Below are 57,671 nucleotides of genomic sequence, written 5' to 3'. Positions count from 1 at the left end.
TCTGGCTTCTTTCCTTTTCTTCTGCATCGATCACTAAAGCGTTCAGCAATGTAACAAGATCTTCTCTCGTATCACATTCGTTGACCGCATTGCGGACTTTCGCATTGCCGCGTATACCTTTAAGGTACCACGCTGTATGCTTTCTCATTTCACGGACAGCGATAAATTCACCTTTTAATGAAATCAGGCGGTCGAGGTGAAGAATGCACACATCAATCTTCTCGCGTATAGAAGGCTCACCCATTAATTCACCTGTCTCAAGGTATTTGACTGTGCGGTAAATCATCCATGGGTTTCCTAGTGCAGCACGCCCGATCATGACACCGTCACAGCCTGTTTCGTCCAGCATGCGCTTGGCATCCTCCGGTGTCTGCACATCACCATTTCCGATAAGCGGAATGTTAATGCTCTGCTTCACTTCGCGGATGATATCCCAGTTTGCTTTCCCTTCATACATTTGGACACGCGTACGTCCATGAAGGGCTACAGCTTTACCGCCTGCGCGTTCAACAGCTTGAGCGTTTCTTACAGCATAAATGTGATCTTCATCCCAGCCCATGCGCATTTTCACAGTAACAGGCTTTTCAACAGCGTCCGTTACAACCGAAACCATTTCATAAATTTTATCCGGGTCAAGGAGCCACTTGGCACCTGCATCACATTTGGTGATTTTAGGGACAGGGCATCCCATGTTAATGTCGATGATATCTGCATTTGTATTTTTATCTACAAATTTCGCCGCTTCTACAAGCGTTTCTTTTTCGCCTCCGAAAATTTGCAGGCTTAGCGGCTTTTCTCTTTCATCAATATAGAGCATGTTCATGGTTTTTTCGTTTTTAGTGACAATCCCTTTGTCGCTGACCATCTCAGCACATACGAGACCGGCACCGAATTCTTTTACAGTCAGACGGAAAGCCGAGTTGCACACTCCGGCCATCGGAGCCAGTACAACACGGTTTTTCAGATCGATATCTCCAATTTTGAACATGATTGCACCTCCTTTTAAATCATTCAAACGTATATATTATTCGTGCTCCTGCCTGGGAGCCAATTCTTCCTGTGTTATGTTAAGCGCCAGTGCAATCTGCTCAATTAAAGCCGGTGCAGGCATGCGGTTTCCTCTTTCAATTTCACCTAATATCGAAACCGATACACCGAGCTCTCTCGCAAATCCTTCTTGCGTAAATCCTTTTAACTTTCGAAAAGCGCGAATACGTCTTCCCCATTTTTCTGCTTCCATATCCGTACTCCCTCTCTGTCAGGTATATCTTCCAGTATTGAAATTAAGGGCCTCTCCATCTTCGGAAGCCTGATGCTGGAATCAACCTCTAAAAGAGGAACAAGGACAAATGCTCTTTCATGCATCCGAGGATGAGGAACAATAAGCTTCTCTGTTTCAATATTTTCGTGATTATACAGCAAAATGTCAAGGTCTATTGTCCGGGGGCCCCACTGGATTTCCCTTTTTCTCCCAAGTTTTAATTCTATATCAAGGCATGCATCCAGCAATTTAAAGGGATTTAATCCTGTAGAAATTTGGATCGCCATATTTAAGAATTGTTCTTGATCTTCATACCCAACCGGGTCGGTTTCGTAAATAGATGAAGTATTTACCACTTGGGTATCCGGAAGCTGATCAATCAGCTCAATGGCTTCCTTCAAGTGTTCAAACCGGCTGCCGATGTTTGAGCCGAGTGCAATAAAAGCGGTATTCTTCATGATCTGCCTCTCGTAATTTCAACAGCAACTGATTGATAGTGGCCAGGAATGGGCGGATCAGGCTTGATTACTTTGACAGTCAGCTGCAGAATCAGCGGAAAACGCGAAAGAAGTTCTGCCGCCAGCTTTTCTGCTACAGCTTCAACCAGCTTATAAGGCTTTCCTTCCACAACCTCTTTGCAGACTGCATACAGCTCGCCATAGTTAATGGAGTCATCAAGATTATCTGTCTCCCCGGCTTTTTTCAGATCTGCTTCCACGGTAAGGTCCACAGCAAAGCGCTGGCCAAGCCTCGTTTCTTCCTGAAAAACACCGTGGTAGCCATAAAACTCCATTCGGTTTACATAGATTTTATCCATTGTATTCACCTTTTCCCATTAAAGCGTCCATCATTTTAGCCATTCGGCTCATTTCCTTTACATCATGGATACGGATCATCTGACATCCTTTTTGGATGCCGTAGCAAACTGTGGCCCCTGTTCCTTCCGTTCTTTCTTCTACCGGAAGGTCCAGGATGGTTCCGATCATCCGCTTTTTCGATGTTCCAAGCAGCACGGGATACCCAACGGCAACAAGCTTGTCCAAATCTCTCATCATTTGCAGGTTATAATTTAAGTCTTTGGCAAAACCGATGCCCGGGTCAAGGATAATCTTCTCGTCCTTAACACCGGCTGACTTTACAAGCGTGATGCTTTCATACAGATCATTCAGGACATCACGGAAAAATGAAGTGTATTCCATATCTTTGCGGTTATGCATTAAGATAATCGGCGCTTCCGTTTCCGCCGCGACGGAAGCCATCTGAGGATCCGCTTTGGCACCCCAGACATCATTGATAATATGAGCCCCGGCTCCAATGGCCTGCCTGGCGACTTCAGCTTTATAGGTATCAATTGATATTGGAACATCTACTTCCTTTGATATCGCCTCAATGACAGGAAAAACACGCTTCAGCTCTTCGTCTTCAGGCACCGGATCAAACCCCGGACGGGTTGATTCTCCCCCGACATCAATAATATCCGCTCCATTTTCAACCATTGCCAGAGCATGCTTGACTGCCAGATCCTGATGACTGTATTTGCCTCCATCCGAGAAGGAGTCTGGCGTTGCATTCAAAATCCCCATTACAATGGTTTTCTTTCCGTAATCCAACGTATACGGTCCACACTGAATTGTTGTTTTAGACATTATGAATCCTCCTACAGTTCATTCCTGCTCCATAAGTATTCACAGTGGTATTCATAGTGAATCTGGAGCTCTCTTGTTTTCTTGCCGGAAAGCCCTGGCATGGGATGGCCATCAAACATGCAAATCGGTACAATTTCCTGAATGGAGTTCGTTATAAAAACTTCATCTGCCCCAACTATAGCTTCCGGCCTATACATGCCTTCCTGGACATTCATCCCCAGTTTCTCTGCAAGCCTCATCACAAATCTTCGGGTAATGCCGTTAAGTATGCCAGTATCAAGCGAGGGCGTAAATAAATGGCCTCCATTAATCCAGAATAGATTCGAAGTGACCCCTTCGGCCAAAAAGCCTTCCTTTGTCAAAAATAACCCTTCTATGCCAGGGTCGTTTCCCGCTTCTTTTTTAGCCAGAATGTTATTTAAATAATGATGGGACTTCAGGCGTTCTGCCCCTTCGGGTGTATTGCGGGGAATCTTCAGCAGCACTGCCTGCTTTTCTGCGCCCGTATTCCTTGAAGAAAGCGGTTTGCAGAAAAGAATCGTATTCGGGTTTGTGTACGGAGCTGTCTGAAGGCCAATCTCCCCGTTTCCCGCTGACACATTCATCCGGATATAGGCATTCTTATAACCGTTTCTTTCAAGCAGCATCTCCAGCGCTCCAAGCACTTGTTCTCTTTTATAACTCGCATTGATATTCAGAACTTCCAGACTCCAATTCAGCCGTTCCAGATGATCATCCAGCAAAAAGGGATGACCATTATAGACACGGAATGTTTCGAACAGCCCCATACCATATAAAAAACCATGATCAAAAGGAGAAACCCTGGCCTCCTCTTTTCTGATAACTTCACCATTCATGTATATAAACAAGGTTAAATCCCCTCTGTCTGCAGTAAAGCTTTGTAATGCTGAATAAAATTCTGAAGGAGTTCCTTTCCGGCCGTCGTCATAATCGATTCCGGATGGAATTGGACACCTTCCAAAGGGAGCTCCTTATGGCGAATGGCCATAATTTCCCCTTCAGCTGTCCAGGCCGAGACCTCAAGGCAAGCTGGCAGAGTCTCCTTTTTTACAATCAGCGAATGGTAGCGGGTGGCAGGAAACGGATTGGGCAAGCCCTTAAAAATTGTTTTCCCATCATGAAAAATTTCGGAGGTTTTTCCATGCATGAGCCGCTCGGCCTGCACAACATCACCACCGAATACTTGAGCAATCGATTGATGTCCCAGACAAACGCCAAAAACAGGGATTTTGCCCGCAAAAGCTTCAATAGCTTTCAGACTGATGCCGGCTTCATTCGGGCTGCACGGCCCCGGAGAGATCATTAGGAACTTCGGCTGCAAACTGCCTATTTCAGAAATAGAGGTTTCATCGTTTCTTTTTACAACCAGCTCTTCGCCTAATTCACCGAGATACTGTACGAGATTATACGTAAAAGAGTCGTAATTATCGATCATATAAATCATAGCTGATCCCCTTTTGCCTGTTCTGCAAGTTCTTTTGCTTTCCAAAGAGCAATTGCTTTTTTCAGCGACTCTTTGTATTCATTTTTAGGATTGGAATCAATAACAATGCCGGCACCAGCCTGCACATGGGCCTGTCCTTCTTTAACAAGCATGGTCCGGATGATAATATTCAGTTCCAGGTCGCCGCTGAAATTGATCCAGCCAAGAGAGCCGGTGTATGGGCCCCTTGTGACCGGTTCAAGTTCTTCAATGATTTCCATGGTCCTTACCTTTGGCGCTCCTGTAATGGTCCCTCCCGGAAATACAGCGTCGATGATATCAACAGCATTCTTCCCGTCTGCCAGCTCTCCTTTTACATTGGAGACAATATGCATCACATGTGAGTATTTTTCAATGACCATGAACTCATCCACTGTAACGGTACCATATTTGCAGACTCTTCCAAGGTCATTTCGCTCCAGATCTACCAGCATCACGTGCTCTGCGCGCTCTTTCTCATTTTCAATCAGTTCACTGGCGAGTTTGAGGTCCTCCTCATGGTCCTTCCCGCGGGATCTTGTCCCGGCAATCGGCCGCGTGCTGACGGTGTTTCCTTTTTTCTTAATCAGCAGTTCCGGGGATCCGCTTACAAGCTGGTATCCCGGAGTGTGAAAATACCCCATGTACGGAGAAGGGTTTAACACTCTCAGCTGCTCGTATACCTCCATTGCCTGAATATGAATTGGGCGGCTTTGGCGTACCGAGAGATTTACCTGAAAGACATCTCCCTGTGAAATATACTCCTGAATACTCCTGACGGCAGCCATGAATTCTTCTTCATTCATGGATACACCCAGTGTATTTTCAGCCTGATTGTATTCCGCTTTCGCAGAAGGCTCCTCACTTTCATTCTTCCATCTCTGCTCCCAATTCTCTGCCCATTCCCCAATCGAGTGCTCTTCCCCTTTTTCGTATAAGAAAATCAGCCAGAGCTCTTTGGTTTCATGGTCAAAGACAAAGCATTCTTTATAAATAAAAAAATGAATATCAGGTATCTGCAGATCATCTTGAGCCTCCTTTGGAAGCTTTTCGATATAACGCGCGTAATCATAGCTGATAAACCCTATTGCTCCTCCCTGAAAGTCAGGAAGTTCATCGAGCTTATCTGCTTTATATTGATTAAGCCATTCCTGCATCAAATGAAGGGGGTTGCCTTCCAGCACCTGTTTTTCGCCGTCTCTCAAAATTTCAAGTTCTGAATTTTTGCCTGTTAAAATAGCTTCCGGCTCAAAGGCTGCGATACTGTACCTGCCGCCACGTCCGCTTTCGAGCAGAACATGATGCGCCAATCCCTCCGACAGCGAGCGGTATTGGCGGAAAAACCGATTATATGTATAAGGTATTTTTTTGGCATGGATGTGAAGCTGCTTCAATGATTGTCACCCCTATATATTTCTCTTTTTTCATCATACATGATGTAGGGCATGCTTTCATAATTTTTATTATACGAAACAAAAGCGGAAGCGCCTTGCCCGCGAAAGATGGCAGACTAAGAACGCCCACGTCCTGTGGCAACGTCTGCATAACCCGCATCCTCCAAAAAGCTGTCGATGTTTATGCTGATGAAGCCTTCCTTGTCCTGCGGGCCTCAGGCAAAAGACGATTCCTGTAAGAAGGTTCTTTTTTCTGAAAGGAAATGGTTTAGACCTGAGAGTCCCCAGGAGCCGAAACAAGACAAACCGAATTGTGGTGGCGGCTGCCCAGAGACGACAAGCATAAGACGAGCCTTGCAAGAAGGTGTTCTTTCCTTCTGGAAAGGATTGGCTTATGTCTCGAGTCCCTAAGGAGCTGAAACTAGACAGACTTGTGACCTCGAGGGGGTAGGCGCTGGAGCTAGATGCAGACACTCTTCCACAGAGTTATTTACATCGTTCAATTTTGCAGTCGCCCCATACAAAAAAAACAGCGGTCATTGGAGACCGCTGTCATATCATTATTCAGCTTCAAATTGGTATAAAGGAGTACTTAAATAACGCTCGCCGTTACTTGGGATAATCGCCAGAACTTTTTTCCCTTTTCCAAGCTCTTTGGCAACTTTTAGGGCCGCACTGATCGCCGCACCAGAGGAAATGCCTCCTAGGATTCCTTCTTCCTTGGCCGCGCGGCGGGCATATTCAAATGCCTCATCGTTTGTAATTTGAATCACTTCATCATAAATCTTTGTATCCAGGGTATCCGGTACAAATCCTGCTCCAATGCCCTGGATTTTATGAGGACCCGGCTTTCCGCCTGATAGTACAGGAGAATCGGTTGGTTCAACTGCGTAAATTTTGATGTTTTTATATTTTTCTTTAAGCACTTGGCCGGCACCTGTAATCGTTCCGCCTGTACCGATTCCGGATATGAATGCATCCAGCTGGTCGCCCATCTGCTCTGTAATTTCAGGTCCTGTTGTTAAACGGTGAATTTCAGGGTTCGCAGGGTTTTCAAACTGCTGAGGCACGAAATAGCCATTTTCCTTTGCCAGTTCCTGCGCCTTGCGGATCGCACCGCCCATTCCTTCCGGTCCAGGTGTGAGTACAAGGTCGGCCCCGTAAGCACGAAGTAAATTTCTGCGCTCCATACTCATCGTCTCCGGCATGACAAGAACCGCTTTATAGCCTTTTGCTGCTGCAATCATCGCTAATCCGATTCCTGTATTTCCACTTGTCGGTTCAATAATGGTATCACCTGGCTTAAGGCTTCCATCTTTCTCTGCGGCAGTGATCATTGCCAGGGCAATACGGTCTTTTACGCTGCTTCCAGGATTCATGTACTCCAATTTCAGATAAACATCTGCACTATTATCATCAACTAAACGGTTTAGTTTCACAATTGGCGTCTGGCCAACAAGGTCTGCAATCGAATTTGCTACACGTACCATTTCCCCACTCCTCATTTCCGACTATTTTTATTGGTTTAATACAAATTTACCAATTCCCAATGGGAATGTCAATGAATTTGATTGCTATTTAAAAGAAAATTCATACTTTTGTCATTATATTTAAACTACCCACTTTTATACATGATACTCAATGTATACAGAAAAAAACACGGAACACTCCGTGCTTTTTATTTACTGCTCACCGTAAAACCACTCGACCTCTGCTTCTTTCCAAAAGGGCTTTGCAGAGACAGGAACATCCATCTGCTCAAGAGCGATCTGGCGGCGAATCATGCTCTTCACTTCTTTAAAGGAATAATTTTCTCCCTTTAAATGCTCATGGAGCATTACAACGGCATATCCATTTTCCGTTTTAATCGGCTTGGTCCACTTGCCGGGCTTAAGGGTTTTAACCTGTTCAAAGACTTCTGCCGGTATATGTTCATCATCTTCACTGACATACCCTGCATTCCCCCCCAGGCTGGCGGTAAATTCATCGATCGACCGTTCCATCGCAAGCACAGAGAAGCTCGAGCCTTCATCCAGCTCCTTCAATGTCTGTTCCGCTTCTTCTTTTGTTTTAACGATAATCTGAGAGATGTGATAAGTGTCCGGAACTTGGAACTGACTGCTGTTTTGCTCATAGTAGCTTTTCATTTCTTCTTCAGAGACGGAGACATCGGCAGTCAGCAGTTCTTCAAGAATAAGGTTATTTTTGATTTGCCTGCGCCACTTGTCTTCGCTCATCTCATCGGTGAAATTGCCGCCGTACATGGTCTTGACCATTTTCAGTTCAAGATCTACAGCCTTTTCAGAGACCTTCACCCCGTATTTTTCCCCTGCTTCTTCAATGACCTTCTGATCAATTAATTCACTTAATGTGCTTTTTCCGTATTTTGTTTCCATCTCACTCATCCATTCCTGGCGAGTGATTTTATCTCCCCCGACTTTTGCTACTGCTTCCCCGCTGCCATCGCCTTTAAATAGCAAAAAGGCCAATGTGATTAGGTTCAGCAGCACCAAACCGGCAATAATCATAAAAAGCTGTCTCTTTTCCAAGTGCTCCTCCCCCTAAGAAAAGCGCAAGCGCCTTGCACATCCCCCGACACCTCGAGGGGGCAGGCGCTGGAGCTAGACAATTCTCGAAGTTCAAAGATATGAATTTTAATAATACAATTAGCCCAAGAGCCGCGCTATCCGAACCTCAGCGGCCTTACTTTCAGGAGCCTAAAAGATGCAGTCAGACAGACGCTTTAGCAATTTCAATTATTACTTTACTTCGTTCTTTAATTCTTCGAGTTCTTCTTTAGTGTAGTGGTATTTCTCGTTGCAGAAATGGCAGGATGCTTCTGCCTGGCCATCTTCATCGATCATCTGCTGAATTTCCTCTTCACCCAGACTTATAATCGCATTGGCAAAACGCTCTTTTGAACATGTACAAGTAAAGGAGACAGGAAGCTTTTCAAGGAACTTCACATTGTCTTTGCCAAGGATTGTTTCCAGTAGCTCTTCAGGCGTTAATCCCTGCTGAATTAATTTGGATACAGGCGGAATTTCTTTCAGTCTGTTCTCAATTAATGTAATCGTCTCTTCATCAGTTCCCGGCATAAGCTGCAGAATGAATCCCCCAGCAGCAAGAATGGAATTGTCAGGATTAACAAGAACACCCACTCCGACGGAAGAAGGCACCTGTTCAGAAGTAACAAAGTAATATGTGAAATCATCTCCAAGTTCTCCAGAAATCAGCGGAACCTGTCCTGTGAAGTGCTCTCTCATTCCAATATCCTTCACGACAGTCAGCGTCCCTTCAGTGCCGACCGCGCGGCGCACGTCAAGCTTGCCCTGCTCATTAAGATCGAAGTGCGTCTGCGGGTTTGTTACATAGCCGCGCACCTCTCCCTTAGCATTGCTGTCTACAAGGATGGCGCCAATGGGACCGCCGCCTTCGATTTTGATAGTCAGCTTGTTATCGCCCTTCAGCATGGCGCCCATCATGACGCCCGCCGTCATGGATCTTCCTAATGCGGCTGAAGCGGTTGGCCATGTATAATGCCTGCGCTGGCCCTCTCCAACTGTTTCGGTAGTGCGAGATGCATAGGCACGGACTTGTCCATCATATGCAAGTGCTTTTACTAAATAATCGCTCATTTTTTTCTCCTTTCTACGAAAAGCGGAAGCGCCTTGCCCACCCCCGACAAGCACAAGCCGAGCCTCGCCGAAAGACGTTCTTAGCCTTTGGGGAGGATTGGCTTGTGAGCTAGAGGGGGTAGGCGCTGGAGCTAGACAATTTTCGAGTTCAAAAAGTTTACATTTACTTATCTTCCAGAAAACCGCTTATAATGTCAGCGGCTTTTTAAGCTACGTCCTATTTTTTTATGGTTTCCATATTTCGTTTATAAATAATCTGCAAACCCTTTAAAGTTAAAAATGGATCCACGACATCAATGATATCCGATTCCTGCGCAATTAAACCTGCGAGACCCCCAGTGGCAATGACAGTAGGTTTTTGCGATGCCTGATCTTTCATTCTTTTTACTATACCTTCAACCTGGCCAACATAACCATATAAAATCCCAGCCTGCATGGCAGATACAGTATTCTTCCCGACAATATGATCAGGACGGGCAATTTCTATTCTTGGAAGCTTGGCGGCACGTGAGTAAAGAGCCTCGGTCGAGATTCCAATTCCCGGGGCAATTGCGCCACCCATATATTGCTTATTTTCATTGATATAGCAATAGGTAGTGGCTGTTCCAAAATCGACAATGACTAACGGGCTTCCATATTCATGAATGGCTGCTATTGCATTGACGATGCGGTCTGCACCTACTTCTCTCGGATTTTCATATTTGATGTTTAAGCCTGTTTTGATTCCAGGACCCACGACAAGGGGCTTAACATGGAAGTATTTCTGGCACATTCTTTCAAGCGAAAACATGATTGGAGGCACTACAGAGGAAATGATAATGCCATCTATATCTGAAAAGGAAAGATTCACATGCTCAAACAGAGACTTCACAATCATTCCGTATTCATCTTCTGTTTTATTCCGGTTGGTTTCAATTCGCCAATGATGCTTTAATTCATCTTGATCATAGACACCCAGAACGATATTCGTATTTCCTACGTCGAAAACAAAGATCAACATTCTCACCACTTTATGATTATTGACTTTTTATCATAAATAGTTGTTACTTATATTTTGCCCGTTGAATTCAGCACGGGGCACTTGCTTTTCGCGGGGAAAAATGAAGCCTTCGGGGTCTTCCACTTCTCTCCCGCAGGACATTGAGTAAGACTCCTTGAATTAGCACCGCACAAAGAAAATGCGGAAGCATTTTCGAGGATCAAGCACCCTCCGCTGCAATCAACTCAGCAAATTAAAACAAGTTTGCAGTTGAGAGCAACAACCTTTACGAAAATAGCCTTATCTGATATTTTTTTTACACTGAAAACATCATATCACAACTGTTATTGTTTCGTGTAATCGGAAATTCCAACTGGTCTGGCAATTGATATTTTTCCCGCAAAAAAAAGCGCCCCTAGAGGCGCTTTTGGTTATTTGTCTTTGCGTTCTTCGTCGATGGCAGGAGGCACGTCAGCTTCTGCAGGGCTTGAGCCTTCCCTTGTTTCAGGAATTTCGCCTGTTTCAGCAGGATCTTCTTTCTTGATGCTGATGTTCACTTTCACATCTTCATCAGTTGAAATAGAAGTCACTGAACGGTCAGGCAGTCTGCCATGATCTGATAAATGCTTGATTTGTTCCGCATCAAGCGTTTCGACTTCAAGCAATGTATTTGCAATCAGATTTAGCTTATCTCGGTTTTCTGTGAGGAGCTTTCTTGCTCTTTCATAAGATTCCTTGATAATGCGCTGGATTTCAAGATCAATTTCATAGGCGATTGCATCTGAATAGTTTTGTTCATTATGGAAGTCACGTCCAAGGAAGACCTGGCCGCCCTGAGACTGTCCAAATTGCAATGGTCCAAGCTTATCGCTCATTCCAAATTCGGTTACCATGCGGCGGGCAATGCCTGTCGCACGCTGGAAGTCATTATGGGCACCTGTACTCACTTCGCCGAACACGATTTCCTCTGCAACACGTCCGCCAAGCAAGCCGACAATTTTGTCGAGAAGCTCTGGTTTCGTCTGGAAGTAGCGGTCTTCTTTCGGAAGCATCACTGCGTATCCGCCAGCCTGGCCGCGCGGCACGATTGTCACTTTATGAACCATTTCAGCTTCATCAAGCACTAAACCGATGACTGTATGACCGGCTTCATGGAAAGCAACGATGTTTCTTTCCTTTTGGGAAATAACACGGCTTTTCTTAGCTGGTCCTGCAATAACGCGGTCTGTTGCTTCATCGATATCTTCCATATCGACTTTTTTCTTATTGCGGCGGGCCGCTACAAGCGCTGCTTCATTCAATAGATTTTCAAGGTCTGCACCTGAAAATCCAGGTGTACGCATCGCAATGCTCTTTAAGTTAACCGACTCATCTAAAGGCTTGTTGCGGGCATGTACCTTAAGCACTGCTTCACGGCCTTTGACATCTGGGCGGTCAACTGTAATCTGTCGGTCAAAACGTCCCGGACGCAATAATGCCGGGTCAAGGATATCCGGACGGTTTGTGGCAGCAATGATGATAATTCCTTCATTTGCTCCAAATCCATCCATTTCAACTAGAAGCTGGTTAAGGGTCTGCTCGCGTTCATCGTGTCCGCCGCCTAGGCCGGCACCACGCTGGCGCCCTACAGCATCAATTTCATCGATAAATATAATACATGGCGCGTTCTTTTTCGCATTTTCGAATAAGTCACGGACACGGGAAGCACCCACACCTACGAACATTTCAACGAAATCAGAACCGCTTATGGAGAAGAACGGAACGCCCGCTTCACCGGCTGCCGCCCGTGCAAGCAAGGTTTTACCTGTTCCTGGAGGTCCTACAAGAAGAACCCCTTTGGGAATTCTTGCTCCCAATTCAGCAAATTTGCGCGGGTCTTTAAGGAACTCAACGACCTCAACTAGCTCCTGCTTTTCTTCATCGGCGCCTGCAACATCTTTAAAGCGCACTTTCTTTTTGCTTTCATCATAAAGCTTGGCTTTGCTTTTGCCGAAGTTCATCACACGGCTTCCTCCGCCCTGCGCCTGGTTCAGCAGGAAGAAGAATAGTATGAAGATGATGATGAAAGGAATGATTGACGTAAAGAATGTCACCCATCCGCTTGTTTCCTTAGCCGGCATGACTTCTACATCTGAAGACTGGGCTAATTGATCCACACGGTCAAGGATATTATCATTGTTCATGATATAAGTCAGGAAGTATTTGCCCTCCTCATATCCTTCAAGCTGACCCCGTACTTCAAATACACCTCTCTCAGGCTGAAGGGAAATGGACGTAATGTCGCCGCTTTCCAAGTGATCAACAAATTTATTATAAGAGATGTGCTCCGTTGGTTCATTGTTGCCGTTAAAGAAGCTGACAACTCCAATAATGACTAAAAATATTAATAAATAAAAGATGGTATTCCGGAAGATCCGATTCATCCCTTACCTCCTCCCACGGTAAACAAACTATAGTGTATAGTATCATAGAAAATCGTGCCAATACAAGGAATTAGACTTCTTAAAACCGGGTGATTCTTGTTTCAGTAAAGGGCTTTAATGCAAGATCAATGCTTAGGATTTCCTTAATCGTTGTTGCTGTATACTTCCGGCTTCAGGACTCCAATATATGGAAGATTGCGGTATTTTTCCGCGTAATCCAGGCCGTAGCCGACTACGAATTCATCAGGAACAATAAATCCTACATAATCAGCTTTGATATCAGCCTTTCTTCCTGTTGGCTTGTCAAGCAGTGTTACAATCTTAATGCTTTTCGCTTTTCTGTAGCGGAACAGCTCAACAAGATAGCTGAGTGTCAAGCCGCTGTCGATGATATCCTCAATAATCAGAATATCTCTGCCTTCCACAGAAGTATCAAGATCTTTCAGAATTTTCACTTCTCCTGAAGAAACCATTGAATTCCCATAGCTTGAAACATCCATGAAGTCCATCTCAAGATATGTATCCACACGCTTTAAAAGGTCGCTCATAAAAGGCATTGCTCCTTTTAACACCCCAATGGCAAGCGGGAATCGGTCCTGGTATTCTTCAGTGAGTTCAGCAGCAAGGGATTTAATCTTATCCTGCAGCTCCTCTTCCGAAATCAGTACTTTTTCAATATCATTTTTCATCATTTATTGTGCCCCCTAGAAGATCATTGCTTTATGTATTTTAAAATAATATAGCTGGTACAAGATTGCTGCTGCCTATCATCATGTGATTTCTTCAAACCAGGCACCCACAGGATCCTGCCTTGTGCATCTGTCACAATTGGCCATGTTTTCCGATCATGCAGCGGTACTTTATGATCGATGAAAATGTCCTTTATCTTTCGGGACCCTTGCATTCCTTTAAGCGTCATGCGGTCTCCCTTTTCCCTAGTCCTGATAATGATTGGAAAAGAAACACTCTCCCTGTCTAATACCAGGGTATCATTGTTTAGAATTCCATCAGAACAGTCAGCATATTCAAGGATAATCGATCCGCTGTTTGGGAGTTTAATGCATGCAGGTTCGAAGATTTCATATCGATAGGATTGTACAGGTTCCTTCGGGAATAAGAAGTGGCATTGCCGGTAGGAGCGTACAATATGTAAACCGCCTGGAAAATCTAGATTTCCCGATGGATGAGGACTTTTCATTAAGGAAAAAATGCTCTCAATATGAGATGCCGATAACGATGCCGGCCTTTCCTTATAAAGATAGTTTAATATTAGTTGAATCCCTCTCCTTTGTAAAGGCATTGGCATTGCCTCGAAAGCATCGATATCCATACTAATTTCCTCATTGGCCTTCTTTTTCATTACTGTATTCATTTTGTGGACCGTTAATTCCTGCAGATATGCTTCATCACTTTGCAAATCTTCACTGAATCTTTGAAAATGCTCATGCACCTGAGGGTTTTCTTTTCTCAGGAATGGGAGCACTTCCTGTCTGAATCGGTTGCGGCTGTATATGCCTTTTTCATTGCTTGGATCCCGCCGGGGGTTCAGGCGTTCCTTCAGGCAGTAGTCTTCGATTTCGGCTCTATTCAAGCACAGGAAAGGGCGGATGATAAAATAATCGCCAAATGGACGCTTGAAAGGAATTCCTGCTCTTGCGCTGCCGGTGCTTCCCCTTGTGAGCCGCATTAATATGGTTTCAACCTGGTCATCGCCATGATGTCCCAGCGCTATGTACTCTGCCCCATATTTCTTGGCGGTTCTTTGATAGAAGCTGTAGCGGCAATCCCTTGCAGCTGTCTGGGAACTCTTCCCGGACTTCTCCATATACTCCGGTACATTCGCTCTTTCCATTTCAAATGGAATGGCTTTCTTTCTGCAGTAATCCTTCACAAACATGGCGTCCTGAAAAGATTCCTCGCCTCTGAACATATGATCGACATGAGCGGCGATTAGTTCTATTTGAAGCTGCTGTCTCTGGTTCCAAAAATAATGAAGCAGGGCGATTGAATCCGGTCCTCCCGATACACCGACTACTATTTTCTTATTATTTAAATCCAATCCCTTTTTCTTAAGGAAAGCACTCACTTTCTCTTGGAGCATAGGCTTCTTCCTTATCCGATAGAAATATATTTATCGCTGACAATCAGAGAAAAAAATCATCCTCTATTATTGAAGTTTCACTTTATACTACCCCTGCAAAGGGCAGCGTAATCCTTCATATAGAAAAGCATATCATTTTTAAAGGGTAAATATCAAAAGGGATTAAGCTTACTATACGAATCAGGGAGAAGAAAGTTTCATTTTTCTCAAATTTAAAGCAGCTGCCCATAAATATATAAGAAATAAAGAAGCGTCACGATAAGGGTAATCAGCAGAGTTTCAAAGATGCTCCCTTTCTGTTTTTTCTGCCTGTACACTTGCCTGCTGGCAGGCTGAGGACGGGCTTTTTGTCCGGCGTTCCTGTTTCCCGTGCTCCTTTGCACAGGATTTGAACGAGTGAGCTGGAGCATATCATTTCTCATTTCACCAGCCGAGCTATAGTGGCCTTGCAGGGCATTTAGAATAACATCTTCGTATTTCAGCAGCTCTTTCTTTTGGCGGACCATCATTTTGAGCTGTTTGAAGTCACCGGTTGTCTTGGCAAACCTTTTTGGGTATGCCGTATTGATTATAATCATGGCTGCAGCAAAGAGATCGTAGGCCGGGTCAGCCTTTCTGGTCCCCAATCCCCAATAGCCGCGATCATAAAACTCGGTAAATTCTTTTATCGCCCTGCCTTGAATGGTGGTTCCACCCACATCTATGGTGCGTATTTTTGAAGGAGGGCCTGTTACGATCAAATTATCCGGCTTTAAATCACCGAAAACCCAGCCCGTTTTATGCAAGGAATCAAGATCGTTCAGCAGCTGTACGATTAAAACACCGGTCCAGGATGATCCTTTTTGCTGGATAAATGTCAGTAAATCAGGGCCCTGTATATATTCCATTACATAGAACGAAACCTTTCCGCTTCTCCTATCCCAATCATCCACATCAAGCAAAGAAGGCCCGAGGGCAGAGCCTTGGACCTTTGCAAAGGATTTAAGGACGTTCACTTCAGACGTGATGGACATCCCGTTATCACTCATTTTCAAAGCAACCTGCTGATTTTGGTTTTTAGCGAGATAAACAATCCCATTCGCACCATACCCTAATTCCTTTATAATGGTATATCGGTTTCGGTGCCACTTTCCTTCAATTACAGTACCAGGGTTTACTTTACACTGACTCTTCAAAGAATGATTCATCATCACGGGAAAGCAGACTCCTTAATGAACGTTTTTTCTTGAAATGGTTTAAGGCCTCTTGAATAGCCGGACCTGTAGGCGTAATCCCTCCTGTTGTCAATTTCGAGAAAATGCTGGTCAGCGATTCAAGATTCGGCGTCCAATCCAGCAGTTTTTCGACATCTTTCTTTTTCCCGGGAAATACGAATACGGAAAATCGGTTATCACCAGATCGTGCATTAAGGCTTAGAGAAAGATCCAGCAAGGCTTCCTTAACGGTTGGAAGCTTATGTTTCATACTTGCACTGGTATCCACGAGAACCAGCACTTCAAGTTCGACTGTCTCACCCAGTTCATCCACAACCTCCATCACCTCGCCGCGCTGATCAGGCGGAAGGTCCTCCATTGTTTTGGAACCGCCGAGGATCTGCTGAAGCTCCTTGTTCACAACTCCCTGAAGGGTCTGGGTCATGGCTTTTCTCGTCACCATCTGTACCGTCTGGGACAGCTGCTGAGAGTAGACAACCTGACTGACACCGCCTCCTGACATCGCGATTCCTTCAATTTCATTCATTCCCTGCTCATCAATGACATCCTGCTCCATGACTCCGATGACATTCACAGTTATTCCCTGCTCCTTGGCCAAGGCCGCCATGGCAACGGGATCTTCACCCTGATTTGAACAGCCATCCGTTATCAGTAAAATTTGCTTCAATGTTCCTGTTTTCATTTGAATCTCCCCTCCACATTTGAGTTGTTAGCATTTTCGACTGAAAGGAGGGGATTTATACCTAAGAAATGCGGAAGCACCTTGTTCACCCCCGCTAAGCATAAGACGAACCCTGCAAGAAGGTGTTCTTCCCTTCTGGAAGGGATTGGCAAGCCTTTCGTCCCTGGGAGCCGCAGCTTGATAAGCTTATGACCTCGAGGGGGCAGGTGCTGAGCTGGACAATTATCTAATTTAGAGACTTTATTGAGTTATTTAGCAATGAGCAAATTAATCAGTTGGCCTTTTGGCGCATGGCATGTACGGGAATGCTGGTCCATTTCGGAGTATTGTGTTTGACCTTTGACACAACCACCGTCATATCATCTTCAATATTCCCGGATCTTGACCTGATGACCTCTTCCATAATTAAATCGGCCACTTCTTGAGGGTCGTCCGTCTTCAACTCGGATACCTTGCGCTTCATCCACAAATCAAAGTTCTCGACATGCTTCGGCCCTTCAAAAACGCCATCACTCATCATGATCAGCAAATCTCCCGCTTTAAGCTGCTCACTGACCACATCTACATCAAATTCCTGAATGATTCCCATCGGGAGATTGCTGGCCTGAATTTTTATTACCTTATGGCCTCTCTTTACAAAGCTTGGAGTTGATCCAATTTTCAAAAATTTCGCGTCGGCATTCTGCAGATCAATCATAGCCAAATCCAAGGTGGAGAAAATTTCGTCTGTTGTCCTTAAAGAAAGAACGGAATTGACTGATTTAATGGCGACCTGCTCTTCAATGCCCGATTGAAGAATTTTCTGCAGGAGCTGAAGTGTTTCCTGGCTTTCCGCATGAGCCCGTTCCCCATTGCCCATTCCATCACTGATGGCAATCGCAAACTTTCCGCAGCCCAGTTCGATAGTGGAATAGCTGTCCCCTGATACTAAACCGCCGTCCTTCGCAGCATGTGCAACGCCCGTTTCAACCACGAATGCCTTGGCTGACCGGAATGTGACATGGCAGTATCCATTTGGGAACGCGGCGCATTCCTCTGAATTTACTAATATCGTTTCTCCCAAAATATCAGATAGCATTGGTGCAATTAGCTTTTCGCATTCCCCATGCCCCTGGCAATATGGGATGGTCATATCAATGTCGACATTTCCCTGCTCCAGGCTGTAAATTTCCACCTGCTCGATATGAATGCCAAACTCCTGAAGTGCTTCAAGAATCTGTTCTTCCTGCTTATGATGATTTTCCCGCTCTCGCTGGATTTCTTTCGCAAAATCCCCCATTACCTCCGAAACACCCATCAGCTGATCAGCTACCAGCCTTCTGCTTTCCTGAACCTGCTTCTTCAGCCTTTGGTTCGCCTTAAAATAAGTCAGCTCCTGCTGTACAGCTTCAGTCACTTTTTTCGATCTTGTGCAGTACTTTTCCCAATCCCTCGCAAGCTTTGGAGAAAGAGCACCTTCATTGTTGTCCACATCGTGCATAATATCCATCATATAGTCATAGGTTGTATTAAAGTTCTTTGACCAGCAATGATCTTTCTTAAAGCAGGTCTGGCATGTTTTTTCCGTTACATTGCTTAAGAAATAATCCACTTCCCTATCACCGTCTTCCTCCCATTCAGATGGCTCATTATGAGAGGAGAAGCTTTTGGAAAGGGCTTGGAAGACGCTTGAGAACTGGGCAACACGCTGTGCTGTCACATCGCGCATTTTTCTCATATAATGCTGCTGCTCAGCGGCATATTCAGGCGTCCCCGGGATGTGCTTGGCCAATTTCATCGTTAAAGCCTGCGGAGTTAATAAAAATAAGAGAATCGCTGCGCCTGTTTCATACAGAGTTTTCATGAGATTTCCGCTTCCTTCTCCATACATGCCCATCAGGAGTGTTGCAATCAGAAGGCCGAATGCCACACCGAACTTCCTGCCTTCTTTTAAAAGACCGCCTAATAGACCCGCGAAGGCCAGCAGACTCATATGATAAAAGCTCGATATATTCGCAAGGGAGAAGATCAGACCGGTTACCACCCCTACTGTAGAACCGACGGTGGCTCCTGCTACAAAAGCAAAGAGCAGGACAAGATAGCGAGACATAATATGCTCGACCGAAAGATCATAGACCGTCCAGCCGATCGTTCCCGTCATGACAGATGCCAGCATAATGATCAGGCAGACAATTTCTTCGGTTTTCAGTGATTGTCTGCGTTTATTTATCGAAAGCAGCGGCAGACCCTGCAGGAAAATCAGCGTTAGAATGAAACCAAGGCCTGATTCAATACCGGCCATCATTCCATCATATAAAGTCAGCTGGCCCTTCGTAATGAAAGCCTCCAGGAGCTTGCCTCCTAAAAGAGTGAAGAACACGAAAAAAGGCAGTGCCCTGATTTCATTATGCAGCCATTTTTTCGAGACCCGGAAGGCAAATAAAAAGATGAAGGTTATTCCAAAAGCAGATACAGCATTGGAGATGGACAATGTGGCAGCGCCTGCCATTAATCCCACTAGGGCCAGGGGCGCCTTATCCCTTCGTATGAAATAAACCGCCGCAAAAAACGGAAGGCTAAATGGGGTAAGCTTCGCCAATATCAAGGCTCTTCCAAGCAAAAAGCCAATGATCAGCAGAACATAGCCTTTTTTCAGAAAGAAATTCTCCAACCCCGAGTGGAGTTTTTTTAAGCCTTTGGCAAAATCCAGTTTCGGTTTGTTGAAGGGCACTTCCCCGATCGGCTCCATTACATTCCTTTCTACCTTTTCCATTAAACTACACTCCCCATATTTTTATCGTTGCTGACAATTATAAAATCCAGCGCTCCAGAAGTTTGTCAAAATAGCGGACAAGCCCCGGCTTTTCGTTCGACGGTTTTCCACTATATATGGGGATAGATAACAAGATTTAAAATTGGTCTTTCTGAAGTTCCGCTTGGTTCTGACAAAAAAAGTAAACAAACCCTTGGAAGGACAGCTTTCCGCGGAAAGAGAAGCTTGGGAGAAATTGACGAAGAGGCAAGGGAAATTTACGACATATTTCTTTAAATATCTTATTGACTTCCTTTTTAAAAATTTGTATTATAAATCTTGTGCTTCAGAGCACATCTATAAATCTATAAAAATATGGCGGTGTAGCTCAGCTGGCTAGAGCGTACGGTTCATACCCGTGAGGTCGGGGGTTCGATCCCCTCCGCCGCTATCTGAAATATTCGAGGTTTGAGCTTAAACCACTCAAGCTCCTCAAAATTCAATATTATCCTGGCCCGTTGGTCAAGCGGTTAAGACACCGCCCTTTCACGGCGGTAACACGGGTTCGAATCCCGTACGGGTCATTTCAAAAGAGCGTCAGCCTTAGGCTGGCGTTTTTTTGATTGTTTTGGATGAATTTTTCTTCTTTCAGAACAGCAGTTACCTAGTAATTGATGAACCTTTTTTAATTGCTTTCCAGTTATCGGTCACTTTGTCATGTTTAGCGGTCAGATTTTCAATAAATCGGTTACTTTTCCGGATTATCGGTCACTTCGCGCTGCATTAAGATTTCACTATTAATAAGTTTCCATCAGAAATTACTTCATTAAACAGCACAAAAAAACAAGCCCAATCGGACTTGTTTTCCATCCTGCTATATAGATCAATCAGCAGCAAGTTATCCTCGTTTAGCGCCTCTTCCTCCGCGTTTGGATTCAGTATGGCGTTTTAGCGATGACAGACGATCTTCGCTGTCCTTTAGGAAACGAGCCATTTTGGCTTCAAAGTTTTCTTTAGGGCGATGGTCGTTTGATCGGTTTTGGCGAGGTCGGCCAGAGTTTGAATTAGGTCTGAATTCTTTTCTGTCGCCTCTTTCAGGTCTTTCAGAACGCTCAGGCCGGTCTTTTGCCTTTTTGATGGATAATCCAATCTTGCCGTCCTTTTCGACATTAATGACTTTCACTTCAACCATATCACCCACTTTGAGGTGCTCATTAATATCTTTTACATACTTGTCAGCGACTTCACTTATGTGCACCAGACCCGTTGAGCCTTCCGGCAGCTCCACAAATGCTCCGAATTTTGTAATGCCTGTGACCTTTCCTTTTAACTTGCTGCCTACTTCGATTGACATTAAAAAAATTGCCTCCTTGAAAGATATAAAGTGAAACTTCCATCAGGTGCTGCAAAATACATCCTCAGCTCAGTCCAGCTGTACAGAATTATATTTTCATACATATTCACTGATGGGGAGTTGAACTTACCGGACCTTTACAGACAGTTCCCTTTTTACTAACTTCATTAGGTTTAACTTACTTTAAACGAAGGGGACTGCCTGTTAATCTGCGATAAATCAAACTTACTATATATTATACAGAAACCAAAAAAAGAGTGTCAATATAGCGTCAATCGGCCTTTTTTTCCTTTTTCTTTTCTTTTTCCGTCTCTTCTTCAGGGAGGTTAAAAATGATTTCGTTATTGTCGGATAGGAAGTAATCTTTGCGGGCAAGCTTCGCGATATACTCATCATCATTCAGCTTAACAATTTCTTCTTCGAGCATGACTTCCTTTTTCTTAAGGTCAGAAAGCTCCTGGTCCAGCCGGGTTTTCTCTTCCACTTTTTCTTCCAGAGCAGCAGACTGCGAAACGAGTGTGGAAATCATAAAAAATGAAACGACGGCTGCCAGTGTGAAAAATGCCGCTAATCTGCGAAATAATAGCTTTTTCTTACGGCCCGCACTGATCTCTGCTGCTTCCTGCTGTTTAACATAGCTGGTTTCCATTTTGGCTACATTTTTCTTCTTGGTGGCACTCACTTCCGCACTCCCTCCTTACTCTTTAGGTTTCTTCCACTTTGCAATCCATTTTAAAACATAATTCTTTATCAGCTGTAAATATCCTGCCAATTTATTATATAACTTCTCGACTGTTTTTTTAATCTTTTTCGGCAATAACTTCCACAAAAGTGACAAAATCCATTTGACAGGCAGAAAAACCACTTTCAAGATGAACCAAAAGACTCGAAGTATGGCTTTTAAAAGGGAATAAAGTCCTTTTCCAAGCATAACGGCTATCGCAATTAACGCCATAATAAGACCCTGGATGGGCTTATAGATGAGCAAAGTAATGGTCTTCACGAAAAAGCGGTATATGGAGATCGCCATCCGGATGGATATCTCCAATACCCGCAGATACATTTTCTTAAATAAACTTTGATAAGCGGCAAAACCGCACAGCAAAGCAATGAAAATATAAAACCTTAACTCGCCTTGATTCACCAGAAATAAAATATAGAAGATTGCCAGGCCCTGGACGAGCCAAAAAAGAATATCATTAATAAATACAAGCCAGCTTTTCCGCCTGGTTCTTTGCAGGAAACGATTATACGTATCAAGGGCAGCCCCAAATACACTTCCCATGCCGATCATTGCCAGCATGGTCACAAATTGAGTGGTCAGTGTCATCGGAACAACTTGCTAAAGAAGCCTTTAGCTTTATCTCCATTCTGATCGTCAATATAAACAAGGTCAAATACCTTCCCCTTGATGGAAACAATTCCCTTGTCCACATCCAGATTCTTCATCTGCAGGTTCTGCCCTCTAATCGCCAGGAAACCCATCACCGTCTCCAGCAAAAATTCTTCATTATCAAAGCTTTCGACCTGTTTAACGCCAGTAATATCGAGCAGTCTTCTGCCTCTCATAATGACATCGTGTTCCTGAGTATTGGTTTTGTTTGAACTTGACTCATAATATTGACTCATTATTCATCCCCCGCAATCAGCATAGTACAACCTTTTTGTACATGTTTATGAAAAGGGGAATTAAAATAGAACAAGCCAATAGGAAAAGCGGAGGCGCTGCTGAATTTGAAAAATGATACGGATGAAATTACGCTAAATCAAGATTTAACGGTCAATATGAAGATTATATCGGCCTAAAACGGGAATTTAACGGCCAACAACGCTCTTTTATCGGCCGAAACCGATAGTTTAACGGCCAATCTCCATAGGAGCAGGCCTTATGCTTCCGATTCAACCTTCTCTTCTTTAACAATCGAGTACATTTCCGCCGCTTCTTCCTTGCGGGTCGTTTCCTGCAGGCGCTCCACTTTGACCGTTACCAGCTTCTGCCCGAAGCGGATTTGAAGTTCATCGCCCACTTTAACGGTTGAGCTCGCTTTGGCCTGCTGTCCATTTATGGAGATCCTTCCCTGATCGGAGACTTCTTTTGCCAGTGTTCTTCTTTTTATAAGCCTTGATACTTTTAAGAATTTATCTAATCTCATCTATTGCCACTCCTCTATTAGTAACCTTTGGATTTTGCCTCATTCCAGAATTCATCGAGCTGCTCGAGTGTAAAGTCTTCAAATTTACTGCCGCTCATCATTACCCGTTCTTCCACAAAAGTAAAACGGCGGATGAATTTTTCATTGGTTTTTCTCGCAGCTTCTTCGGCATCAATTTTATAGAAACGCGCAATATTCACAAGCGCAAACAGGATATCGCCAAATTCCGCCTCCATCTCGGGGCTTAAATTCACGGCTTCCTTCTCGAATTCGGCAATCTCTTCTTTTACCTTCTCCCAGGCAGGCTCAACTTCCTTCCAGTCAAAACCGACTTTTGCTGCTTTTTTCTGAATTTCAGCCGCTCTCATTAAGTTCGGGAATGATTTCGGGACAGTATCCATCATGGATTCCTGCTTTTCACCCTTTTCTTCCTGCTTAATGCTCTGCCAATTTTTAAGCACCTCTTCTTCATTTTCTGCCTGTACATCACCAAAGACATGAGGATGACGGCGGACCATTTTTTCAGAAAGTCCTTCGATCACATCATCGATGGTAAAATAACCTTCGTCTTCGCCAATCTGTGCATGCAGCATCACCTGGAGAAGGACATCTCCCAGTTCTTCTGTCATATGCTCGCTATCTTCATTATCGATTGCTTCAATCAGCTCATAGGCTTCTTCAATTAAATATTTCTTCAATGATTCATGAGTTTGCTTTTTATCCCATGGGCATCCGTTTGGCCCCCGCAGTTCCGCAATAATGCTCCGCAGTTTTGAAAAATCTTTATAGAGGACTGCATCATTTTTTACAGGAGGCACATATACAGAAGTTAAGTTATTCAGTTCCATATTATGATCCAGTTCATGCAGCTGTACTTGTTTAATAACCTCATCCTTGCTGCCGGCAGCTGTTACAATATAAACTGCGTAATCGTAAGGCAGCTTTTCCATCAGTGTCAGCTTGACGTCGCTCGCAACAAACTGGTCATAAACCTGTCCAATGATGACGTGCTGGGCCACCTGGATCTCATCTCTGTTTAAATCGGTTCCATCCAGAAGCTGAAATCCTTCGATCGGATCAATTTTCAAAGCCTGAAATAAAGGATCAAGGAAGCTTTGTCCTCCTTCGATCATAATCTCAATGCCTCTCTGCGGAGCACGCTCTATGAGAAGCTGCACCGTACGTTCCGCAACAAGCGGATGTCCTGGAACTCCATATGTAATCTCTTTGGCAAGGGCTTCTTCCAGGAGGAATTCACAAATTTCCTCATACACTTCTTCAAATTTCTCATGTTTTTCGTAGATATGATCAAAAGACTGATATGTCAGCCCTTCTTGTTCGAGATCCCGCAGAACCGGATGCTCCTTTGTCCGCAGGTACAAGACCTCTGCCTGTTTAAGTTTTCGATATACGCCAAAAGGAAGCTGATCCAAGTCTCCTGCTCCAAGCCCGAGAATGGTTATTTTTTTCATAAAGCGATTCATCTCCTAGTCTTTTTGGGAAGCAAGAACATGAGTTTGCTTCCAAGCGGAAGCAGAGCAAGCTCTTCCTCTTTAAAAGTATTGCCTTTAAATACGATATACAAATACGTTAAGGCCCCCAGCGCTACGCAGCTTAATGCCTGGAATCCGGCAAACATTCTGCCCGGATCCGGTATTGGCAGCATGGCTGTGGCCTGAAGATACAGCTGCAAAACAACCGACATCATCAAAGCAGCAAATCCGGCCACCAATAAAAAGCGCAGAGAAATCAATGATATCTTCAAATATAAACGAAGCTTTGCAATAAGAAAAATTAAGACGGCAGCAAGCGCCAGGCACGATGCGGCCGCTGCACCTGCTGTGCCGTAAGAAGGAACCAATAGGATGTTCAGGCCAAGTTTCACGGCAAATCCCATCAAAATAGCCGCTGCCGGGAAAAAGATAAATCCCAGTCCCTGCAGGATTCCTGTGATTGTGATGATCAGGCTGCTCAGCAAGATCAGCAGACTAAGAATCGCCAGGACATCCGATCCCGACGAGTTTTCAAACAGCATAATATTTGCAGGCGTTATGATATTCCATAGGCCAGCCGTTGCTGCAGCACCAACAAGAATGCCGATTTGAAGGGCAAGTCTGATTTTATTATGAAGAAATGCAGGATGATTTCTCATTTTTTCTTTGGAAATGAGCGGCACCAGCGACAGGGACATGGATGTTGCCACAACAATGCCCAGCTGGATAATCGGCTGTCCGCGGTCATACACACCTTTCAGCGCCTTCGCTTCCTCTCCTTCAATTCCGGATGTTAATAGAAGCGAGTATAAATTGAACGAATCTGCCAGCTGAATGAAAATAAGCACGAGACTGCTGATGCAGATGGCAAATCCCTGTATGATAATCGTTTTGGCCAGCTTGCCGCTTTGTCTAAAATCGATGGCAATGGCGGACGGCAGGTTTTTTCTTTCTTTTATATAAAAGAAGGTGATTAAAATCAGGATGGCAATAAGTCCGCCGGTTATGGCACCAAAAAGGGCCCCGCTTCCCACCATGTATAGAGAATTTCCTCCCTTAACAAGCAAATAAGCAGCGAACAGGATGGTAATGACTCTGACAAGCTGTTCTCCTACCTGGGAGACTGCGGTTGGAACCATATCTCCTGTGCCTTGAAAATATCCCCGGAACAGGGACAGAATCGGAAAAAGAAGAAACATGGCTGCCACCACTCTAAGTAATATCGCCAGCTGCGGATCGCCCATCCTGACAGCCAGCCATTCCGAACCCCAATACAGAATGGAGAACCCGATAAAACCTATTATGGACAGAACAAAGGCAGAAACGGCAAATAAGTTCTGAATATCCTTCTCTTTCTTTAGAGCGGCCTGCTCGGCATAAAGCTTTGAAATAATGACAGGAAATCCATATGTAGATAACACGATAATGATTCCATAGAATGGATAAACCTGCTGATATATATAAAACCCTACATCCCCAACGATATTTTGAAAGGGGACCCGGTAAACAGCACTCAAAATTTTTGTAATCAGGGCAGCGATCGTAAGGATAAACGCTCCTTTAAACAAATCGCCAGATGTCTGAACGGGCTTCAATTGCCCATCTCCTTCCAATTGAATTCGAAAGTATTATAGCACATTGGGGCTTTATGCGCGGATTTACCAGGATTGCACGCGTTGTTTTTCGGTTCTGCGCGGGTTTCGTATTTTTTCGGGCGGATATCCTTGGGTTGCGCGCGCTCACTATCCTTGTGCGCGGGAAATCTTTGTTTTCGCGCGTCAATTTTTCGGTTACGCGCGGGTTCGGGGTTCTTGTGCGCGAATTCCTCTGAATTGCGCGCGCGATCTGCTTTATGCGCGGAAGTACCTGTTTTATGCGCGCTCCTCGATTACGCGCCGGTCCAGGGCTTTTGTGTGTTGGCGCAACTCACTTACTTTCTGTGCTGAATACCCGGTTTACGTGCCCGCCATCCCCGAGCCCAAAGAAAAAAGGCAGCATTCCGCTACCCCTTTCATTAAGTATCCATTTTTATGATTCCATTTGTCTGGCCAGGAAGCCTGCTGCTGTTTCAACTGCTTTTTGTTCCACGTCGCCCAGTGAATCTTCTTTTGCAAAAATGATAACTGCTCCAATTGGGTCGCCGTTTGCAATGATTGGGCCGATTGTATAAGCGGAGGAAGATTCTGTGTTCCCGTCTACAAGCGAGATGTCGCCTGACTGGTTAACCAGGACTGAACTGCGCTCTTCCATTGTTTTTTCAACAAGATCGCTTATGTTTTTGTTTAAGTAATCCTTTTTAGAACCTCCTGCAACAGCAATGTAAGTATCTCTGTCACAGATTAACACTGGATTTCCCAGGCTGTCATATAATGCTTCTGCATATTCTTTTGCAAAATCGCTCAGTTCACTGATTGGTGAATATTTCTTTAAGATGACTTCTCCATCACGATCTACGAAAATCTCCAGCGGGTCCCCCTCACGAATACGCAGTGTTCTGCGGATTTCTTTAGGAATGACTACACGACCCAAATCATCGATTCGACGAACTATACCTGTTGCTTTCATCCAACGTTGCCTCACTTTCATCTGATGATTTAATAGAAAAGCGGAAGTGCCTTGCTCACTCCTGACAAGCATAAGAAGAATCACACAGGAAATCCCGATTTCTAAAGTGATTTGACTTATGACTCAAGGGGCTAGGCGCTGGAGCTAGACAACTCTAACACCAGCTCAGCACTTACTCTTTCCTCTTTTGGCTATGATCCATAATTGGGAGAAAATGAATGCATCGCCATGTTTGAACTTAGTATCTTTCATATGGAAAGTTATATACGTGCACAAAAATTTTTTCTCATAGATGTTATTCATTCCAAAACCGGATAAACATTCCAAATGATCCTTCAACTTAAAATTACCCTCGTCAGAAAGAGATAAACATTTCTATTGTTTCATTTTATTGACAGTGGTATTTCCATAAATTTACGCAGTTGGATGTTCCTGCTCTTTTTTCGCTTCCTGCATTCCTTTGATCACTTCGTATGCAATGTTAAGCCATTCATTTGTTTTTATGCCTTTAATATGGAGGACAGCTTTCAGTTTCTTTCCTTCCATGCCCAGGCCGATCATTCTGCCGTATTTGCTTGTGATCTGGAAAATCTTCTGGCCATCTATATGCTCGCTGGCCTTTTCCGATAATAGAATCAGTACTTCCTGTTTGGATTGTTTAACTGTCTCGACTCCGGCAAGTTCACCGTATGCCTTCATTTCGGCAATCTGGAATAAATATCCCACTTCATCCGGATACTCGCCAAAACGGTCAATCATCTCATCCTGGAGCTCTTCCACATCCTCAAGCGAAGAAATGCCGCGGAAGCGCTTATACATTTCTATTTTCTGATGGCCATCAGACAAGTAAAAATCAGGAATATAGGCATCAACATCCAGGTCGATCTCGATCTTAGCCGGTTTTGCCTCGACGCCATCCAGCTTATCTTTCCGTTCTTCAATCGCTTCTTTAAGCATTTGCGAATACAGATCAAAACCGACAGAGTCGATGAATCCATGCTGTTCTGCTCCAAGCAGATTGCCGGCGCCCCGGATTGATAAATCCCGCATGGCAATTTTGAAACCAGAACCGAGCTCTGTAAATTCCTTTATGGCCTGTAGCCGCTTTTCAGCTACCTCTGTTAATACTTTATCTTTTCGATAAGTGAAGTATGCGTAGGCAACCCGGTTGGAACGGCCAACCCGTCCCCTAAGCTGATAAAGCTGGGACAGACCCATTTTGTCTGCATCATGGACAATCAGCGTGTTGACATTTGGAATATCTACGCCAGTTTCAATGATCGTTGTGCTGACGAGAACATCGGACTCGCCTTCCAGGAAGCTTAACATAACAGATTCTAACTCATTTTCCGTCATTTTCCCATGGGCATATGTTACCCTTGCATCTGGAACTAGCATGGATATTTCCTCGGCTTTTCGTTCTATATCCTCCACCCGGTTATATAGAAAATAGACCTGTCCATCCCTCGCCAGTTCCCTTTCAATTGCTTCTCGAACCAATGCACCATTATACTCCATCACATAAGTCTGGACCGGGAACCGGTTCTCAGGCGGCGTTTCTATAACCGATAGATCCCTCACGCCCAGCATTGACATATGAAGGGTTCTCGGGATTGGCGTTGCAGTCAGGGTAAGGACATCTACATTTGTCTTAAGCTGCTTGATCTTTTCTTTGTGTGTTACTCCAAAGCGCTGTTCTTCATCAATAATGAGCAGGCCTAATTCTCTATACTGGATATCTTTTGATAAAATCCGGTGTGTGCCGACAACTACATCAATAGTCCCTGCCTTTAAGCCTTTAAGAGTTTCGGTCTGCTGCTTTTTCGATCTGAATCGGCTTAATAACCCAATTTCAATCGGGTAATCCTGGAATCGTTCTCTCATCGTTTCATAGTGCTGCTGAGCCAGTATGGTCGTCGGAACGAGGATGGCAACCTGTTTTCCATCCGCAATCGCCTTAAAAGCAGCACGGATCGCCACTTCTGTTTTCCCATAGCCCACATCTCCGCATAATAAGCGGTCCATCGGGCGCTCCCTCTCCATATCTTTCTTAATTTCATGGATGGAACGGATCTGGTCCTCTGTTTCCTGGTATGGGAAGGCCGCTTCAAATTCCCTTTGCATATCCCCATCCGGACTGAAGGCATAGCCTTTTGATGCCTCTCGTTCTGCATATAGCTTGATCAGATCATCCGCAATATCCTGAACAGATGATTGAACCTTTTTCTTAACCCGCTTCCAGTCGTTTCCGCCCAGCTTATAAATTTTTGGCTCTTTTGCTTCGGAGCCGACATATTTCTGGACAAGCTCAATCTGTTCTACTGGCACATACAGCTTGTCGCTGCCCTGGTAGCGGATATGGAGATAATCTTTGTGGACCCCGTTAATCTCAAGAGTCTCAATCCCTAAGTATTTTCCGATCCCGTGATTAACATGAACGACATAGTCTCCAACCTTCAGTTCGGAATAACTTTTAATTCTTTCTGCATTTGAAAGCTTTTGCCTGCGGGCTTTCTTTTTTGTGCGCTTGTTAAAAAGCTCTTCTTCCGTAATAACAGCCAGCTTTTGGCTTGGAAGTTCGAATCCGGTCTGAAGACTGCCTTCTGTAATTTGAATTTTCCCTGTTAAAATCGGGTCATCCTCACTCACAAATGCCGCTTCAATCTCATAGTCTTCAAGCACTCTTTGCAGCTTTTTAATCCGCTCTTCGTCCGGACCCAGGAATACGACTGAATATCTGCCTTTTTTCCACCTGTCCAGCTCGCTTTTCAGCACATGCATTTGTCCATGGAAATTCTGCATCTGTTTGCAGGTGACATTAATGATGTTTTGCGGATTTGTATTCGGTACATGTCTCAGGAACAGCGACATATACGTAATCGGATGCTTTGAACGGTGCAGAAACTCTTTTAAGGTGTGTGAAATCTTCACATCATGAATGATCTGGCCCTCGCCTAAAAGACTTGTATACCACTCGGCCTCTTCCTTATCAAGAGAGTCATTCATTTCCTGCACACGGCTGATTTCGTCAATGAAAATTAAGCCATTGGCAGGGAGATAGTCTACTAAACTACTTCCTTCCTCAAAGGCAAACGATAGGTATTTGAAAAGGTGTTCAGGCTTGTTCCCCATTCGAAGCTGTTCTAATTCATAGCCAACATTCTGGGCCAGCTGTGTTTTCGCTTTATCATCTTTCAGTTTTTTCAGGCTTGATCCCAAACCTTTTTCCAGTTTTTCAATTAATGTCTGGAAGTGTTCTGAATCCAGAGGTATTTCGGTTGCTGGTCCAATCGAAATCTCGTTTAATTTTTCTTTTGACCTTTGGTCCTCCAAAGAAAAAGTCCGGATTGAATCAACTTCTGTATCAAATAGCTCAATCCTAACTGGATCAGCCTCAGTCAGTGGATAGATATCAATGATTCCGCCCCTGACGCTGAATTCTCCCGGCGAAGAAACCATTTCCGAACGAACATAGCCCATATGGACAAAGTTTTTTAATTGTTCGTCTGTCAGTTCATCACCAATTTTTAAAGACAGCTGGTATTTCTGCCAGTGGCCTGGAGGCGGGAGAATCTTTCTTAACCCGGCCATCGGGACGATCATGATTCCTGTTTTATATTTGCTCCAATAATTTAAAGCCTCAATCCGCTGGGCCTTTAATTCCGGGCTGGCAATCCCCATTTCCGCTGCAATCAACTCATTTGCAGGATACAAAAACACTTCCGATTCCCCAGCCAGATTGACAATATCATCATATAGCTTCTGTGCCTGCAGAAGGTTGTGTGTTACTACTAGCATCGGCCTTCCCGATTGCTCATATATGGAAGACAAAAACAAGGTGCGTGCTGATCCAGATAATCCGGCAAGCATTTGCTCCCTAAGTCCTTCCTCTATGCCAGACATGATGGAACTTACATCATCCTGCCGGCTAATAATCTCTTTAAGACCTAACATGAAAGCCCCTCCTATAAGAAAAGCGTAAGCGCCTTGCCCACCCCCGACAAGCTCCTCGAGGGGGCAGGCGCTGAAGCTAGACAGTTCTCGAAGTTAAAAGTTATACTTTCTATCTTTTTAGAAAAGCGCAAGCGCACCTATCATCTATCATCCCCGGCAAGCATAAGACGAGCCTCACGGAAAGGAGTTCTTTGCCTTTTGGGAGGATTTACTTATACCTCGAGGTGGCAGGCGCTGCAGCTAGACAGTTCTCAACATTTAAAGAGTATCTTTTCCCAGGCAGTTCAACCGCCAAAAAGCAGATGCCAATTCAGGCCCATCGAGCCAGATAACTGACAGTCTGCAAAATCCATTTTAACTTTCATTAATCTTACTAATAAAATATGGATGCAACAAGAATCTATAGAACGGTTTCTATTAAATAAAATGATTGCCTCAAATAGAAATAGAAAAATGCTTTGGATTGTCTCCAAAGCTTTTTAATGAATAATAAAGTCCTGCTGATGATAATCCGGATTGCGTTCCAGTGATTCCTGGCAATCCTCACAGATCGCTTTTACATGCATATCTCCTGATTGTTCATAGGAGATCATCTCCTGGCGTTCCTGATCGTTTAGCTTATGGAAGCCAAGCTGCTCTGAATAAACTGAGCTTTTCTCTATTGAACCAATCTTTGTTCCGCAATGACGGCAATGATAATGAATAGCCATGCCTGTCCCTCCCGTTAAACTGTCCATGATTCTAGTATGGACCTCAGGAAGGGAACTTATTCATGCAAAAGACGATGCCGGCAATGAAAAGATACATTATTCTATGATAAGATTGATAAAATATGAAGATTATTGATTAAAATCGTTCATTACCTGTAAAAATGGTTTTTTGAACCATTCCTCACAGGCATCTGCGCACTTTTTAGCCGTTTCGTCCATAATAGCCTGTTCTTCTTTCGTGAAACGTCCCAGCACATAGTCAGGCACCTTCATGCCGCTCGGCGGACGGTCGATGCCAACTCGGATTCTGTTAAATTCCTGTGTTCCCAGATGTGCGATTGTAGATTTGATCCCATTATGGCCTCCTGCGCTCCCTTTTTGACGGAGACGTATCCTGCCTACAGGAAGATCCAGATCATCATAAATGACCACAAGTTCATCATCATTTATCTCGAAATAATCCATAACAGCCCGGATGGATTCTCCTGATAAATTCATATATGTAAGAGGTTTTAGCAGAAATACTTTCTCTCCATTCACATAACCTGTGCCAAATACGCCTTTCAGCTTGGCCTGATTCAAAGGAATATTCAGCCGGTCCGATAAGACATCAATCACATCAAAGCCAATATTGTGCCTTGTTTTATCATATTGCTTGCCGGGATTCCCCAACCCTACAATTAATTTCATTTTCTCACCCCATATTCGAAAAGCGCAGAAGCCCAGCATTTATCCAGGCGTGCGCTCTGAGCTTTTTCATTTCTCTTTTTCATTATAGTAGAAAGTGTGTTGTTCGATAAGAAGAATTCTGTCGAAGTTGTGCCAGGGACTCGATTGCCCCTGCTGCTTCTGATCTTATCCGAATGCGCGTCTCATTCGGATTCATTTTAATGCCATGCAAACAGGGGCTGGCCATTATTGCCAAGCCCCTGCAAGAATAGTTTCCCTGAGCTTATTCTCCACCTGCTTTATCTTCATTTGCTGTTGTTTCTCTGCCTTCTTCATTTTCAGGAGTACCAGCTTCCTGTTCTTCACCGCTGTTGATTTCTTCTTCCTGTCTCGGAGGAAGGATGGAAGCGATAACCTCTTCATCTTCATTATTGATTTCATAGCCGCGATTTGCCTTGATATCAGCGACTGTTAAGGTCTCATTCACCTGCAGATTTGTTACATCCACTTCAACAGAAGGTGGAATATTATTCGGTGTCGCTGTAACAGAGACTTCATGCATGGATTGCTGCATTACGCCTCCATCTTTTACTCCTGCTGCATCTCCAGTCAAGACGACGCGTACATCGGCTGTCATTTCCTTATTCATATCCACCGCTAGAAAATCGGCATGGACAATTTCATTTTTAATCGGATTGGACTGGTAGTCACCAAGCACCACTTCATGTTTGCTGCCATCTACATCTAATGAAAATACGCCGTTTCTGCCTACTTCCTTGATCGTCTTTAGAAAATCGGCTTCGCTTAAGTAGATGGATTGGCTTTGAAGTTTTGAACCATACACAACTGCCGGAATATTACCTTCTTTTCGCAGTGAAGTTAAGTTGGAGTTGCGTGAACCTTTTCTTTCCTTTGCTTGCAATACAGCTGTCATAAATACGTCCCCTTCCTCATTTTGAAAAATTCTCGTCTATATAAAAAAATGCCCTAAAATGAGGAAGTCTAAACGTTTTTGTTTTTTTCATATGCTATTTTTAAAAAGAACGCAGACCAGGCTTGCTTTACAGCAAGCCTGGAAAAGTTATTTAATTACCTATCAATCAAACAGAGTGCTGACAGATTGCTCTTCATGAACTCGGATGATTGCTTCACCTATTAGCGGTGCTACGGAAAGTTCGACAATCTTGTCTGTTTTCTTCTCTTCTGGAAGAGTAATTGAGTTTGTTACAACCAATTCTTTGATTGTTGAGTTTTCAATTCTTTCGATGGCAGGTCCAGATAGAACCGGGTGTGTACAGCATGCATAGACTTCTGATGCACCGTTCTCGATCAGGGCATTTGCTGCTAATGTAATGGTTCCGGCAGTATCAATAATATCGTCGATTAAGATGGCAGTTTTGCCATCGATGTTACCAACAATGTTCATGACTTCAGCCACATTTGGCTTTGGACGGCGCTTGTCAATGATGGCAATCGGCGCTTTTAAGCGATCAGCCATTTTACGTGCACGTGTTACGCCTCCGTGGTCTGGGGATACGATTACGATGTCGCCATCCATCATTTTGTTCTTAAAGTAATCAGAAAGGATTGGCACACCCATTAAATGATCGATCGGAATATCGAAGAAACCTTGAATTTGCGGCGCATGCAAGTCAAGTGTAATCACACGGGTTGCACCAGCAGTTTCCAAAAGGTTTGCTGCAAGCTTAGCTGTAATCGGCTCACGCGCTCTTGCTTTGCGGTCCTGGCGGGCATAGCCATAGTAAGGCATTACAATGTTGATGGTCTTGGCAGATGCACGCTTAAGAGCATCGATCATAATTAAAAGCTCCATTAAATGCTCATTAACAGGAGAGCTTGTAGATTGGATTACATATACATCGCATCCGCGGATGCTTTCTTCAATGTTAATTTGGATTTCGCCGTCGCTGAAGCGAGTTACGGAACATTTACCAAGCTCCACACCAATTACATTGGCGATTTCTGCAGCTAGCTTGCGGTTTGAATTTAAACTGAACACCTTTAAGTTTGGATCTAAATACTGGTTTGACATTTTGGGCCTCCATCGATTTATTTCTTACATATAGAAAGTTCGGTTTATTTCTTAATATTTAATTTTTGCGTGTAGTTTTCCTTGTTCACCTGGCGTGCACGGGCAATGGAAAGAGCTTCTCCCGGCACATCTTCTGTAATCGTCGATCCTGCTGCCACATATGCCCCCTCCCCAATCGTTACCGGTGCGACGAGATTGGAGTTGCATCCAATGAAAACACCATCTTCGATTTTGGTCAGGTATTTATTTTTGCCATCATAATTGACAGTGATTGAGCCGCAGCCCAGGTTAACATCTCTTCCAACTTCTGCATCGCCAATATAGCTCAGGTGAGAGGCTTTGCTTCCTTTTCCAAAAACAGACTTCTTCACTTCAACAAAGTTGCCGATTTTCACTTCATCATGAATATCTGATTGCGGGCGAATGTGAGCAAACGGCCCAATATTCACTTGTGAACCAATATGGCTGTCATGTGCAGCAGACTGGCGGATCACTGTGCCTTCCCCAATATGGCAATCAGAAATCTCTGTATGAGGACCGATCACACAATCAGAACCGATGACTGTATTGCCGGAAATGACCGTTCCAGGATAAAGAACTGTATCAGAGCCAATTTTCACATCCGCACCAATATACGTGTTTGACGGATCGATAATGGTAACGCCGTTACGCATGTGTTCTTCATTAATCCGTTGTTTCATGAAGGATTCGGCCTGTGATAAGGCTACCCGGTCATTGACACCCAGGGTTTCGCCAAAATCAGCCGTCTGGTAAGCCGTAACGACTTCGCCTTCATTTTTCAGGATCTCAATCACATCCGGCAGGTAGTATTCACCCTGCACATTATCATTTGTAACTTTGTTTAATGCTTCAAACAAGGCCTTATTATCAAAGCAATAGGTCCCAGTATTGATTTCTTTTATCTTTCGTTCTTCCTCGGAAGCATCTTTCTGTTCAACGATTTTTTCAACCATCCCCATATCATTTCGGATCACGCGTCCATATCCGAATGGATTTTCCGCATGGGCTGTTAAAATAGTCGCTTTGGCAGATAGCTCTTCATGATGCTTGAAAAGCGCTTCCATTGTTTCATGTTTGATGAGCGGTGTATCTCCGCAGACTACGAGCGTCACGCCCTCTTTGCCTTCAAGCATATCGCGAGCCTGCATAACGGCATGAGCGGTGCCAAGCTGCTCCTCCTGAAGAGCATATTTGCTGCTAGAGCCAAGCTGCTGCTCCACCATTTCCGCTCCATGTCCAGTAATGGTGACAATTTCTTTTATGTTAAGCTTTGTAACTTGATCAACAACATGTTGAACCATCGGTTTGCCGCAAACAGGGTGAAGGACTTTGTAAAGCTTTGACTTCATTCTTGTCCCCTGGCCTGCGGCTAAAATGACCGCGTATCGATTAGACATTGACAGGCCTCCAATTTAACCTTTTTATCCATAACGAATATATCTTAAATGGGCTCTTATTTCAAGAAATGATGACAAAGTACATATATTTGTCATTACCATTAACGGTATTTTCTGAAGAAATGGTTTAATATTTTCACAGACAGGGTAATGAAGAAGATAGAAAAAAGCCCTAAGCACCGCCTGTAACAGGGGGTCTCAGAGCTTTAATTCTTCACAGCTAAATAAAAAAGAGCCTTACTTATGTAGCAGGCCCTTGTTGATATATTTTCTTAGGAAGCACCGGCTTCTTCAAATTCCACTTCTAATTCACCTAAACGGTGGTACTCGGCTAATACAGCCTCCTGGATTTTACCGCGCGTTCCTGAATTGATCGGGTGCGCGATATCTCTAAACTCCCCATCCGGAGTACGTTTGCTCGGCATAGCTACAAATAAGCCATTATTCCCATCAATTACACGAATATCATGAACAACAAATTCATGATCCAGCGTAATAGATGCGATTGCCCTCATTCGTCCATCCGTGTTAACGCGGCGTAATCTTACGTCTGTCACTTCCATTCTGTTCACCACCTTTTCGAGAAGATATAATCCTAATTGTATAAATTCAACATATTTACTGAATCTCCTTCTTAGATAAAAAATATTTTTTGAATATTTTGTTCAAAGTAAAGCATTGTCTGTTAAAGCACTTTTCTGTAATAAAAAACGCCCGTTCACTTGAACGAGCGAAATAAATGCGGTTATTTATTTGACGAGGGCCACTACTTCAATTTCAACCAATGCATCCTTTGGCAAGCGTGCCACTTCAACACAGGAGCGCGCAGGCTTGTGTGTGCTGAAATATTCCCCATATACTTCATTGATGGCTGCAAACTCGTTCATGTCCTTGATAAACACCGTTGCCTTTACCACGGTATTTAATGACGCACCCGCTTCTTCAAGCACTGCCTGAAGGTTTTTAAAAACCTGATGCGTCTGTTCCTTTACATCCCCATCTACCATAACACCTTCTGCCGTAAGCGGAATTTGCCCTGAGCTATAGAATAGGTTATTTACAGTAATTCCCTGAGAATATGGCCCAATTGCTGCCGGAGCCTGATTCGTTTGAATGACTTTCATGAATTCTCCCCCTAAAAAATATGATTATTTTTTAAAATAGTTGCCTTCACTTACATTGATTTTCTTTTCCCTCACATCAACATCGGATAGACGCACTAGAGAAAGGTACTCATCAACAAGCCGTTCTTCTGCTTTTTCCGCCTCGACCAGGACAGCAATCCCAGCGAGGTTTGCCTTGAATTCTTCCAGCATGCTGACCATGCCATTAACCGTTCCGCCAGCTTTCATAAAATCGTCAATGATTAAGACGTTGGATCCTTCTGCCAGGCTTCTTTTTGAAAGAACCATGGTCTGAATCCTTTTCGCAGAACCTGATACATAGTTAATGCTTACCGTGGATCCTTCTGTCACCTTGCTGTCCCGTCTGACGATGACTACCGGCACATTGAGATAGTTAGCGGCAGCATAAGCAAGCGGAATCCCTTTTGTAGCTACCGTCATGACCACATCAACGGGCTTATCCGCGAAGGCTGATGCAAAAAGCCTTCCTGCTCGCTGTACAATTAAAGGATCTCCAAGAATGTCAGTCATATAAAGATAGCCGCCGGGAAGAAGCCTTTCCGGACTGGCAATTAAGCTGCAGAGCTCATCTACAAATGGCCGGGCTTCATCATCTGTTACTTTAACATGAAACTTTACGCCGCCTGCTGCTCCGGAAACAGTTTGCAGAGTGCCTATTCCTCTTTGTTCAAATGTTTCTTTAATGATTGTGAGATCTTCACTTATCGAAGACTTGGCAGAACCATACCTTTCTGAAAAGAAAGTTAAGGATACCAGCTGACGCGGATGGTTCAATAAATAATTGGTCATATCTATCAACCGTTCGCTTCTGCGAAATTTCATTGTGGAACCCCCATTTAAATCCGAATATTTTAACGATAATATACCATTAATATACGGATTTAATCAAGCTTATGTCTTTCTCCGAGCATTCTGACCGCAAAAACCTGATCGCAAAACCCTCTAAGGCCATTATAAATCCGATGCATTCTCGAATCATGATGCACAAGTCCAAAAACGGTCGGTCCGCTGCCGCTCATCAAAACGGCATCCGCACCAAATCGTTTCATCTGGTCTTTTATCTGCAGCACCTCGGGATGCATATTTAATGTTACATCCTCCAGAACATTTCCCATGTTCCGGCAGACATCATCATAGCTGCCCGCATTTATCGCTTCGATCATTCCTGCAGTATTCGGATGCTGTACCTGCTCTACGTCCAGTCTTCTATAAACATCAGCAGTCGATACGCCGATGAACGGCTTAGCCAGTATGACCCAGCATGTAGGAGGAGCAGGAAGCTGCTGAATCTTTTCCCCTCTTCCAGTAGCTAAAGCAGTTCCTCCGTATACACAAAAAGAAACATCAGAACCGATTTCCGTCCCGATTTCAGCAAGCTCATCCAATGAAAGCCCCAAATCCCACAGCTTGTTAAGGCCTCTTAGAGCTGCCGCTGCATCACTGCTGCCCCCAGCAAGTCCTGCAGCAACCGGAATTGCTTTTTCTATTGTAATGGACACACCTTTTTTCACTTGAAACCGTTCCTTAAGAAGGTGTGCAGCCTGATAAGCCAAATTCCGCTGATCATCCGGAACAAAACGGTTATGAGAGACAATTTTTATCTCATCTTTATCTAAAAGTGTTAATTCCAGGCGATCTGCCAAATCAATCGTTGTCATTATCATTTCCACTTCATGATAGCCATCTTCCCGTTTATGTAAAACATCTAATGACAAATTGATCTTAGCAGGCGCCTTAACCATGACCTTCAACATTTCCACCTACTTCTTTCCTATAAATCGGACTCCTGTCCAGCTCCACAAGCGAAGCACTTTGGCCCGCAGGGAAAGCCATACCACATTCAGTATTGACTTTATTTTAAACGGCAATAAGCGGCAGTATTGTGCTTTTCTTCTAGAGCGTCTCCATTTTTTGTCCTATTTTACCACAAATTAAACATAAAAGCTCAGGTGGCTTGGAATATAAGGGTTAACCCTATTCGATAAAAGGAAAAGCCGAAGCATAGGCTTCGGCTGACGCAGTGCATATTAATGCTTAAACATAATCTGTGCGAATGCTATTTGTTAAGAAGGTTCTGCTGTGCGATTTCGATAGCCCGCTTAACCATATTGCCGGCATCTTTGGCACGGATGCCGCCCCAGCCTTCCTTTTGGACTACATCATAAAAGCCAAGCTCTTTCGCAATTTCTTCTTTTAAACCATCTGACATAACGCCCCGTCTTCTGCCCAACATTAACATCCCCTTTCACACTGCGGTATGTATAGTATGTGAAAAAGACCTTTTATTCATTAAGAAAAGCGCAAGTGCCTCAGGAACAAGCCAATAACCGCTTGTTCCTGAGGAGAGGATCCAAAGAAGCCCTTTGAAGCCCTTCCATGGCGCTCACCCCCGGCGACACCTCAAGGGGGCAGGCTGCTGACAGCTTTAAAAATAGGCAAACAAAAAGCAGTAAACAATTTGTTCACCGCCCGCTGTCATATATATTAGCTTAAAGCAACCTGTCCTGATGTGTCTTCATAGAATGTAATTTGAACCGTTTCTGTTAAAACATCTGCATAGCTGTAAGATACCCGTTCAAATGCATTTTCATCCTGATCTAACTCAATCACAAATACTGAAGGATACGTTTCTGCCAGAACCCCTGAGCGTTCAATGGTCTTTCTGCGCCCGCCATTTGCTTTTAGCAGGAGCCTTTTCCCAAGATTTGAATCAAGAGCTTTTTTAATATCTGATAATGTTTTTGCCATTCGGTCCACCTCACTATGTTAAGTATATCACACTGACACATTACTGTCAAACAAAAATATAAATTATAACAGTGTTTAAAAATAAATGTCAATATGTTTTGTTCTACTTTTTCTTCTAATTTTCAACAATTTTAGGATTACCTTAAATGGCAAAGATTATGTATAGTTTTGGAAAGCCTTATGAGACTGCATTTCATTACCTGGGAAATAGTCAAATTTCACATGCGCGAAATTCCTCGAAAAATGCTTAACAAATTCTAATTTTTTGCGGGAAAACATAAAAAAACAAGCCGCTATAATACACAAACGGCCTGCTGATTAGGATTCGTTTAGATCATCGTCATTGTAAGGCATTCCTGTTCTCAGGACTCCCCGGGTTTCAATTCCTCCAAGTCCCTTTTCACCTGTTAATGTATTTCTTAAGATATCCCATAAATTGATTCTTTCCATAAATGGAGTAAGGCTGACTTTCGCAACAATGTATACGGGGTCAAGGGCATGGATATTCACCCTGGAAGGAGAACTGGCAAAGTTTGCGCCAGCATGGATCAGCGATTCGAAATGGGACTGGCATGCTCCGGCAAAAATGACAAGCTGATCAAGGTGGGGTATTTTTTTCCGCGCTTCCCTCACCGCCTGTACAAATTCCCTGGAGTGCCTATAAGCATTGATATCGGATTTCTTTCCCTTTGACTTTGAATAGGCATCATGACCTGTTACAACCAGGATATCAGGCCTGTAATGGTCGATGAGCTGTCCGATTTTCATCGGCATTTCCTTTTCACTGCAATGAATTCCAGTTACGGGTATTCCTATTTTTTCATAGACACTTAAGCATTTCTTTAAATAAGATGGATCACCATCCAGATGAAGCACCCTGCCTGGTATCTGAAAATAATTAAGTGTCTTGCTGTAGCCGTCAGTCACCTCATACTCCTGCTTCTCTCTTAAAAGAGCCAGGTCCTGCCGGATCAGCTGGAAAGACTGTTCCTCAAGCGACCTATACTCCTGCTCAAGCTTCATCCGCTGCGCCTGGTTAATGACGATTAAATCCTCACAGGGAGCATCCGCAACGAGACGGATATCTTCTCCGAATAATATGGCCATTTTTTGGCCGCCCTGTTCTTTAATATCAATCACGCGGAATAAAATATCACAGTGATACGAAATTCTTCCGACGATATCCATCGTATTTATAGTCAATGTCGTCACTCCAATTGCCCGAGGATAAACGCGGGCTTCTTCTGGTCTCTTGTTTGTGATTTATTATTTATGTCATAAATTATGCATTCGTCTATAAACATGTGCGTAGAATTAGAAAAGCGAAAAAGCCTTGCCCGCCCCCGACTCCTCGAGGGGGGCAGGTGCTCGTCCTAAAAGCTATGCTTTTATTCGTATGATGATGAAGCTGACGAGGCATTCCTTGTAGTGCTATCCAGTTATTGGCGTTAAAAATTTGAGGCAAAAAAAAAGCCCGCTGTTTTCAGCAGGGCTTCATTTTTATGAAAAATGCGGCAGCAGGGCATCACTCAAGCGGGCAAATTCTTCAATGGATAGAGTTTCCCCTCTTCTGCCCGGCTCGACATTGGCTTGTTCGAGAGCGGAGAGAATATATTCCTTCTTTTGTTTTCCTCCAGGAAGCTGGCTTGTTAAATTATTCAGCAGAGTCTTGCGCCTTTGTGCAAAGCTTGCTTTTGTCACCTTAAAAAAGAAGGATTCACTTTTAACCGCCACTGCAGGCTCTTTGCGCTTTGTCAGTTTGATGACGGCTGAATCCACATTCGGCTGCGGAACAAAGACCGTCTTCGGCACGATCATGGCCGTTTCAGCCTCTGTATAGTACTGAACAGCAATGGAGAGTGAGCCGTACTCTTTCGTTCCCGGACGGGCTGAAATTCTGTCTGCTACCTCTTTCTGGAGCATACAGACGATTCCTCTGATCGGAAGCTTGTCCTCGAGCAATTTCATGATAATCGGCGTTGTAACATAATACGGAAGGTTGGCGACAACCATAATATCGTTAATGCCTTCAAACTCCTGTTCAATTGCTGTCTTAACATCTGCCTTCAATACATCTTCATTGATGATGGATACATGGGGATATGGCGATAGAGTTTCCTCTAAAATTGGAAGCAGCCGCTGGTCAATTTCAAAAGCAAGTACCTTTTTGCTTCTCCGGGCCAGCTGTTCAGTCAATGCCCCAATTCCAGGGCCTATTTCAATGGCGCCCGATTCTTCCGATAAATCCGCATGATCGACAATTCTCCGGAGAATATTCGTATCGATCAAAAAGTTCTGTCCCAGGCTTTTCTTAAAAGAAAATCCGTACTTATCCAAAATCGCCCGTGTTCTGGCTGGTGTTGCAATATCTTTATGCATTTTGTTCCTCCTCGCGAATAGCTTCGATTGCCTCAGCAAAGTCTCTCTGGCTGATTTGAAACATCATTAAGCGCTTATGAAGCTGCTTGCCGTTTGTGTAGCCGATTTTGAGAAGTCTGCCAAGCTTTTCTCTTCTTTCCTTGGCGCCCTCTCCGCCAATCAGGCCTGCGGTTACCAGATCTTCCTGGGTAATGGTTTCTTCATAGGTTTCCTGCATAACCTGTGCGTCCTGTAATGCCTGACGGATCATTTCAGGCGATGCATGCTCAACGCCTACTCCTCTGCCGTGCTTATGAAGAGCATCCGCTTTTTCTATAAAGGCATGCTTGCATCCGGGTACATCATTGGTGATCGTATTCCGGATTTTTTGACCGGGAAAGTCCGGATCTGTGAATACGATTACCCCTCTGGTCTTCTGGGCAAGCTTTATTTTTTCAATGGTTTCCTGATTAATGGCAGATCCATTGGTTTCAATTGTATCGGCATCCAGGGCTCTTTTGATCGCCGCTGTATCATCCTTGCCTTCTACAACAATAATTTCTTTGATTTTCATACTTCCTCCAGGAAAAATTAAATATAAAAAAATTGAAAAAAACTTGAAACATTTCTGTAATGTAATTCGTCTAAATAGATGTAAGAAGAATATAGTAATAAAGAATAGTTCTTATTATATATGATGCAGCTGAGAAATGAAAAATGTTAATTATTAACCTTCTCTGCATTGAAATAAAAAATGCAGGGGAAGCCCCTGCATCACAAAAATTAGTTCAGTATTTTAATCTTTACGGTTTTTCTTCCCCACTTGTAAGCTTCTGATTTAGAGGAGAAGAATACATCGATTTTGTTTCCACGGATGGCGCCGCCTGTATCTGCTGCAACAGCATAGCCATAACCTTCAACATAGACCTTTGTTCCAAGGGGAATGACACTTGGATCAACCGCTATGACCTTTGCACCCGGATTGGCACGCAGATCCAAGCCAGTAGCAGTTTTGCCTGAGCATCCGCTGCAATTGGCCGTATAGGCTGTTGACGATACATATATTTCTTTTCCGCTTGCCTTGCTGCTTGTTCCGCGGGAAACGACCTGTGTTGCTGCAGCCACCTTTGTTCCGACAGCAACGACTTTATCCTGCTTTTCTTTCACTTGCTTTTCACTGATCAGCTTTCTGGAAACTTCCTTGCCATTCTCCAGGACGACTTCAAATTCTTTCGCCTTAAGGCCTTCTTTTCCAGCATTCATCACCTTTTCAGTGCCTTTAGCCAAGCTATTATCTTTCTTTGTCACAACTGCGAAATTAATTGGTTCTTCCACTACATCGGTGACTTTTTCAACTCGAATGACTTTTATGATGTCATTGGCTTTGACTGTCTCTTCCAACTTTGGTTCAACACGGTCTAAATCATTGATCTTGATTCCCTGCTGTGATAAAAAGTCAGCGACCGTAGTCGAAGTTGACCAAACCTGCTTCTCTTTGCCGCCATGATTAAGCGTTAAAGCGAATGCTTTCTCTACTTGAATTTCAAGGTTGCTTTTAATTTTATCCTCTGGCTTTGGCTGAACCTTATCATGTTCAGTCAGAGTAATATTCTGTTCTTTTAAAACGTCCCCGACCGTCTTTGCAGCCGTCCAAATCGTTTTCTTCTCGTTATCTGTTACAACGTTCACCTGTTTAGCCGGTTCATAGACAATTTCTGTATTGTCCTTAACCTCTGTGTTTACCGAGGGAAACACATAATCTTCTGAGCGAAGTGAAATATCTAGATCATCGAATATATCTTGAATCGTTGATGCATGCGTTTTGATGACTTTCTCTTGGCCATCTATCGTCAGTGCTACTGTTTTCTTTGTCGTTTCATATGCAATGAAACCGCAGGCAGCAGCAAAGACTACTAAACTAGCAGAAAAAATGGCCAATTTCTTTTTACTCAAAGACTTGGATAACAGGTTTTTCATGTTTTGAATCACGATGAAAAACGCCTCCTTTTCTCTCGGAGTGATTATATAGAGTATCTTGCCGACTGTCAACTCTTTCAATTTTCCAGCTTCCGAAAGGCTGGTGAATGCAGGCATCGGGCTATGATTGCCTGAATTCATAGAACTGCACTCTATCTCTATGTATGAAAGACAGCTCCTCTCTATGCATGCCTTCTTGCAAATGCCCCGTTTTCGATGATGCTTGCCTTGGATTTATACTTTTCCACACTCATCTGAAAAATCCTTCTTTTTTTTGATTTAGGGATTTTTACGTCTCTTTTGGTAATCCCTCGTTTTCTGCCGATCAGGCGCTCAGCAACCGGGAGCGATTCCGGAAGTTTCCTCAAACCTTCAGACTGCCGGTTCTCTATCTGTCACGCTCCTCAACTGGCAGCAAACGCCCTCCGCTCGATCGGCAGGGGTGCTAGAACAGCACTTTTTCTAGTAAATGGCAAGCCCTCTCGTAAACGTATTTCCTATTATGCAAAAAAACCAGGAGAAAGGAAAGAGAGACTTATCGACATGGTTATCCTATGAGAAGACAGAGACATGTAGAACTTTTTAGAATCAGAAAAAATTTGGACAAGCTCCCACAGGTTTCGACAAAAAGAGATATCAGTTTATGCCGAATAATTTTTTTGCATTTTCTGTGGTTGCTTGTGCAACTTCCTCTACCGATAGTCCTTTTATTTCAGCTATCTGCTCTGCAACTAGTTTGACATAGCTAGGTTCATTCCGTTTTCCTCTAAATGGATGAGGGGTAAGGTAAGGGCAGTCTGTTTCAATCAATAGCTTTTCAAGCGGAATCACATCGGCTACTTCTTTTGGCTTTTTTGCATTCTTGAATGTCACCGGGCCTCCAAGTGAAATAAAAAAGTTCATATCTACACACTCTTTGGCAATTTCAGGGCTGCCGCTAAAGCAATGCATGATGCCGCCTACTTCTCCCGCTCCTTCTTCCTTAAGGATTTCGACTATATCTGCTGTGGCATCACGGTTATGGATAACGATGGGGAGCTTAACTTTTTTTGCCAGACGGATCTGCTTGCGGAAGACTTCCTGCTGAATATCCTTTGGTGACTTGTCCCAATAATAATCCAGGCCCATTTCTCCCAGGGCAACGACTTTTGGATGGCTGGAAAGCTCTTCGATCCACCGAAGATCATCCTCTGTCATATCGATGGCATCAACCGGATGCCATCCTACACTTGCGTAGATGAAATCGTATTTCTCAGTCAGCTCCATCGCCTTCTCAATCGTTGGACGGTCAAACCCAACGACCACGATGTTGGAAATTCCTTCATCAAGGGCCCTGTCAATCACCTCTTGTAAATCTTCGTTATATTGTTCGGCATTAAGGTGTGCGTGTGTGTCGAAAAACATCAAAAAACTCCTTTTTCTTCATATTATTTTTCTATTACTATTATGTCAGGAATGTAACAAAAATAATGTGTTAGCAGAATGGTTCGAATTTAATAAACTCACTAGAAATTACTTTCTAAGTATAATTTTTCCCAAAAATAAAAAACATAGAAATGCCCACGGTATACGCTTAACACTTCTATGTTTTTATGTTTAACAGAAGAAATCAATAATATTATTTTACCCTTGCACCCAATGGAAGAGATTCAGCGATTGTGGCAAGTGAAAGTTCTCCGTCTTTTCCTCCTGCTAAAATCATTCCTTCTGAAAGCTCACCGCGAAGTTTAACAGGCTTCAAATTTGTGACGCAGATGACTTTTCTGCCGACTAGGTCTTCCGGCTTATAGAATTTGGCAATCCCGGAAACGACTTGGCGCTTTTCATAGCCAAGATCAAGCTGTAATTTTAAGAGCTTATCAGCTTTTTTCACCGGTTCAGCCTGAATGACCTGAGCCACTCTTAAATCGACTTTCATAAAGTCATCGATTGTGATTTCCTCACTATCCGGCTTTTCCTCTGCTTTTGCTTCCGGCTTTGCTTCCTCTTTAGGAGCAGATCCCTGCATTTTGGTTTTAATGAACTCGACTTCTTCATTAATATCCAGGCGAGGGAAAATCGGTTCTCCCTTTAATACCTTTGTGCCTTCAGGGATAAGACCAAATTTTTCAAGGCTTTCCCAAGATGTTAATGCTTCTTCGTTTACATTCAGCTGTGAGAATACTTCTTTTGGCGTACGTGTCAGGAATGGCTGCAGAAGCACCGCGATTCTGCGCAGGGATTCCGCCAGATGGGCCATCACACTCGCAAGATCTTCCCTTTTCTCTTCCTCTTTGGCAAGAGCCCAGGGCTGCGTTTCATCTATATATTTATTCGTTCTGCTGACAAGCTGCCAGACTGCCGAAAGAGCAACAGAGAACTCCATTTTTTCCATTGCTTCCTCATACTTGGAAACCGTCTCACGGTTCATTTGCAGCAGCTGCTGGTCAAACTCTCCGTTTGAATCTTTATATGACGGAATGACACCGTCAAAATATTTATTAACCATCGCAATCGTCCGATTCAAAAGGTTTCCTAAATCATTGGCAAGATCAAAGTTGATTCTTTCCACAAAACCTTCTGGGGTAAACACTCCGTCTGCGCCGAATGGCACTTCGCGAAGCAGGTAATAGCGAAGTGCATCCAGACCATACCGGTCGATAAGGGTAACAGGATCCACTACATTTCCTTTTGATTTGGACATTTTGCCGTCCTTCATCAATAGCCAGCCATGAGCAAACACCTTTTTCGGAAGAGGCAGATCCAATGCCATCAGCATGATTGGCCAGTAAATCGTATGGAAGCGCACAATTTCCTTCCCTACCAGGTGCACATCAGCAGGCCAATAGTTCAGATACTTGGAATCATCATCGGTTCCATAGCCAAGCGCTGTGATGTAATTTGATAGTGCGTCGATCCATACATAAACAACATGCTTAGGATTGTTCGGCACTTTCACTCCCCAGTCAAAAGTGGTCCTGGATACCGCCAAATCCTCGAGGCCAGGTTTAATGAAGTTATTGATCATCTCATTCTTGCGGGATTCAGGCTGTATAAAAGATGGATTTTCTTCATAATACTGCAGAAGCCTGTCAGCGTACTTGCTTACCTTAAAGAAATAGGATTCTTCTTTTACTTTATGAACTGGACGTCCGCAGTCAGGGCAGTTTCCATCCACAAGCTGCCGTTCTGTGTAATAAGACTCACATGGCGTACAATACCATCCCTCATATTCACCAAGATAAATATCGCCCTGTTCCACAAGCTGAGCGAAAATTTTTTCTACAATCTGCTTATGTCTGTCTTGAGTAGTACGGATAAAGTCATCATAGGAAATATCAAGCTTCTTCCATAGTTCCTGGATACCGGCGACAATTTCATCTACGTACTGCTGCGGTGTTATTCCTTTTTCTTCTGCCTTCTCCTGAATCTTCTGTCCATGTTCATCCGTTCCCGTCAGGTACATAACGTCAAAGCCGCGCATGCGCTTGTAACGCGCCATCGCATCACCGGCAACAGTTGTATAGGCATGTCCTATATGTAAATTTCCGCTAGGATAATAAATTGGAGTGGTTAAATAAAACGTCTTTAATTTGTCCTCCACAAGATTCCCTCCCTCATTTTAAAAGCGCAAGCGCCTTGCCCACCCCCGACAAGCACAAGACGATCCTCACGGAAAGGCGTTCTTTGCCTTTCTGGGAGGATTGGCTTGTACCTAGAGGGGGTAGGCGCCGGAGCTAGATAGTTATCGAAGTCTAACGTTATACTTTCTTAAATTTTAAAAAATCCCGCCCAATTTGGACGAGAGTATTAATCAGAAAATCGTGCCGTTATTGGGCCTTCTATATCGATATTTTACAAGAAGTTATATTCGTCAGCATAACCTCTTATACCATCAAAATATACCTAAAAACTTGAAATTGTGCAACCAATAGGCAGAAGGGATGGCAGGATTCTTCTTAAAATAAATTTTTTTATTTTCTATCCCTAAAAAAGGAAATTAACTTTCGAATATTATTATAGCAAAAGTATAATAATTGTAGAATTTTGTCGAAATGTCGAAATGAGTCATATTACTGCTTTTTGAGTAGTTCTTTCCCCTTTCTATATTAAACCTTCTTTATTTCTATAAAAACGTTGTTATATCAACGCTTCAATTGGCATCCCAAAATTTTCTATTTTAATTGAAAATAAAGTAATTGACGTATATGGGAATGGCTGGTATTATAAATGTAATAAAGATTTTGTCGAATAATGACGAAACAACATAGATAGAGAAAAATATTATTGGAGATTTGAGAGGAGACTTTTATTATGAAATCCACAGGTATTGTTCGTAAAGTTGATGAGCTTGGCCGTGTAGTTATCCCTATCGAATTAAGACGTACACTTGGAATTGCCGAAAAGGACGCTTTGGAAATCTACGTAGATGACGAAAGAATCATCCTTAAAAAGTACAAGCCAAACATGACTTGCCAAGTTACTGGGGAAGTATCTGATGAAAATATCTCTTTAGCTAACGGCAAATTAATTCTAAGCCGTGACGGTGCTGAACAGCTGTTAAAAGAAATTCAAAACACTTTTGAATTAGCAAAATAAGAATGAAGAAAAGCTTCTCACGCGTGTGAGAAGCTTTTTTTTATTCCTCAATATGATAAGCATGGTAAACATCCCGCTTATTTAATCCCCGGTCTTTTGCCGTTTGCTTAATGGCTTCTTTGCTCGAGAGTCCAGTTTCTTCTATATAATGTCTAACATGATCTTCAACCGGGAGATTCTCCCACCAGGCTGTTTCTTCATCCTGAACAGCCTCGGAAGTTCCTTCAATAATAATCACAAATTCTCCTCTTACCTCGCCGTTCGAAGCCCATTCCATTGCTTCCCCTACAGTTCCCCGGATAAATTCTTCATATCTCTTCGTCAGTTCGCGGCATAACGCGATATTCCTGTTGCCCATAATATCCGACATCAGCGAGAGAGTTTCCTTCAGGCGGTGGGGAGCTTCATATAAGATGATGGTTGCCGAAAGCTTTGAGAGATTCTCCAGCTCCTGCTTCTTAAGTTTCTTCTGCCTGTTCAGGAATCCGTAGAAATAAAAAGGCTGAGTATCAATGCCGGAAGCAATCAGTCCGGTAAGGGCAGCATTCGCACCAGGCAGGGGGACCACTGTCAGCTTTTCTTCAGCCGCCGCCACTACAAGATCGAAGCCCGGATCTGAAATCGCAGGCATTCCTGCATCACTGACAAGGGCAATCTTTGCGCCATTAGCCACTTTCTCAAGCAGCTTCTGTCCGCTTGCCTCCTTATTATGTTCATGATAGCTGATGATGGGTGTGGCGATTTCAAAATGATTGCAGAGCTTCTTCGTATTGCGTGTGTCCTCCGCTGCAATATAGTCAGCTTCCTTCAGGATTCTTACTGCTCGGAAGCTCATATCTTCCAGATTGCCGATCGGAGTCGGGACTAAGTATAAAATTCCCTTTGTTTCTTCATGTTCAAAGCTTTTTTGCTGCCACATATGTACCACCCGTCTCTTTCATTAAAAACTCATCCTTCTTTTTCCTGGACCATTGCTTAAATTCATATTCTGCTCTCATCGCTTCGCCTTTTTCCAAAAAAGGGCGGGAGAAGACCAGCTCCACCGGCCCCCTGCCCCTTGTATACTTGGCCCCTTTTCCTTCATTATGGGCCTTCACCCGTTTTTCAAGATCATTAGTGTATCCTGCATATAAGCTGCCATCACGGCAATGGAGAACATAAAAATAATGGCTATTCTCCATATAAAATCTCTCTCATTTCAGGTGTATATTCATTTTCTTCATTATATACAAATAAAGGAGGCAGGATTTTCAGATCCGGATTACCGTTTTTTACTGCCTCAATTAGCAGGGTGTTCGCTTCTTTTCCGGCCTTCGGGTAGACGAATTGCACCCTTTTTGGCTCGAGCTTATACTTGCGCATGAGCGTGACAATGTCCAGGAACCTTCCCGGCCTGTGTACAAATGCTACCTTGCCGCCCTGTTTCGCAAGACCGCTTGATGCTTTAATCGCATCCTCCAGTGTACAGAGGATTTCATGGCGGGCTATCGCCAAATGTTCATTCTCATTGATTTCTTCCCGGGAAGGAGTAGGGAAATAGGGCGGGTTGCAGGTCACAACATCAAATTTCCCATATCCTAAAACCTGATGTATTTCTTTAATATCCCCGCGAATCATCTCAATCCGGCCTTGAAGCTTATTGTATTCAATGCTTCTGACTGCCATATCATGCAAACGCTCCTGAATCTCGACGCCTGTAATGGCCCCCTTTGTTCGTGTGCTTAAAAAAAGCGGAATCACACCATTTCCGCTGCACAAATCAATGAGATTGCCTTTTTGAATCGGTACATATACAAACCTGGCCAGCAGGACAGCATCCAGTGAAAAAGAAAAAACGGCCGGGCTTTGAATAATTCTCAAATCTTCAGCCAGCAAATAGTCCAGCCGCTCCCCTTCTTTTAAAAAATCCATTCTTGATCCTCCATGCTACTCTGATTCTTTGCCTCTATGGAAAAATAGCCTTCCTATCATCAGGAAGGCTAAAATTTACTTCTTATTCAGGAAAGACAAGCAAAACAGACAGTCTCCCTCTTTTCGAGGGCTGCCGAAATGGAGATTGCAAATGTGAAAGCCTTCCTGATAAAGGCGGGCAAGGTTATCATAGCCTTCTCCAATATCAATCACCTTATCATCATCAGCAGCATCGGCAGACTGCTCTGATTTGCCTTTTTTCGCCGATGTACTTTCCTTTTTCGCTGATATGTCTAAATGACGTCTTAAATGTTCATTTTCCAGCTTTAAAGAGTTATTCTCTTCAAGTATTTCTGCCAAATGCTGCTTTAACTCACCAAGCTGCTGATATAACTCTCCAATTTGGGTTTCCATATTACTCACTGAGTCAAAGATTTCTTTTTTATCCACGACTTCCACCTCTTAATCTGTGGACTGAACTGATACAGCACCTTGTTTTAAAATTTCATCCAATGTATATTCGAGGACGCGCTCCGCTTCTTTTACATCAACCTGAAGAACACGCTCCAATATATTCAAGCCTACCACTTTTCCAGCTCCATCAGGGGTCTGAATCCATTCCCCAAGGTCCGGAAGCTGTTCTTTTGCTGCTTCGTACTCATCATTTTCATACTTCAGGCAGCACATTAAGCGTCCGCACAAACCTGATATTTTCGTTGGGTTCAACGAAAGATTCTGGTCCTTTGCCATTTTGATGGATACTGGATCAAAATCACCAAGGAAGGTGGAACAGCAGAGCATTCTTCCACATGGACCAATTCCGCCCAGCATTTTTGCTTCATCCCTCACACCAATCTGGCGAAGTTCTATCCTTGTCCTGAAGATGGCTGCGAGGTCTTTGACAAGCTCGCGAAAGTCAACCCGGCCATCAGCTGTAAAGTAGAAAATGACCTTATTTCGGTCAAATGTATATTCAACATCGACCAGCTTCATATCAAGCTGATGTGTATGGACCTTTTCACAGCAGACCTCATATGCTTCTTTGGCGGCCTGCTTGTTCTCCTCGACAATCATGCGATCCTTTTGATCTGCAATACGAAGAACCTTTTTTAATGGAAGGACAACATCATGCTCATCGACCTGCTTCGGGGCAATTACCACTTTTCCGTATTCTACGCCTCGGACAGTTTCGACAATGACAAAGTCATCCTTTTGTATTGAGAGATCTCCGGGATCAAAATAATAAATCTTGCCCGCTTTTTTAAAGCGCACTCCTACTACATCATACAAAGGAAGATCCCTCCTGCAATTTTAGCACAAGCTGTTCCATCAACAGCTGCGGATTCATATTTGCCTGTAATTTTCTTTTGGCCTCCAAAACAGCCGTCATCTGTTCCGTCAGACGTTTTGTAGAAGATTGCAGTGCAAACTGCTCTAAACGATTTCTTTCGTTCAGATGGACAACCTGGTCTTGTTTCCCAAGCTGAATATATAGTAAATCTTTAAAAATAAGAAGTAATAGATCCAAGCCGCGATCAATCTGCTCTTTTTCTTTAAAGTGCAAGAACCAATCCTCCTGCAGGGCAACCATCGCCTCTAGCGGATTCTTCTTTACCACTTCATATAATTTTAACACTATTTTTTGCGCTTGTACAAACCAATCATCAGAACTATATTGCAAAGCCTCATCCAAATTATTGGTAATTTGTGCAAGTAATGGTGCCTGGGCAGGATCCACTCCATTATTTTTTAATTGCTGAATCATTTCTGCAGGAGATAATGGTTTAAAAGAAATGGTCTGGCAGCGGGATAGAATAGTAGGAAGCATCTGCTGCGACTGCTCGGTAATAAGCACAGCGGTCGTCTCTGCATGGGGTTCCTCCAGGAATTTAAGCAAACTGTTGGCAGCGTTAACTGTCATTCTATCAGCATGTACAATCACATAAAGCTTGCGCTTAGATTCCACCCCGGTCTTTGAAAACTCTTCCTGCAGGCTTTGAATCTGACTTTTTTTGATAGAAAGCCCGTCCGGCTCAAGGATATGAACATCAGGGTGATTGCCGCTGTTGATCCTCTTACAGTTTGAACATGTTTCACATGGAACATACCCATCAAGCGGTTCAAGACAGAATCGGCTTTTCGCTAAAAGCATGCTTGCTTCCCGCTTTCCCGTTCCTTTCATCCCTTCAAATAAGTAGGCGTGGGCCAGCCGATCCTTCTCTATGCTATTTTTAAACATTTTCAATACAACTGGCTGTATGACCTCCAGCTGTTCCCACGTTTTTCCCACAATGATCACTCACTTACATATATATATTTATTAAAAGCCCCTTAATCTCGCCGACTTTCCCCAGTATATCGATAGATGATTCTTCTTTTTTCATTAGTTCATCCGTCAGCTCTGACAGCTTTTCATCAACCGTCTCTACCACTTTCAGAGAACGGCCCTGTCCATGCTGATTCCAGCTGTGCGATTGCTTCAGCTCCATCCCAAAGTCAACGGCTTCCTTTACAAACCGCTTTACAAGCGTTTTAAATTTGGCTAAATCCTTAAAGGTTCTGGAGCGGGCAAGCCTTTCTCCAGCGGCATCTATATCCTTTAACAGACCCTGAAGCTGAGAAGCCTGCATTTTCTGGTCCTGCTTTTGCACCATTTCGGAAAATTTCACGCCGTTTCCCGCCGCCTGCTTCTGCTCATTGCGGACATTTTCCATCTTGAGCCGAAGTTCCTGATTAATTTTCATACCTAATCCTCCGCAAAGGGCATTAAGCTCCCTTTGAATGTATTAAAAATGGTGGAATTGTTCAACTGGCAGGACAAATACCGTCGCACCGCCAACTTCGACTTCCACAGGGTAAGGCACATAAGAATCAGCATTTCCGCCCATTGGCGATACAGGTGCTACCAGCTGGTCTCTTGCTCTGCAATTTTCCTTAATAATCTGCAGGGCTCTCTCCACACGGATATCCTCTGTCCCAATCATGAACGTTGTATTGCCTGATTTCAAAAATCCGCCCGTGCTGGCCAATTTTGTCGCACGAAAATTATTGTCAACCAACGCATTCATTAGCTTATTGCTGTCCTGATCCTGAATGACTGCCAGAATTAATTTCATAAGCCCATCCCCTTTACAAGTTTTTAATCCGTTTTATCTTACTTTTATTATATCAATTATTTTATCTTCAAGCAGAAATTAAGGGAATACCGGAAAAATTATTTTAAAAACTGACTGGCAAGCTTATAAAAAAGCCTTAAAGAATATGATCTTTAAGGCAAATGTTTATATTATTTCTTTCAGCTTGCTCTCCGCCTGCTGATACACTTCCTCCAATGTTCCCGAAGCATTGATTTTAAAGATGCGCTCCGGGTAAAGCTCCATTAGCTTCAAATAGCCTTCCCGCACTTTGTGATGGAAATCAAGCTTTTCCAGGTCCAGGCGGTTCACTTCCCGTCCTTTATGCTGGTTGATTCGATCCAGCCCGGCCTCCGGTTCAATATCAAAATACAGCGTCAGTTCAGGCATCATGCCTTCGATGGCAAAGCTGTTTATAGAGTATACTTCATCAATGCCAAGGCCCCTTGCATAGCCTTGATAAGCAAGAGAACTATCAATAAACCGATCACATAATATGATATATCCCTTATCCATTGCTGGCTTTACTTTTTCAGCCAGGTGCTGCCTTCTGGCTGCCGCATACAGCAGAGCCTCTGTTCGCGGATCCATCTTTGTATTATTTTTATCGAGTATGACACTTCTGATCTGCTCGGCAATCTCAATTCCGCCAGGCTCTCTTGTCTGAAGAACCTGATAGCCTTCCTTTGCCAGATTGCTTGCCAGCATATCTATAATCGTTGTTTTTCCGGCACCCTCAGGTCCTTCGACCGTAATAAACTTACCTTTTTTCATTTTACTTCCTCCAGCTGCTGATATAGATCCTGATAAACGTTAATGCTGCCTTTTTTTATATTTTCCCCATTTTGAAACCGTGCTCCGGCCTTAATTTGAAATCTTATGCTTGCTATGTCTTCCCCTTCGATGAGTTCACCTGGGAATAAAAGCGGGATGCCTGGCGGATATGGAGTCACCTGCTGTGCACATATTTTACCAACCGCCTCTTCCAGTGCCACCGTTTTAATGGTGCATCGGTCTTGTTCCTTTTGCTCCAGGGCAAGGCCGGAGACAGGCCTTTTACTGAAAGGAATTTTTTCATGTCGGCCTGCCGGGCCAAATGATTTCAGCTCCTCTTCCAAGCATTGAATAACCCGTTCAAATGGATAATCCATATCTTTTTTTAAAAGAGGCAATACAAATAGGACATTATAAGGATCTGCCATTTCCGTAAAGATCCCATGCTTCTCCAGGAGAGCCTGCAGTTCATACCCGCTGAGGGCAGCTGCCGACTGGATGGTCACTTTTAAAGGATCACCGTTTTTATGTTCAAAGTTCAGTACTTTAATTCCTTTTATTTTACTTAGATTCTTTCGGAAGTGCCCCGCCTTTTCAAGCAGCGCTTCCTCATCCTTTCCCGAGAATGAGGCTAAATAGGCCCTTGCCAAATCAAGAGATGCCATAATGGGATAGGAAGGACTGCTTGATTGGAGAATCCCCAGATATTTGGACACTCTTTCTTCCTTTATAAAACGGCTATTAAAATGCAGATAAGCCCCCATCGTCATAGCAGGCAAAGTCTTATGTGCCGATTGTACAACCAGGTCTGCCTGAAGCTGAACGGCCGAAGCGGGAAAACTATCTCCCCCGATCAAATGTGCTCCATGCGCTTCATCCACCAATACTGGAACTCCATGATCATGAGCATACTCAATAATGCTTTCAAGGTTAAACACCATTCCGTAATAATTGGGATAGGTTAAGATTAGCGCTTTTGCTTCCGGATTTTGTCTGATTGCCTCTTTAACGGTCTCTAAAGCTACTCCCCCGGCAACGCCCCACTCTTCATTAAACTCAGGCGCTAAGAAGACAGGCTTAGCCCTAGCCAAAGTAATGCCATTAAGAATGGACTTATGGCAATTCCGCTGAACAAGTACAGTCTCATTTTCCTTTGCGGCTGACATGACCATGGCGAGATTCCCTGAGGTGGATCCGTTAACAAGGAAAAAGCTTTTTGGAACCCCATACAAATCGGCAAGCAGCTTTTGCGCTTTCAAAATGACTCCTTCAGGAGAATGCAAATCATCCAGTCCGCTAAGCTCAGTAGCATCGAGCTTTAAAATATCTTTAAAATAATCTGCTCCCTCACCGCCTGCAAGTTGACCGTTCTTATGTCCCGGCACATGAAAAGATACAGGCTGATGTGAAGCATGTTTTTTTAATTGTTCCCATAATGGAGTCTGTTCGTGATTCATATCTACATCACTTTCCTAAGATTCTTCTCCTATTTTAACAAAACAAGTATGTGCGTGCTATAAAAGAAACATTAGGTCGATATCTGCGCCAGTCCATAAAGGATTAAGGAAATTTATGAAAGAAATCCATTATAGACATACACCCAAATTAGATTTCCATCATACAATATAAATCAAGTAACCTCAAAAAACCCGCCAATGAATATTCGAAAAATTGTATACAATAACATTGATCTGGGCAGAATAAGTGTATGGAGGTGGAGTGATTGGGTTCGCTATTAGCAAAAAAACATGCAGGGGAAGAATGTGTCATATGCGAGCAGGCAAAAACCAGGGGAATACATCTATACACTTCTTTTATCTGCACAGATTGTGAAAAAGATTTAGTCACCACGGATACAAGCAATCCAAAATATAATTATTACTTAAAGAAACTGCGGAAAATAACCATGCCGGAGATATTTTCTTGAAATGTAAGCCCTTTGATAGGGGCTTTTTATTTTTTTGCCGGTTTGTTGGGCCGCTGAGTTATTAATCTCAGTGTTATCTGACATGAATTGGATTTATGTAACAGGTTTTTGATTTTACCTAGCAGGTATCCGATTTTATCTCGCATGTTTTATGTATATTTCACATTTGGCACAGTCATCTTTGCTGAAAACAGATTTGACTTTTAAAACAGACGGCGGAATAAAGAGTGGCGCATTTTTTTAGCTGAAGTGACGCATATATGCATTTATCATAAAAAGAAGAGTAAGAAGATATTTGGATTCAATAAATCATCCACATACAAAAAAAGAACACCCATCAGGTGCTCTTTCATATGCCCGGCAGCGTCCTACTCTCACAAGGGGACAGCCCCTAACTACCATCGGCGCTGAGAAGCTTAACTTCCGTGTTCGGTATGGGAACGGGTGTGACCTTCTCGCTATCGCCACCGGACTATTTGGCTGAAGAAACTTCGTTCCCTCAAAACTAGATAATGCATGAAGAAGCATTTGCCGAGTATTCACCAATGACTTGTCTAGCTTCGGCTCCTAACTTCTCGGCTGTTTCGATCCGTCCCTCCAAATCCCAAAACCAGGATTTGAATGGCCGGCTCTCCAACGTCTCTCAAAGTTGAACAGTCGCCTCCGCTTTTCGTTTTGGTTAAGTCCTCGATCGATTAGTATCAGTCAGCTCCACATGTCGCCACGCTTCCACCTCTGACCTATCAACCTGATCATCTTTCAGGGATCTTACTAGCTTGACGCTATGGGAAATCTCATCTCGAGGGGGGCTTCATGCTTAGATGCTTTCAGCACTTATCCCTTCCGCACATAGCTACCCAGCGATGCCTTTGGCAAGACAACTGGTACACCAGCGGTGCGTCCATCCCGGTCCTCTCGTACTAAGGACAGCTCCTCTCAAATTTCCTGCGCCCACGACGGATAGGGACCGAACTGTCTCACGACGTTCTGAACCCAGCTCGCGTACCGCTTTAATGGGCGAACAGCCCAACCCTTGGGACCGACTACAGCCCCAGGATGCGATGAGCCGACATCGAGGTGCCAAACCTCCCCGTCGATGTGGACTCTTGGGGGAGATAAGCCTGTTATCCCCGGGGTAGCTTTTATCCGTTGAGCGATGGCCCTTCCATGCGGAACCACCGGATCACTAAGCCCGACT

At 43.7% G+C, this 57,671-nt stretch carries 57 protein-coding genes, 2 tRNA genes and 2 rRNA genes (2 of these 61 only partly in view); 4 read left to right on the top strand and 57 right to left on the bottom strand.

Features of this window, described 5'->3' with window-relative positions; genetic code table 11:
• From dusB to spoIIE, 18 genes are all read right to left on the bottom strand, one after another.
• Positions 1–988, bottom strand: the 5' portion of a protein-coding gene (gene dusB, locus A361_RS00485) for a tRNA dihydrouridine synthase DusB (RefSeq protein ID WP_009336626.1). It extends 14 nt beyond the left edge of the window; the window shows 988 of its 1,002 coding nt (coding positions 1–988); it begins with the start codon at positions 986–988; the stop codon falls past the left edge of the window.
• A 36-nt stretch (positions 989–1,024) separates the two neighbouring features.
• Positions 1,025–1,240, bottom strand: a complete 216-nt coding sequence (locus tag A361_RS00480; protein WP_009336627.1) for a helix-turn-helix domain-containing protein — start codon at positions 1,238–1,240, stop codon at positions 1,025–1,027.
• Positions 1,192–1,719: a 2-amino-4-hydroxy-6-hydroxymethyldihydropteridine diphosphokinase gene (gene folK, locus A361_RS00475; protein WP_019382060.1), complete on the bottom strand. Its 528-nt coding sequence runs from the start codon at positions 1,717–1,719 to the stop codon at positions 1,192–1,194. Before folK ends, A361_RS00480 begins: the two co-directional genes overlap by 49 nt.
• Positions 1,716–2,078 (bottom strand): dihydroneopterin aldolase, encoded by a 363-nt coding sequence (folB, locus tag A361_RS00470; protein ID WP_009336629.1) that lies wholly within the window; start codon positions 2,076–2,078, stop codon positions 1,716–1,718. The genes folK and folB overlap by 4 nt, the downstream gene beginning before the upstream one ends.
• Complete coding sequence (folP, locus tag A361_RS00465; protein WP_019382059.1) at positions 2,071–2,907, bottom strand: dihydropteroate synthase; 837 nt, start codon at positions 2,905–2,907, stop codon at positions 2,071–2,073. The genes folB and folP overlap by 8 nt, the downstream gene beginning before the upstream one ends.
• 11 nt (positions 2,908–2,918) lie before the next feature.
• Complete coding sequence (pabC, locus tag A361_RS00460) at positions 2,919–3,776, bottom strand: aminodeoxychorismate lyase (protein WP_009336631.1); 858 nt, start codon at positions 3,774–3,776, stop codon at positions 2,919–2,921.
• A 2-nt stretch (positions 3,777–3,778) separates the two neighbouring features.
• On the bottom strand, positions 3,779–4,372 hold the full coding sequence (gene pabA / locus A361_RS00455; RefSeq protein ID WP_009336632.1) for an aminodeoxychorismate/anthranilate synthase component II: 594 nt from the start codon (positions 4,370–4,372) through the stop codon (positions 3,779–3,781).
• Entirely contained in the window at positions 4,369–5,784 is a 1,416-nt protein-coding gene (gene pabB, locus A361_RS00450) for an aminodeoxychorismate synthase, component I (protein WP_019382058.1), read from the bottom strand. The genes pabA and pabB overlap by 4 nt, the downstream gene beginning before the upstream one ends.
• A 560-nt stretch (positions 5,785–6,344) precedes the next feature.
• A complete protein-coding gene (gene cysK / locus A361_RS00445; protein ID WP_009336634.1) occupies positions 6,345–7,274 on the bottom strand; it encodes a cysteine synthase A in 930 nt (309 codons plus the stop codon).
• Between the two features lie 192 nt (positions 7,275–7,466).
• The gene (locus tag A361_RS00440; protein ID WP_009336635.1) at positions 7,467–8,333 is read right to left on the bottom strand and encodes a peptidyl-prolyl cis-trans isomerase; all 867 of its coding nucleotides are present in this window, start codon (positions 8,331–8,333) and stop codon (positions 7,467–7,469) included.
• A 210-nt stretch (positions 8,334–8,543) separates the two neighbouring features.
• Positions 8,544–9,422 (bottom strand): Hsp33 family molecular chaperone HslO, encoded by an 879-nt coding sequence (hslO, locus tag A361_RS00435; RefSeq protein WP_009336636.1) that lies wholly within the window; start codon positions 9,420–9,422, stop codon positions 8,544–8,546.
• Between the two features lie 217 nt (positions 9,423–9,639).
• Entirely contained in the window at positions 9,640–10,419 is a 780-nt protein-coding gene (locus A361_RS00430; protein WP_026041723.1) for a type III pantothenate kinase, read from the bottom strand.
• 413 nt (positions 10,420–10,832) lie between these two features.
• Positions 10,833–12,824, bottom strand: coding sequence for an ATP-dependent zinc metalloprotease FtsH (gene ftsH, locus A361_RS00425; protein WP_009336638.1), 1,992 nt, complete (start codon positions 12,822–12,824; stop codon positions 10,833–10,835).
• A 143-nt stretch (positions 12,825–12,967) separates the two neighbouring features.
• Positions 12,968–13,513, bottom strand: coding sequence for a hypoxanthine phosphoribosyltransferase (hpt, locus tag A361_RS00420; RefSeq protein WP_175609168.1), 546 nt, complete (start codon positions 13,511–13,513; stop codon positions 12,968–12,970).
• A gap of 23 nt (positions 13,514–13,536) precedes the next feature.
• Positions 13,537–14,925, bottom strand: coding sequence for a tRNA lysidine(34) synthetase TilS (gene tilS, locus A361_RS00415; RefSeq protein ID WP_019382056.1), 1,389 nt, complete (start codon positions 14,923–14,925; stop codon positions 13,537–13,539).
• 212 nt (positions 14,926–15,137) lie between these two features.
• On the bottom strand, positions 15,138–16,115 hold the full coding sequence (locus A361_RS00410) for a protein kinase domain-containing protein (RefSeq protein ID WP_009336642.1): 978 nt from the start codon (positions 16,113–16,115) through the stop codon (positions 15,138–15,140).
• The gene (locus tag A361_RS00405) at positions 16,084–16,821 is read right to left on the bottom strand and encodes a VWA domain-containing protein (RefSeq protein ID WP_009336644.1); all 738 of its coding nucleotides are present in this window, start codon (positions 16,819–16,821) and stop codon (positions 16,084–16,086) included. The genes A361_RS00410 and A361_RS00405 overlap by 32 nt, the downstream gene beginning before the upstream one ends.
• Positions 16,822–17,092: 271 nt before the next feature.
• Positions 17,093–19,573 carry a stage II sporulation protein E gene (gene spoIIE / locus A361_RS00400; protein WP_019382055.1) on the bottom strand — a complete coding sequence of 827 codons (2,481 nt, stop codon included), beginning with the start codon at positions 19,571–19,573 and terminating at the stop codon, positions 17,093–17,095.
• Between the two features lie 356 nt (positions 19,574–19,929).
• Here spoIIE and A361_RS00395 point away from each other — a divergent pair.
• Positions 19,930–20,003: transfer RNA gene (locus A361_RS00395), tRNA-Met, on the top strand.
• Between the two features lie 61 nt (positions 20,004–20,064).
• A tRNA-Glu gene (locus A361_RS00390) sits at positions 20,065–20,136 on the top strand.
• A gap of 314 nt (positions 20,137–20,450) precedes the next feature.
• Here A361_RS00390 and A361_RS00385 read toward each other — a convergent pair.
• The 27 genes from A361_RS00385 to metG all read right to left on the bottom strand — a co-directional run bounded on the left by A361_RS00385 (position 20,451) and on the right by metG (position 47,732).
• A complete protein-coding gene (locus A361_RS00385) occupies positions 20,451–20,906 on the bottom strand; it encodes a S1 domain-containing RNA-binding protein (RefSeq protein WP_019382054.1) in 456 nt (151 codons plus the stop codon).
• 271 nt (positions 20,907–21,177) lie between these two features.
• Entirely contained in the window at positions 21,178–21,588 is a 411-nt protein-coding gene (locus A361_RS00380) for an FtsB family cell division protein (protein WP_019382053.1), read from the bottom strand.
• Positions 21,589–21,603: 15 nt separating this feature from the next.
• Positions 21,604–22,236 carry a spore cortex biosynthesis protein YabQ gene (yabQ, locus tag A361_RS00375; protein ID WP_019382052.1) on the bottom strand — a complete coding sequence of 211 codons (633 nt, stop codon included), beginning with the start codon at positions 22,234–22,236 and terminating at the stop codon, positions 21,604–21,606.
• Positions 22,233–22,535: a sporulation protein YabP gene (yabP, locus tag A361_RS00370; protein WP_009336651.1), complete on the bottom strand. Its 303-nt coding sequence runs from the start codon at positions 22,533–22,535 to the stop codon at positions 22,233–22,235. The genes yabQ and yabP overlap by 4 nt, the downstream gene beginning before the upstream one ends.
• 257 nt (positions 22,536–22,792) lie before the next feature.
• Positions 22,793–23,059 carry an RNA-binding S4 domain-containing protein gene (locus A361_RS00365; protein ID WP_009336652.1) on the bottom strand — a complete coding sequence of 89 codons (267 nt, stop codon included), beginning with the start codon at positions 23,057–23,059 and terminating at the stop codon, positions 22,793–22,795.
• 17 nt (positions 23,060–23,076) lie between these two features.
• Complete coding sequence (mazG, locus tag A361_RS00360; protein WP_019382051.1) at positions 23,077–24,531, bottom strand: nucleoside triphosphate pyrophosphohydrolase; 1,455 nt, start codon at positions 24,529–24,531, stop codon at positions 23,077–23,079.
• An 8-nt stretch (positions 24,532–24,539) separates the two neighbouring features.
• A complete protein-coding gene (locus tag A361_RS00355) occupies positions 24,540–26,147 on the bottom strand; it encodes a putative polysaccharide biosynthesis protein (RefSeq protein WP_019382050.1) in 1,608 nt (535 codons plus the stop codon).
• Between the two features lie 433 nt (positions 26,148–26,580).
• The gene (gene spoVT / locus A361_RS00350) at positions 26,581–27,117 is read right to left on the bottom strand and encodes a stage V sporulation protein T (protein ID WP_009336655.1); all 537 of its coding nucleotides are present in this window, start codon (positions 27,115–27,117) and stop codon (positions 26,581–26,583) included.
• A 414-nt stretch (positions 27,118–27,531) separates the two neighbouring features.
• Positions 27,532–31,071, bottom strand: a complete 3,540-nt coding sequence (gene mfd / locus A361_RS00345; RefSeq protein ID WP_019382049.1) for a transcription-repair coupling factor — start codon at positions 31,069–31,071, stop codon at positions 27,532–27,534.
• Between the two features lie 479 nt (positions 31,072–31,550).
• Positions 31,551–31,781 (bottom strand): anti-sigma-F factor Fin family protein, encoded by a 231-nt coding sequence (locus A361_RS00340; protein ID WP_009336657.1) that lies wholly within the window; start codon positions 31,779–31,781, stop codon positions 31,551–31,553.
• Positions 31,782–31,910: 129 nt separating this feature from the next.
• Positions 31,911–32,471 carry an aminoacyl-tRNA hydrolase gene (gene pth / locus A361_RS00335; RefSeq protein WP_019382047.1) on the bottom strand — a complete coding sequence of 187 codons (561 nt, stop codon included), beginning with the start codon at positions 32,469–32,471 and terminating at the stop codon, positions 31,911–31,913.
• Between the two features lie 262 nt (positions 32,472–32,733).
• Positions 32,734–33,384 (bottom strand): 50S ribosomal protein L25/general stress protein Ctc, encoded by a 651-nt coding sequence (locus A361_RS00330; protein WP_019382046.1) that lies wholly within the window; start codon positions 33,382–33,384, stop codon positions 32,734–32,736.
• 162 nt (positions 33,385–33,546) lie between these two features.
• A complete protein-coding gene (locus tag A361_RS00325; RefSeq protein ID WP_009336660.1) occupies positions 33,547–34,503 on the bottom strand; it encodes a ribose-phosphate diphosphokinase in 957 nt (318 codons plus the stop codon).
• Positions 34,504–34,547: 44 nt separating this feature from the next.
• Entirely contained in the window at positions 34,548–35,921 is a 1,374-nt protein-coding gene (gene glmU / locus A361_RS00320; RefSeq protein WP_019382045.1) for a bifunctional UDP-N-acetylglucosamine diphosphorylase/glucosamine-1-phosphate N-acetyltransferase GlmU, read from the bottom strand.
• 272 nt (positions 35,922–36,193) lie between these two features.
• The gene (gene spoVG, locus A361_RS00315) at positions 36,194–36,484 is read right to left on the bottom strand and encodes a septation regulator SpoVG (RefSeq protein WP_009336662.1); all 291 of its coding nucleotides are present in this window, start codon (positions 36,482–36,484) and stop codon (positions 36,194–36,196) included.
• Between the two features lie 186 nt (positions 36,485–36,670).
• Positions 36,671–37,045, bottom strand: a complete 375-nt coding sequence (gene ridA / locus A361_RS00310) for a 2-iminobutanoate/2-iminopropanoate deaminase (RefSeq protein WP_009336663.1) — start codon at positions 37,043–37,045, stop codon at positions 36,671–36,673.
• Between the two features lie 24 nt (positions 37,046–37,069).
• Positions 37,070–37,888, bottom strand: coding sequence for a pur operon repressor (gene purR, locus A361_RS00305; RefSeq protein ID WP_009336664.1), 819 nt, complete (start codon positions 37,886–37,888; stop codon positions 37,070–37,072).
• A gap of 59 nt (positions 37,889–37,947) precedes the next feature.
• The gene (gene ispE, locus A361_RS00300) at positions 37,948–38,817 is read right to left on the bottom strand and encodes a 4-(cytidine 5'-diphospho)-2-C-methyl-D-erythritol kinase (RefSeq protein WP_019382044.1); all 870 of its coding nucleotides are present in this window, start codon (positions 38,815–38,817) and stop codon (positions 37,948–37,950) included.
• 305 nt (positions 38,818–39,122) lie between these two features.
• Positions 39,123–39,296 carry a small, acid-soluble spore protein, alpha/beta type gene (locus A361_RS00295; RefSeq protein WP_026041722.1) on the bottom strand — a complete coding sequence of 58 codons (174 nt, stop codon included), beginning with the start codon at positions 39,294–39,296 and terminating at the stop codon, positions 39,123–39,125.
• A 254-nt stretch (positions 39,297–39,550) separates the two neighbouring features.
• Complete coding sequence (gene veg / locus A361_RS00290) at positions 39,551–39,814, bottom strand: biofilm formation stimulator Veg (protein ID WP_009336667.1); 264 nt, start codon at positions 39,812–39,814, stop codon at positions 39,551–39,553.
• A 318-nt stretch (positions 39,815–40,132) separates the two neighbouring features.
• Entirely contained in the window at positions 40,133–41,017 is an 885-nt protein-coding gene (yabG, locus tag A361_RS00285) for a sporulation peptidase YabG (protein ID WP_019382042.1), read from the bottom strand.
• A 297-nt stretch (positions 41,018–41,314) separates the two neighbouring features.
• Positions 41,315–42,193, bottom strand: coding sequence for a 16S rRNA (adenine(1518)-N(6)/adenine(1519)-N(6))-dimethyltransferase RsmA (rsmA, locus tag A361_RS00280; protein ID WP_019382041.1), 879 nt, complete (start codon positions 42,191–42,193; stop codon positions 41,315–41,317).
• Complete coding sequence (rnmV, locus tag A361_RS00275) at positions 42,186–42,746, bottom strand: ribonuclease M5 (RefSeq protein ID WP_019382040.1); 561 nt, start codon at positions 42,744–42,746, stop codon at positions 42,186–42,188. Before rnmV ends, rsmA begins: the two co-directional genes overlap by 8 nt.
• A gap of 209 nt (positions 42,747–42,955) precedes the next feature.
• Positions 42,956–44,149, bottom strand: a complete 1,194-nt coding sequence (locus A361_RS00270; protein WP_026041721.1) for a G5 and 3D domain-containing protein — start codon at positions 44,147–44,149, stop codon at positions 42,956–42,958.
• Between the two features lie 182 nt (positions 44,150–44,331).
• A complete protein-coding gene (locus A361_RS00265) occupies positions 44,332–44,517 on the bottom strand; it encodes a hypothetical protein (protein WP_019382038.1) in 186 nt (61 codons plus the stop codon).
• A gap of 268 nt (positions 44,518–44,785) precedes the next feature.
• Positions 44,786–45,553, bottom strand: coding sequence for a TatD family hydrolase (locus A361_RS00260; protein ID WP_009336672.1), 768 nt, complete (start codon positions 45,551–45,553; stop codon positions 44,786–44,788).
• Between the two features lie 214 nt (positions 45,554–45,767).
• The gene (metG, locus tag A361_RS00255; RefSeq protein ID WP_019382037.1) at positions 45,768–47,732 is read right to left on the bottom strand and encodes a methionine--tRNA ligase; all 1,965 of its coding nucleotides are present in this window, start codon (positions 47,730–47,732) and stop codon (positions 45,768–45,770) included.
• Positions 47,733–48,442: 710 nt separating this feature from the next.
• Here metG and A361_RS00250 point away from each other — a divergent pair.
• Positions 48,443–48,727: an AbrB/MazE/SpoVT family DNA-binding domain-containing protein gene (locus tag A361_RS00250; RefSeq protein WP_009336674.1), complete on the top strand. Its 285-nt coding sequence runs from the start codon at positions 48,443–48,445 to the stop codon at positions 48,725–48,727.
• 40 nt (positions 48,728–48,767) lie between these two features.
• Here A361_RS00250 and rsmI read toward each other — a convergent pair whose 3' ends face one another.
• From rsmI to A361_RS00200, 10 genes are all read right to left on the bottom strand, one after another.
• Positions 48,768–49,646 carry a 16S rRNA (cytidine(1402)-2'-O)-methyltransferase gene (gene rsmI / locus A361_RS00245; RefSeq protein WP_009336675.1) on the bottom strand — a complete coding sequence of 293 codons (879 nt, stop codon included), beginning with the start codon at positions 49,644–49,646 and terminating at the stop codon, positions 48,768–48,770.
• A complete protein-coding gene (locus tag A361_RS00240; protein ID WP_009336676.1) occupies positions 49,624–49,908 on the bottom strand; it encodes a GIY-YIG nuclease family protein in 285 nt (94 codons plus the stop codon). Before A361_RS00240 ends, rsmI begins: the two co-directional genes overlap by 23 nt.
• Complete coding sequence (locus tag A361_RS00235; RefSeq protein WP_009336677.1) at positions 49,898–50,638, bottom strand: tRNA1(Val) (adenine(37)-N6)-methyltransferase; 741 nt, start codon at positions 50,636–50,638, stop codon at positions 49,898–49,900. The genes A361_RS00240 and A361_RS00235 overlap by 11 nt, the downstream gene beginning before the upstream one ends.
• Before the next feature lie 75 nt (positions 50,639–50,713).
• Complete coding sequence (yabA, locus tag A361_RS00230; protein ID WP_009336678.1) at positions 50,714–51,088, bottom strand: DNA replication initiation control protein YabA; 375 nt, start codon at positions 51,086–51,088, stop codon at positions 50,714–50,716.
• 12 nt (positions 51,089–51,100) lie between these two features.
• Positions 51,101–51,928 carry a PSP1 domain-containing protein gene (locus tag A361_RS00225; protein ID WP_009336679.1) on the bottom strand — a complete coding sequence of 276 codons (828 nt, stop codon included), beginning with the start codon at positions 51,926–51,928 and terminating at the stop codon, positions 51,101–51,103.
• Positions 51,921–52,928 (bottom strand): DNA polymerase III subunit delta', encoded by a 1,008-nt coding sequence (gene holB, locus A361_RS00220; RefSeq protein WP_009336680.1) that lies wholly within the window; start codon positions 52,926–52,928, stop codon positions 51,921–51,923. The genes A361_RS00225 and holB overlap by 8 nt, the downstream gene beginning before the upstream one ends.
• 13 nt (positions 52,929–52,941) lie before the next feature.
• Positions 52,942–53,382: a YaaR family protein gene (locus A361_RS00215; RefSeq protein WP_009336681.1), complete on the bottom strand. Its 441-nt coding sequence runs from the start codon at positions 53,380–53,382 to the stop codon at positions 52,942–52,944.
• Positions 53,383–53,424: 42 nt separating this feature from the next.
• Positions 53,425–53,754 carry a cyclic-di-AMP receptor gene (locus A361_RS00210; RefSeq protein WP_009336682.1) on the bottom strand — a complete coding sequence of 110 codons (330 nt, stop codon included), beginning with the start codon at positions 53,752–53,754 and terminating at the stop codon, positions 53,425–53,427.
• Positions 53,755–53,919: 165 nt separating this feature from the next.
• Positions 53,920–54,546: a dTMP kinase gene (gene tmk / locus A361_RS00205; protein WP_019382035.1), complete on the bottom strand. Its 627-nt coding sequence runs from the start codon at positions 54,544–54,546 to the stop codon at positions 53,920–53,922.
• Positions 54,543–56,003, bottom strand: a complete 1,461-nt coding sequence (locus A361_RS00200; protein WP_019382034.1) for an aminotransferase class I/II-fold pyridoxal phosphate-dependent enzyme — start codon at positions 56,001–56,003, stop codon at positions 54,543–54,545. Before A361_RS00200 ends, tmk begins: the two co-directional genes overlap by 4 nt.
• A gap of 266 nt (positions 56,004–56,269) precedes the next feature.
• Between A361_RS00200 and A361_RS00195 the strand changes: the two genes are divergently transcribed.
• Entirely contained in the window at positions 56,270–56,473 is a 204-nt protein-coding gene (locus A361_RS00195; RefSeq protein WP_009336685.1) for a sigma factor G inhibitor Gin, read from the top strand.
• A 355-nt stretch (positions 56,474–56,828) separates the two neighbouring features.
• Here A361_RS00195 and rrf read toward each other — a convergent pair.
• Positions 56,829–56,945: ribosomal RNA gene (gene rrf, locus A361_RS00190) — 5S ribosomal RNA — on the bottom strand.
• A 203-nt stretch (positions 56,946–57,148) separates the two neighbouring features.
• Positions 57,149–57,671: ribosomal RNA gene (locus A361_RS00185) — 23S ribosomal RNA — on the bottom strand; it runs 2,413 nt beyond the window's last position.

Source organism: Cytobacillus oceanisediminis 2691 (genome assembly GCF_000294775.2).
GTDB lineage: Bacteria > Bacillota > Bacilli > Bacillales > Cytobacillaceae > Cytobacillus > Cytobacillus pseudoceanisediminis.
The sequence above is the reverse complement of the archived record's forward strand: the minus strand, read 5'-3'. Positions and strand labels throughout refer to the sequence as shown.

Bases quoted from the DNA above. Each gene is read 5' to 3' on its own strand.
- A361_RS00480 (WP_009336627.1), bottom strand. From the start codon at position 1,240: ATGGAAGCAGAAAAATGGGGAAGACGTATTCGCGCTTTTCGAAAGTTA.
- folK (WP_019382060.1), bottom strand. From the start codon at position 1,719: ATGAAGAATACCGCTTTTATTGCACTCGGCTCAAACATCGGCAGCCGG.
- folB (WP_009336629.1), bottom strand. From the start codon at position 2,078: ATGGATAAAATCTATGTAAACCGAATGGAGTTTTATGGCTACCACGGT.
- folP (WP_019382059.1), bottom strand. From the start codon at position 2,907: ATGTCTAAAACAACAATTCAGTGTGGACCGTATACGTTGGATTACGGA.
- pabA (WP_009336632.1), bottom strand. From the start codon at position 4,372: ATGATTTATATGATCGATAATTACGACTCTTTTACGTATAATCTCGTA.
- cysK (WP_009336634.1), bottom strand. From the start codon at position 7,274: ATGGTACGTGTAGCAAATTCGATTGCAGACCTTGTTGGCCAGACGCCA.
- hslO (WP_009336636.1), bottom strand. From the start codon at position 9,422: ATGAGCGATTATTTAGTAAAAGCACTTGCATATGATGGACAAGTCCGT.
- ftsH (WP_009336638.1), bottom strand. From the start codon at position 12,824: ATGAATCGGATCTTCCGGAATACCATCTTTTATTTATTAATATTTTTA.
- hpt (WP_175609168.1), bottom strand. From the start codon at position 13,513: ATGAAAAATGATATTGAAAAAGTACTGATTTCGGAAGAGGAGCTGCAG.
- tilS (WP_019382056.1), bottom strand. From the start codon at position 14,925: ATGCTCCAAGAGAAAGTGAGTGCTTTCCTTAAGAAAAAGGGATTGGAT.
- A361_RS00410 (WP_009336642.1), bottom strand. From the start codon at position 16,115: ATGATGAATCATTCTTTGAAGAGTCAGTGTAAAGTAAACCCTGGTACT.
- A361_RS00405 (WP_009336644.1), bottom strand. From the start codon at position 16,821: ATGAAAACAGGAACATTGAAGCAAATTTTACTGATAACGGATGGCTGT.
- spoIIE (WP_019382055.1), bottom strand. From the start codon at position 19,573: ATGGAAAAGGTAGAAAGGAATGTAATGGAGCCGATCGGGGAAGTGCCC.
- A361_RS00385 (WP_019382054.1), bottom strand. From the start codon at position 20,906: ATGTCAATCGAAGTAGGCAGCAAGTTAAAAGGAAAGGTCACAGGCATT.
- yabQ (WP_019382052.1), bottom strand. From the start codon at position 22,236: ATGACACTGACCACTCAATTTGTGACCATGCTGGCAATGATCGGCATG.
- yabP (WP_009336651.1), bottom strand. From the start codon at position 22,535: ATGAGTCAATATTATGAGTCAAGTTCAAACAAAACCAATACTCAGGAA.
- A361_RS00365 (WP_009336652.1), bottom strand. From the start codon at position 23,059: ATGAGATTAGATAAATTCTTAAAAGTATCAAGGCTTATAAAAAGAAGA.
- mazG (WP_019382051.1), bottom strand. From the start codon at position 24,531: ATGAAAAAAATAACCATTCTCGGGCTTGGAGCAGGAGACTTGGATCAG.
- spoVT (WP_009336655.1), bottom strand. From the start codon at position 27,117: ATGAAAGCAACAGGTATAGTTCGTCGAATCGATGATTTGGGTCGTGTA.
- mfd (WP_019382049.1), bottom strand. From the start codon at position 31,071: ATGTTAGGTCTTAAAGAGATTATTAGCCGGCAGGATGATGTAAGTTCC.
- A361_RS00340 (WP_009336657.1), bottom strand. From the start codon at position 31,781: ATGGCTATTCATTATCATTGCCGTCATTGCGGAACAAAGATTGGTTCA.
- pth (WP_019382047.1), bottom strand. From the start codon at position 32,471: ATGAAATTAATTGTAGGGTTGGGGAATCCCGGCAAGCAATATGATAAA.
- A361_RS00330 (WP_019382046.1), bottom strand. From the start codon at position 33,384: ATGACAGCTGTATTGCAAGCAAAGGAAAGAAAAGGTTCACGCAACTCC.
- A361_RS00325 (WP_009336660.1), bottom strand. From the start codon at position 34,503: ATGTCAAACCAGTATTTAGATCCAAACTTAAAGGTGTTCAGTTTAAAT.
- glmU (WP_019382045.1), bottom strand. From the start codon at position 35,921: ATGTCTAATCGATACGCGGTCATTTTAGCCGCAGGCCAGGGGACAAGA.
- spoVG (WP_009336662.1), bottom strand. From the start codon at position 36,484: ATGGAAGTGACAGACGTAAGATTACGCCGCGTTAACACGGATGGACGA.
- ridA (WP_009336663.1), bottom strand. From the start codon at position 37,045: ATGAAAGTCATTCAAACGAATCAGGCTCCGGCAGCAATTGGGCCATAT.
- purR (WP_009336664.1), bottom strand. From the start codon at position 37,888: ATGAAATTTCGCAGAAGCGAACGGTTGATAGATATGACCAATTATTTA.
- veg (WP_009336667.1), bottom strand. From the start codon at position 39,814: ATGGCAAAAACATTATCAGATATTAAAAAAGCTCTTGATTCAAATCTT.
- rsmA (WP_019382041.1), bottom strand. From the start codon at position 42,193: ATGCATAAAGATATTGCAACACCAGCCAGAACACGGGCGATTTTGGAT.
- rnmV (WP_019382040.1), bottom strand. From the start codon at position 42,746: ATGAAAATCAAAGAAATTATTGTTGTAGAAGGCAAGGATGATACAGCG.
- A361_RS00270 (WP_026041721.1), bottom strand. From the start codon at position 44,149: ATGAAAAACCTGTTATCCAAGTCTTTGAGTAAAAAGAAATTGGCCATT.
- A361_RS00260 (WP_009336672.1), bottom strand. From the start codon at position 45,553: ATGTTTTTCGACACACACGCACACCTTAATGCCGAACAATATAACGAA.
- A361_RS00250 (WP_009336674.1), top strand. From the start codon at position 48,443: ATGAAATCCACAGGTATTGTTCGTAAAGTTGATGAGCTTGGCCGTGTA.
- rsmI (WP_009336675.1), bottom strand. From the start codon at position 49,646: ATGTGGCAGCAAAAAAGCTTTGAACATGAAGAAACAAAGGGAATTTTA.
- A361_RS00240 (WP_009336676.1), bottom strand. From the start codon at position 49,908: ATGGAGAATAGCCATTATTTTTATGTTCTCCATTGCCGTGATGGCAGC.
- A361_RS00235 (WP_009336677.1), bottom strand. From the start codon at position 50,638: ATGGATTTTTTAAAAGAAGGGGAGCGGCTGGACTATTTGCTGGCTGAA.
- A361_RS00215 (WP_009336681.1), bottom strand. From the start codon at position 53,382: ATGAAAATTAATCAGGAACTTCGGCTCAAGATGGAAAATGTCCGCAAT.
- A361_RS00210 (WP_009336682.1), bottom strand. From the start codon at position 53,754: ATGAAATTAATTCTGGCAGTCATTCAGGATCAGGACAGCAATAAGCTA.
- tmk (WP_019382035.1), bottom strand. From the start codon at position 54,546: ATGAAAAAAGGTAAGTTTATTACGGTCGAAGGACCTGAGGGTGCCGGA.
- A361_RS00200 (WP_019382034.1), bottom strand. From the start codon at position 56,003: ATGAATCACGAACAGACTCCATTATGGGAACAATTAAAAAAACATGCT.